The sequence below is a fragment of the Mucilaginibacter sp. OK098 genome (assembly GCF_900142915.1).
Taxonomy (GTDB): domain Bacteria; phylum Bacteroidota; class Bacteroidia; order Sphingobacteriales; family Sphingobacteriaceae; genus Mucilaginibacter.
The window spans coordinates 57,672-114,192 of record NZ_FRCM01000012.1 but is presented as its reverse complement, the minus strand read 5'-3'; the positions used below and the strand labels follow the sequence as shown (position 1 = coordinate 114,192).

At 40.7% G+C, this 56,521-nt stretch carries 49 protein-coding genes, 2 tRNA genes and 3 rRNA genes (1 of these 54 running past the window's edge); 19 read left to right on the top strand and 35 right to left on the bottom strand.

Going from position 1 to position 56,521, the window contains the following annotated elements; genetic code table 11:
* Nucleotides 1–51: 51 nt before the first annotated feature.
* The 5 genes from rrf to BUE31_RS29195 all read right to left on the bottom strand — a co-directional run bounded on the left by rrf (nucleotide 52) and on the right by BUE31_RS29195 (nucleotide 5,708).
* Nucleotides 52–163 (bottom strand): 5S ribosomal RNA (rrf, locus tag BUE31_RS29215).
* Between the two features lie 288 nt (nucleotides 164–451).
* Nucleotides 452–3,332 (bottom strand): 23S ribosomal RNA (locus tag BUE31_RS29210).
* 258 nt (nucleotides 3,333–3,590) lie between these two features.
* A tRNA-Ala gene (locus BUE31_RS29205) sits at nucleotides 3,591–3,664 on the bottom strand.
* Between the two features lie 128 nt (nucleotides 3,665–3,792).
* Nucleotides 3,793–3,867 (bottom strand) — tRNA-Ile (locus tag BUE31_RS29200).
* A 319-nt stretch (nucleotides 3,868–4,186) separates the two neighbouring features.
* A 16S ribosomal RNA gene (locus BUE31_RS29195) occupies nucleotides 4,187–5,708 on the bottom strand.
* Together the 16S, 23S and 5S rRNA genes with 2 tRNA genes alongside form the textbook arrangement of a ribosomal RNA operon.
* Before the next feature lie 807 nt (nucleotides 5,709–6,515).
* Between BUE31_RS29195 and BUE31_RS29190 the strand changes: the two genes are divergently transcribed.
* On the top strand, nucleotides 6,516–7,901 hold the full coding sequence (locus BUE31_RS29190) for a methyltransferase RsmF C-terminal domain-like protein (RefSeq protein ID WP_073407436.1): 1,386 nt from the start codon (nucleotides 6,516–6,518) through the stop codon (nucleotides 7,899–7,901).
* A gap of 77 nt (nucleotides 7,902–7,978) precedes the next feature.
* Here the strand turns inward: BUE31_RS29190 and BUE31_RS29185 are convergent, their stop codons facing one another.
* Both BUE31_RS29185 and BUE31_RS29180 read right to left on the bottom strand, forming a co-directional pair.
* Complete coding sequence (locus BUE31_RS29185) at nucleotides 7,979–9,412, bottom strand: SusD/RagB family nutrient-binding outer membrane lipoprotein (RefSeq protein ID WP_073407434.1); 1,434 nt, start codon at nucleotides 9,410–9,412, stop codon at nucleotides 7,979–7,981.
* A 24-nt stretch (nucleotides 9,413–9,436) separates the two neighbouring features.
* Nucleotides 9,437–12,472: a SusC/RagA family TonB-linked outer membrane protein gene (locus tag BUE31_RS29180; protein ID WP_073407433.1), complete on the bottom strand. Its 3,036-nt coding sequence runs from the start codon at nucleotides 12,470–12,472 to the stop codon at nucleotides 9,437–9,439.
* A 396-nt stretch (nucleotides 12,473–12,868) separates the two neighbouring features.
* Here BUE31_RS29180 and BUE31_RS29175 point away from each other — a divergent pair, with 396 nt between their 5' ends.
* A complete protein-coding gene (locus BUE31_RS29175) occupies nucleotides 12,869–14,161 on the top strand; it encodes an HAD-IB family phosphatase (protein WP_073407432.1) in 1,293 nt (430 codons plus the stop codon).
* A 67-nt stretch (nucleotides 14,162–14,228) separates the two neighbouring features.
* On the opposite strand, the gene BUE31_RS29170 is transcribed toward BUE31_RS29175, so the two are convergent.
* Nucleotides 14,229–14,699 (bottom strand): universal stress protein, encoded by a 471-nt coding sequence (locus tag BUE31_RS29170; protein WP_073407431.1) that lies wholly within the window; start codon nucleotides 14,697–14,699, stop codon nucleotides 14,229–14,231.
* A 127-nt stretch (nucleotides 14,700–14,826) separates the two neighbouring features.
* Between BUE31_RS29170 and BUE31_RS29165 the strand changes: the two genes are divergently transcribed.
* Nucleotides 14,827–15,783, top strand: a complete 957-nt coding sequence (locus BUE31_RS29165) for a tryptophan 2,3-dioxygenase family protein (RefSeq protein WP_073407430.1) — start codon at nucleotides 14,827–14,829, stop codon at nucleotides 15,781–15,783.
* 18 nt (nucleotides 15,784–15,801) lie between these two features.
* On the opposite strand, the gene BUE31_RS29160 is transcribed toward BUE31_RS29165, so the two are convergent.
* Complete coding sequence (locus BUE31_RS29160; RefSeq protein WP_073407429.1) at nucleotides 15,802–16,254, bottom strand: type II toxin-antitoxin system VapC family toxin; 453 nt, start codon at nucleotides 16,252–16,254, stop codon at nucleotides 15,802–15,804.
* Entirely contained in the window at nucleotides 16,251–16,481 is a 231-nt protein-coding gene (locus tag BUE31_RS29155; RefSeq protein ID WP_073407428.1) for a hypothetical protein, read from the bottom strand. The genes BUE31_RS29160 and BUE31_RS29155 overlap by 4 nt, the downstream gene beginning before the upstream one ends.
* 201 nt (nucleotides 16,482–16,682) lie before the next feature.
* On the opposite strand from BUE31_RS29155, the gene BUE31_RS29150 reads away from it, so the two are divergent.
* Entirely contained in the window at nucleotides 16,683–17,750 is a 1,068-nt protein-coding gene (locus BUE31_RS29150; RefSeq protein WP_073407427.1) for a branched-chain amino acid aminotransferase, read from the top strand.
* Nucleotides 17,751–17,845: 95 nt separating this feature from the next.
* Here the strand turns inward: BUE31_RS29150 and BUE31_RS29145 are convergent, their stop codons facing one another.
* Nucleotides 17,846–20,287, bottom strand: coding sequence for an ABC transporter permease (locus BUE31_RS29145; RefSeq protein WP_073407425.1), 2,442 nt, complete (start codon nucleotides 20,285–20,287; stop codon nucleotides 17,846–17,848).
* A 219-nt stretch (nucleotides 20,288–20,506) separates the two neighbouring features.
* A complete protein-coding gene (locus BUE31_RS29140) occupies nucleotides 20,507–22,210 on the bottom strand; it encodes an alpha/beta hydrolase (RefSeq protein WP_073407424.1) in 1,704 nt (567 codons plus the stop codon).
* A gap of 232 nt (nucleotides 22,211–22,442) precedes the next feature.
* On the opposite strand from BUE31_RS29140, the gene BUE31_RS29135 reads away from it, so the two are divergent.
* A complete protein-coding gene (locus BUE31_RS29135; RefSeq protein ID WP_073407422.1) occupies nucleotides 22,443–23,447 on the top strand; it encodes a phosphotransferase family protein in 1,005 nt (334 codons plus the stop codon).
* Nucleotides 23,448–23,517: 70 nt separating this feature from the next.
* On the opposite strand, the gene BUE31_RS29130 is transcribed toward BUE31_RS29135, so the two are convergent.
* From BUE31_RS29130 to BUE31_RS29095, 8 genes are all read right to left on the bottom strand, one after another.
* Nucleotides 23,518–23,967 carry a KTSC domain-containing protein gene (locus BUE31_RS29130; RefSeq protein ID WP_073407420.1) on the bottom strand — a complete coding sequence of 150 codons (450 nt, stop codon included), beginning with the start codon at nucleotides 23,965–23,967 and terminating at the stop codon, nucleotides 23,518–23,520.
* Between the two features lie 192 nt (nucleotides 23,968–24,159).
* On the bottom strand, nucleotides 24,160–24,555 hold the full coding sequence (locus BUE31_RS29125) for a type II toxin-antitoxin system VapC family toxin (protein WP_073407418.1): 396 nt from the start codon (nucleotides 24,553–24,555) through the stop codon (nucleotides 24,160–24,162).
* Between the two features lie 3 nt (nucleotides 24,556–24,558).
* On the bottom strand, nucleotides 24,559–24,774 hold the full coding sequence (locus tag BUE31_RS29120) for a DUF2281 domain-containing protein (RefSeq protein ID WP_073407416.1): 216 nt from the start codon (nucleotides 24,772–24,774) through the stop codon (nucleotides 24,559–24,561).
* Nucleotides 24,775–24,846: 72 nt separating this feature from the next.
* Entirely contained in the window at nucleotides 24,847–25,869 is a 1,023-nt protein-coding gene (locus BUE31_RS29115; RefSeq protein ID WP_073407414.1) for an asparaginase, read from the bottom strand.
* A gap of 48 nt (nucleotides 25,870–25,917) precedes the next feature.
* Entirely contained in the window at nucleotides 25,918–26,685 is a 768-nt protein-coding gene (locus tag BUE31_RS29110; protein ID WP_073407412.1) for a TatD family hydrolase, read from the bottom strand.
* Nucleotides 26,686–26,732: 47 nt separating this feature from the next.
* Nucleotides 26,733–27,683, bottom strand: coding sequence for an FKBP-type peptidyl-prolyl cis-trans isomerase (locus tag BUE31_RS29105; RefSeq protein WP_234997931.1), 951 nt, complete (start codon nucleotides 27,681–27,683; stop codon nucleotides 26,733–26,735).
* A 48-nt stretch (nucleotides 27,684–27,731) separates the two neighbouring features.
* The gene (locus BUE31_RS29100; RefSeq protein WP_073407408.1) at nucleotides 27,732–28,715 is read right to left on the bottom strand and encodes an FKBP-type peptidyl-prolyl cis-trans isomerase; all 984 of its coding nucleotides are present in this window, start codon (nucleotides 28,713–28,715) and stop codon (nucleotides 27,732–27,734) included.
* A gap of 6 nt (nucleotides 28,716–28,721) precedes the next feature.
* On the bottom strand, nucleotides 28,722–29,732 hold the full coding sequence (locus BUE31_RS29095; RefSeq protein ID WP_073407407.1) for a DHH family phosphoesterase: 1,011 nt from the start codon (nucleotides 29,730–29,732) through the stop codon (nucleotides 28,722–28,724).
* Nucleotides 29,733–29,955: 223 nt separating this feature from the next.
* On the opposite strand from BUE31_RS29095, the gene BUE31_RS29090 reads away from it, so the two are divergent.
* Nucleotides 29,956–30,375, top strand: coding sequence for a nucleoside-diphosphate kinase (locus BUE31_RS29090; RefSeq protein ID WP_073407406.1), 420 nt, complete (start codon nucleotides 29,956–29,958; stop codon nucleotides 30,373–30,375).
* Nucleotides 30,376–30,697: 322 nt separating this feature from the next.
* Here BUE31_RS29090 and BUE31_RS29085 read toward each other — a convergent pair whose 3' ends face one another.
* The 4 genes from BUE31_RS29085 to BUE31_RS29070 all read right to left on the bottom strand — a co-directional run bounded on the left by BUE31_RS29085 (nucleotide 30,698) and on the right by BUE31_RS29070 (nucleotide 32,821).
* Nucleotides 30,698–30,988, bottom strand: coding sequence for a DciA family protein (locus BUE31_RS29085; protein WP_073407405.1), 291 nt, complete (start codon nucleotides 30,986–30,988; stop codon nucleotides 30,698–30,700).
* A complete protein-coding gene (gene recF / locus BUE31_RS29080) occupies nucleotides 30,981–32,081 on the bottom strand; it encodes a DNA replication/repair protein RecF (protein ID WP_073407404.1) in 1,101 nt (366 codons plus the stop codon). The genes BUE31_RS29085 and recF overlap by 8 nt, the downstream gene beginning before the upstream one ends.
* 124 nt (nucleotides 32,082–32,205) lie before the next feature.
* Nucleotides 32,206–32,622, bottom strand: coding sequence for a type II toxin-antitoxin system VapC family toxin (locus tag BUE31_RS29075; RefSeq protein ID WP_073407403.1), 417 nt, complete (start codon nucleotides 32,620–32,622; stop codon nucleotides 32,206–32,208).
* Nucleotides 32,612–32,821 carry a DUF2281 domain-containing protein gene (locus tag BUE31_RS29070; protein ID WP_073407402.1) on the bottom strand — a complete coding sequence of 70 codons (210 nt, stop codon included), beginning with the start codon at nucleotides 32,819–32,821 and terminating at the stop codon, nucleotides 32,612–32,614. The genes BUE31_RS29075 and BUE31_RS29070 overlap by 11 nt, the downstream gene beginning before the upstream one ends.
* 287 nt (nucleotides 32,822–33,108) lie before the next feature.
* On the opposite strand from BUE31_RS29070, the gene BUE31_RS29065 reads away from it, so the two are divergent.
* The 3 genes from BUE31_RS29065 to ytxJ all read left to right on the top strand — a co-directional run bounded on the left by BUE31_RS29065 (nucleotide 33,109) and on the right by ytxJ (nucleotide 34,963).
* Nucleotides 33,109–33,786 (top strand): tetratricopeptide repeat protein, encoded by a 678-nt coding sequence (locus tag BUE31_RS29065; RefSeq protein WP_073407400.1) that lies wholly within the window; start codon nucleotides 33,109–33,111, stop codon nucleotides 33,784–33,786.
* A 119-nt stretch (nucleotides 33,787–33,905) separates the two neighbouring features.
* Nucleotides 33,906–34,400: a 6,7-dimethyl-8-ribityllumazine synthase gene (gene ribH, locus BUE31_RS29060; RefSeq protein ID WP_073407399.1), complete on the top strand. Its 495-nt coding sequence runs from the start codon at nucleotides 33,906–33,908 to the stop codon at nucleotides 34,398–34,400.
* Nucleotides 34,401–34,633: 233 nt separating this feature from the next.
* Nucleotides 34,634–34,963, top strand: a complete 330-nt coding sequence (gene ytxJ, locus BUE31_RS29055) for a bacillithiol system redox-active protein YtxJ (protein ID WP_073407398.1) — start codon at nucleotides 34,634–34,636, stop codon at nucleotides 34,961–34,963.
* A gap of 62 nt (nucleotides 34,964–35,025) precedes the next feature.
* Here the strand turns inward: ytxJ and BUE31_RS29050 are convergent, their stop codons facing one another.
* Nucleotides 35,026–35,427 carry an OsmC family protein gene (locus tag BUE31_RS29050; RefSeq protein WP_073407397.1) on the bottom strand — a complete coding sequence of 134 codons (402 nt, stop codon included), beginning with the start codon at nucleotides 35,425–35,427 and terminating at the stop codon, nucleotides 35,026–35,028.
* 180 nt (nucleotides 35,428–35,607) lie between these two features.
* Here BUE31_RS29050 and lipA point away from each other — a divergent pair, with 180 nt between their 5' ends.
* Genes lipA through BUE31_RS29035 form a run of 3 tightly spaced genes read left to right on the top strand, consistent with a single transcriptional unit; the run spans nucleotide 35,608 to nucleotide 37,906 of the window.
* Nucleotides 35,608–36,486, top strand: coding sequence for a lipoyl synthase (gene lipA, locus BUE31_RS29045; protein ID WP_073407395.1), 879 nt, complete (start codon nucleotides 35,608–35,610; stop codon nucleotides 36,484–36,486).
* A gap of 26 nt (nucleotides 36,487–36,512) precedes the next feature.
* A complete protein-coding gene (locus BUE31_RS29040; protein WP_073407394.1) occupies nucleotides 36,513–37,064 on the top strand; it encodes an RNA polymerase sigma factor in 552 nt (183 codons plus the stop codon).
* Nucleotides 37,065–37,075: 11 nt separating this feature from the next.
* The gene (locus BUE31_RS29035) at nucleotides 37,076–37,906 is read left to right on the top strand and encodes an anti-sigma factor (RefSeq protein WP_073407393.1); all 831 of its coding nucleotides are present in this window, start codon (nucleotides 37,076–37,078) and stop codon (nucleotides 37,904–37,906) included.
* A 361-nt stretch (nucleotides 37,907–38,267) separates the two neighbouring features.
* Here the strand turns inward: BUE31_RS29035 and BUE31_RS29030 are convergent, their stop codons facing one another.
* Entirely contained in the window at nucleotides 38,268–39,773 is a 1,506-nt protein-coding gene (locus BUE31_RS29030) for an NAD(P)H-hydrate dehydratase (protein WP_073407392.1), read from the bottom strand.
* A 151-nt stretch (nucleotides 39,774–39,924) separates the two neighbouring features.
* Nucleotides 39,925–40,506, bottom strand: a complete 582-nt coding sequence (locus tag BUE31_RS29025) for an RNA polymerase sigma factor (protein ID WP_073407390.1) — start codon at nucleotides 40,504–40,506, stop codon at nucleotides 39,925–39,927.
* Nucleotides 40,507–40,667: 161 nt separating this feature from the next.
* Between BUE31_RS29025 and BUE31_RS29020 the strand changes: the two genes are divergently transcribed.
* A complete protein-coding gene (locus BUE31_RS29020; RefSeq protein ID WP_073407389.1) occupies nucleotides 40,668–41,909 on the top strand; it encodes an ABC transporter permease in 1,242 nt (413 codons plus the stop codon).
* Between the two features lie 131 nt (nucleotides 41,910–42,040).
* On the opposite strand, the gene BUE31_RS29015 is transcribed toward BUE31_RS29020, so the two are convergent.
* From BUE31_RS29015 to BUE31_RS28995, 5 genes are all read right to left on the bottom strand, one after another.
* Entirely contained in the window at nucleotides 42,041–42,781 is a 741-nt protein-coding gene (locus tag BUE31_RS29015; protein ID WP_073407388.1) for a tyrosine-protein phosphatase, read from the bottom strand.
* A gap of 2 nt (nucleotides 42,782–42,783) precedes the next feature.
* Complete coding sequence (gene rfbB / locus BUE31_RS29010) at nucleotides 42,784–43,836, bottom strand: dTDP-glucose 4,6-dehydratase (RefSeq protein ID WP_073407387.1); 1,053 nt, start codon at nucleotides 43,834–43,836, stop codon at nucleotides 42,784–42,786.
* 77 nt (nucleotides 43,837–43,913) lie between these two features.
* Nucleotides 43,914–44,936, bottom strand: a complete 1,023-nt coding sequence (galE, locus tag BUE31_RS29005; RefSeq protein WP_073407386.1) for a UDP-glucose 4-epimerase GalE — start codon at nucleotides 44,934–44,936, stop codon at nucleotides 43,914–43,916.
* A complete protein-coding gene (locus BUE31_RS29000; RefSeq protein ID WP_073407385.1) occupies nucleotides 44,936–45,922 on the bottom strand; it encodes a UDP-glucuronic acid decarboxylase family protein in 987 nt (328 codons plus the stop codon). The genes galE and BUE31_RS29000 overlap by 1 nt, the downstream gene beginning before the upstream one ends.
* The gene (locus BUE31_RS28995) at nucleotides 45,922–47,235 is read right to left on the bottom strand and encodes a UDP-glucose dehydrogenase family protein (protein ID WP_073407384.1); all 1,314 of its coding nucleotides are present in this window, start codon (nucleotides 47,233–47,235) and stop codon (nucleotides 45,922–45,924) included. The genes BUE31_RS29000 and BUE31_RS28995 overlap by 1 nt, the downstream gene beginning before the upstream one ends.
* A gap of 174 nt (nucleotides 47,236–47,409) precedes the next feature.
* On the opposite strand from BUE31_RS28995, the gene BUE31_RS28990 reads away from it, so the two are divergent.
* Nucleotides 47,410–48,504, top strand: a complete 1,095-nt coding sequence (locus BUE31_RS28990; protein ID WP_317042451.1) for a 3-deoxy-D-manno-octulosonic acid transferase — start codon at nucleotides 47,410–47,412, stop codon at nucleotides 48,502–48,504.
* A gap of 61 nt (nucleotides 48,505–48,565) precedes the next feature.
* Here BUE31_RS28990 and BUE31_RS31230 read toward each other — a convergent pair whose 3' ends face one another.
* Nucleotides 48,566–49,210, bottom strand: a complete 645-nt coding sequence (locus BUE31_RS31230) for a hypothetical protein (protein ID WP_083620485.1) — start codon at nucleotides 49,208–49,210, stop codon at nucleotides 48,566–48,568.
* A 282-nt stretch (nucleotides 49,211–49,492) separates the two neighbouring features.
* Between BUE31_RS31230 and BUE31_RS28980 the strand changes: the two genes are divergently transcribed.
* The 4 genes from BUE31_RS28980 (at nucleotide 49,493) to hemH (ending at nucleotide 53,343) form a co-directional block, all read left to right on the top strand.
* Nucleotides 49,493–49,675, top strand: coding sequence for a hypothetical protein (locus tag BUE31_RS28980; protein ID WP_073407381.1), 183 nt, complete (start codon nucleotides 49,493–49,495; stop codon nucleotides 49,673–49,675).
* Between the two features lie 304 nt (nucleotides 49,676–49,979).
* Nucleotides 49,980–51,071: a glycosyltransferase family 2 protein gene (locus BUE31_RS28975; RefSeq protein ID WP_073407380.1), complete on the top strand. Its 1,092-nt coding sequence runs from the start codon at nucleotides 49,980–49,982 to the stop codon at nucleotides 51,069–51,071.
* 202 nt (nucleotides 51,072–51,273) lie between these two features.
* Nucleotides 51,274–52,167: a 4-hydroxy-3-methylbut-2-enyl diphosphate reductase gene (locus tag BUE31_RS28970; protein ID WP_410504039.1), complete on the top strand. Its 894-nt coding sequence runs from the start codon at nucleotides 51,274–51,276 to the stop codon at nucleotides 52,165–52,167.
* A 156-nt stretch (nucleotides 52,168–52,323) separates the two neighbouring features.
* On the top strand, nucleotides 52,324–53,343 hold the full coding sequence (hemH, locus tag BUE31_RS28965) for a ferrochelatase (protein WP_073407378.1): 1,020 nt from the start codon (nucleotides 52,324–52,326) through the stop codon (nucleotides 53,341–53,343).
* 128 nt (nucleotides 53,344–53,471) lie between these two features.
* Here the strand turns inward: hemH and BUE31_RS28960 are convergent, their stop codons facing one another.
* Nucleotides 53,472–54,434: an AAA family ATPase gene (locus tag BUE31_RS28960; protein WP_073407377.1), complete on the bottom strand. Its 963-nt coding sequence runs from the start codon at nucleotides 54,432–54,434 to the stop codon at nucleotides 53,472–53,474.
* Nucleotides 54,435–54,441: 7 nt separating this feature from the next.
* Complete coding sequence (locus BUE31_RS28955) at nucleotides 54,442–55,830, bottom strand: peptidylprolyl isomerase (protein WP_073407376.1); 1,389 nt, start codon at nucleotides 55,828–55,830, stop codon at nucleotides 54,442–54,444.
* A 307-nt stretch (nucleotides 55,831–56,137) separates the two neighbouring features.
* Here BUE31_RS28955 and BUE31_RS28950 point away from each other — a divergent pair, with 307 nt between their 5' ends.
* A protein-coding gene (locus tag BUE31_RS28950) for a hypothetical protein (protein ID WP_073407375.1) crosses the window boundary here: on the top strand, nucleotides 56,138–56,521 show its 5' portion. It continues 174 nt past the right edge of the window; the window shows 384 of its 558 coding nt (coding positions 1–384); its start codon is at nucleotides 56,138–56,140; the stop codon falls past the right edge of the window.

Sequence of the window (56,521 nt, the reverse complement as noted above, 5' to 3'; positions counted from 1 at the left end):
GGTTATAAAACAAGAAACCCCTTCATCGTTAGATGAAAGGGACTTGATAAGATTTGGCACCGACCTACTCTCCCACATTTTACTGCAGTACCATCGGCTCTGGCGGGCTTAACTTCTCTGTTCGGAATGGGAAGAGGTGGACACCGCCGATATAGGCACCTGAATTTCTTTTAGTCATTGGTCATTGTGTCATTAGTCATTTGATTTGACTGATGGCTATAACCGCTAACTTAATATCTTTTTTTTGTTCCTGATCTTATTGTCTGCTTGCTTAGTCCAATGACTAATGACAAGTGACTAATGACCACAAACTTAAACATAATTGAAAGAAGCAAATAAATTGAGAAAACAACAGTTTTAGTGTTCGGTTCATTAGTACTTATTCTTCGTTTACCGGTATTGCTACCAATGAACTAATGAACCAGTGACTAATGAACCATAATTACCTGCTATGAGAAAGCTTCGGGCGATTAGTATTACTTGGCTATGATGTCACCACCTTTATACCTGTAACCTATCAACGTAGTAGTCTGCTACGACCCTCAATGGAAGTCTCATCTTGTGGCTAGTTTCGCACTTAGATGCTTTCAGCGCTTATCTATTCCGAACGTAGCTACTCTGCAATACAGCTGGCGCCATAACAGATTCACCAGTGGTTCGTCCAACCCGGTCCTCTCGTACTAAGGTCAGCCCCACTCAAACTTCCTGCGCCCACAACAGATAGGGACCGAACTGTCTCGCGACGTTCTGAACCCAGCTCGCGTGCCACTTTAATGAGCGAACAGCTCAACCCTTGGGACCTTCTCCAGCCCCAGGATGTGACGAGCCGACATCGAGGTGCCAAACCTCCCCGTCGATATGAGCTCTTGGGGGAGATCAGCCTGTTATCCCCAGCGTACCTTTTATCCTTTGAGCGATGGCCCTTCCATGCAGAACCACCGGATCACTATATCCGTCTTTCGACCCTGCTCGGCTTGTCTGCCTCACAGTCAAGCAAGCTTATGCTATTGCACTCCTCATACGGTTACCAAGCGTATTGAGCTTACCTTTGAAAGCCTCCGTTACCTTTTTGGAGGCGACCACCCCAGTCAAACTACCCGCCAAACAATGTCCTCCGCATTACGGAGTTAGACACCAGATACAGAAAGGGTGGTATTTCAACGTTGACTAACATACTCCTAGCGAAGCATGATCACAGTCTCCCACCTATCCTACACATCCTGTAGCCGATTTCAATGTTAAGTTGTAGTGAAGGTGCATGGGGTCTTTCCGTCCCGTTGCGGGTAACCGGCGTCTTCACCGATACCACAATTTCACCGAGCTCATGGCTGAGACAGCGCCCAGATCGTTACACCATTCGTGCAGGTCGGAACTTACCCGACAAGGAATTTCGCTACCTTAGGACCGTTATAGTTACGGCCGCCGTTTACCGGGGCTTCGATTCAATGCTTCGGTTTAACCCTAACATCCCCTCTTAACCTTCCGGCACCGGGCAGGTGTCAGGCCATATACGTCATCTTTCGATTTTGCATAGCCATGTGTTTTTGTTAAACAGTCGCCTGGGCCTTTTCACTGCGGCTGATATTGCTACCAGCGCCCCTTCTCCCGAAGTTACAGGGCCATTTTGCCGAGTTCCTTAGCCATGATTCACTCGAGCACCTTAGGATTCTCTCCTCGACTACCTGTGTCGGTTTACGGTACGGGTTTTTATAACCTGAAGCTTAGCGGGTTTTCTTGGAAGTCTGATTACCTGAACTATCACATCCCCCGAAGGTTCTGCGTACTATCAGCTTTCAGCATGGTCTGCGTACTTTACTACAGTCCATATACCTACGGCCTTTAACGAACTATTCCGTCAGTTCGCGTCAGTGTCACTACTCCGTCACCGCATCGCAGTTATAAAAAGTACTGGAATATTAACCAGTTGTCCATCGGCTACGCCCTTCGGCTTCACCTTAGGCCCCGACTAACCCTGATCCGATTAGCGTTGATCAGGAAACCTTAGTCTTTCGGTGGGCGGGTTTCTCTCCCGCCTTATCGTTACTTATGCCTACATTTGCTTTTCTAAGCCCTCCACAGTCAGTTACCTTCCTGCTTCACCGGAATTTAGAATGCTCCCCTACCAGTATACATTGCTGCATAATCCATAGCTTCGGTATACCACTTGATGCCCGTTTATTATCCATGCCCGATCGCTCGACTAGTGAGCTGTTACGCACTCTTTAAATGAATGGCTGCTTCCAAGCCAACATCCTAGCTGTCTGTGCAATCGGACCTCGTTAGTTCAACTTAGTGGTAATTTAGGGACCTTAGCTGATGGTCTGGGTTCTTTCCCTCTCGGCCCTGGACCTTAGCACCCAGAGCCTCACTCCAGCGTATATTATTAAGCATTCGGAGTTTATCTGGATTTGGTAGGATTTGACTCCCCCGCACCCAATTAGTAGCTCTACCTCTTAATAACTCAACCGCCAGGCTGTTCCTAAAAACATTTCGGGGAGTACGAGCTATTTCCCAGTTTGATTAGCCTTTCACCCCTACCCACAGATCATCCGGAAACTTTTCAACGTTTATCGGTTCGGTCCTCCAGTACCTGTTACGGCACCTTCAACCTGTCCATGGGTAGATCACAAGGTTTCGCGTCTACCTCCCCTGACTATACGCCCTATTCAGACTCGCTTTCGCTTCGGATCCGTGTCTTAAACACTTAACCTTGCCAGGAAAGAGTAACTCGTAGGCTCATTATGCAAAAGGCACGCCGTCACGGATCAAGTCCGCTCCGACCGCTTGTAAGTACACGGTTTCAGGTTCTATTTCACTCCCCTGTTCGGGGTTCTTTTCACCTTTCCCTCACGGTACTGGTTCACTATCGGTCTCTCAGGAGTATTTAGCCTTACCGGATGGTGCCGGCAAATTCCCACAAGGCGTCTCCGACCTCGCGGTACTCAGGATACCACTATTCCATTATCTATTACCCGTACGCAGCTCTCATGCTCTATGGCCGGGTTTCCCACCCCGTTCCGGTTTTATTTAATGTTCATGTTGTGGTCCTATAACCCCGGTTATGCCGTAACATAGCCGGTTTGGGCTTCTTCCCTTTCGCTCGCCACTACTCAGGAAATCACTGTTGTTTTCTCTTCCTCTGCTTACTTAGATGTTTCAGTTCAGCAGGTTCGCGCATTTATGCAACTATTCTTCAAATAGTTAGGTTTCCCCATTCGGAAATCTGCGGATCAATTCATATTTGCTGATCCCCGCAGCTTATCGCAGCTTATCACGTCCTTCATCGCCTCTGAGAGCCAAGGCATCCCCCGTGTACCCTTTCTTACTTTCTTCTACTATACCGCCTTTTGCTCGGTATGTATGCTTTTTTGATTCTTGTTGCGTTCATTAGCTCACTCGTTCATTGGTTCATTAGTATTGCTACCTCTTTACCTTTAATCTTTGTAAACTTTTGAAGCCTCAACAGTCCTCTTCTGTTGTTTTCTCTTTTAATTTACTTCTTCCAATATGTCAAAGAACTTTTACCCCGGTCTTCCATTGCGGATCGCCTTTTTCATTATCCATGCCTTGGTAGGCAAATGGTGGGTTCGTGGAGAATAACGGATTCGAACCGTTGACCCCCTGCGTGCAAGGCAGGTGCTCTAGCCAGCTGAGCTAATCCCCCTTTGGATGAGTTAATTAGTGACTAGTTAATTAGTGATTAGTTAACTAGTGATTAGTTGTTTCCTCCTAATCGCTGATCTCTAACCTCTGATCTCTATTTCCCTAACGCCTCGCAGCTTTGCTGCGCCGTAGTCCCGAGCAGATTTGAACTGCTGACCCCTACATTATCAGTGTAGTGCTCTAACCAAGCTGAGCTACAGGACTGTTTGTTATTTCGGATTTCAGATTTTCGATTTCGGATTTAACAATCGTTTTCTCGTAAATCGTAAACCGTAATTTCTTACAATCTCGCCGCCCACTTGACTGTCACCTTACTAATGGCTTCATCTTTTGGGTTTTCCTTTTGTTTCGTTTTAATTAGTGAAGGACTGATGTAGTGAATTAGCGATTGATTTAGTTTCTCAACCCAATCAACCATTCAACTTAATCAACCTAATCAACTAATATATAAGAACCTGGTCATGTAGCTAAACAGCTTTCGCTATTACGCTTATAAGAGAGAGATTTGTGGATACTGCTCCAGAAAGGAGGTATTCCAGCCACACCTTCCGGTACGGCTACCTTGTTACGACTTAGCCCCAGTTACCGACTTTACCCTAGGACGCTCCTTGCGGTTACGCACTTCAGGCACTTCCAGCTTCCATGGCTTGACGGGCGGTGTGTACAAGGCCCGGGAACGTATTCACCGCAGCATTGCTGATCTGCGATTACTAGCGAATCCAACTTCACGGGGTCGAGTTGCAGACCCCGATCCGAACTGTGAACAGCTTTTTGAGATTGGCATCCTGTTGCCAGGTAGCTGCCCTCTGTACTGCCCATTGTAGCACGTGTGTAGCCCCGGACGTAAGGGCCATGATGACTTGACGTCGTCCCCTCCTTCCTCTCTATTTGCATAGGCAGTCTGTTTAGAGTCCCCACCTTAACGTGCTGGCAACTAAACATAGGGGTTGCGCTCGTTGCGGGACTTAACCCAACACCTCACGGCACGAGCTGACGACAGCCATGCAGCACCTAGTTTCGTGTCCCGAAGGACTGATACGTCTCTGTATCATTCACTAACTTTCAAGCCCGGGTAAGGTTCCTCGCGTATCATCGAATTAAACCACATGCTCCTCCGCTTGTGCGGGCCCCCGTCAATTCCTTTGAGTTTCACCCTTGCGGGCGTACTCCCCAGGTGGAATACTTAACGCTTTCGCTTTGACGCTAACTGTATATCGCTAACATCGAGTATTCATCGTTTAGGGCGTGGACTACCAGGGTATCTAATCCTGTTTGATCCCCACGCTTTCGTGCCTCAGCGTCAATCATACCATAGTAAGCTGCCTTCGCAATTGGTGTTCTGTGACATATCTATGCATTTCACCGCTACTTGTCACATTCCGCCTACCTCTAGTACATTCAAGCCCATCAGTATCAAGGGCACTGCGATAGTTGAGCTACCGTCTTTCACCCCTGACTTAACAGGCCGCCTACGCACCCTTTAAACCCAATAAATCCGGATAACGCTTGGATCCTCCGTATTACCGCGGCTGCTGGCACGGAGTTAGCCGATCCTTATTCTTACCGTACATTCAGCACAATTCACGAACTGTGGTTTATTCCGGTACAAAAGCAGTTTACAACCCGTAGGGCCGTCTTCCTGCACGCGGCATGGCTGGTTCAGGCTTGCGCCCATTGACCAATATTCCTTACTGCTGCCTCCCGTAGGAGTCTGGTCCGTGTCTCAGTACCAGTGTGGGGGGTCATCCTCTCAGATCCCCTAAACATCGTAGCCTTGGTAAGCCATTACCTTACCAACTAGCTAATGTTCCGCATGCCCATCCTTATCCTATAAATATTTGATGAAATCACAATGCTGTGTCTTCATATTATGCGGGCTTAATCTCTCTTTCGAGAGGCTATCCCCCTGATAAGGGTAGGTTACATACGTGTTACGCACCCGTGCGCCACTCTCATGGAAAGCAAGCTCTCCAATCCCGTCCGACTTGCATGTATTAGGCCTGCCGCTAGCGTTCATCCTGAGCCAGGATCAAACTCTCCATTGTAAAATGTTTTGTTTGTTCACTGACCCTATTATTAATAATAGAATCTGTAAAATTTCGTGCCCGGTGGAGTTCGTCGTTTGAATCGCTTCTCTCTTCTATTCCGATCCGTTCACTGTTGTATCTTTATACAGTATCCCTTTTCTCTCTTTGTTTCGTAACAGTGATCTACCGTTACGCTACATGATTATCCAGTATCTTATAAGAACTTTTACGCCTTTCTGTCTCAGTCAGGCTATATGTTTTTCTGGTTGTTACGCCGTCTAACTTTCATTTTTTATTGATCCGGAAATCGCTTCCTTCTCCCTTTTTGTTTCGGAAATTTCTTTCCTTTTTTTTAGCTTTCTTTTCCGGAATCGCTCCCCTCTTTTCTCAGCTTCCGACGCTCTTCCGTTTCCGGCTTCCTTTCGTTTTTTCGCCCCTTTCTTTTGGGACTGCAAAGGTATGAACCTTTTTTAAACTTGCAAACTTTATTTTTTTTATTTTTTGTTTGCCTCTTTTCCCCGCTTCCCCTCTCTTTTATCTCCCTCGTTTGCGGGCTGCAAAGATGTGACTTTTTTTTCTTCCTGTCAAGCCTTTTTTTAACTTATTTTTTAGCCTTCTTCTTTATCACTTTCTCTTCAAATAACAACGCCTTTTTTCTAAAGCGGTCACAAATGTACAGAGTTTTTAGCTACCTGCAAAAAGAATATTACATTAATTGAAACAATTGCTGTAACTGCTTGTAAACTACCATCTATTTTATGCAATTATCTTTAATATACATGCGTTAATAATGGCAATTGCCTAATTCGTATCTTTGAAACTGATATGAGCGAATACATTTTTCCTGAAAATTTCCTTAATTCATTAAACGGGGAACCCGGATTTGAGGTCGAAAACTTTGTGAATGCGCATCAAAATAGTGCATCGCCTACTTCCATCCGGAGAAATCCTTTTAAAAAATCAATATTAAAAACTGACGGGCAGGTGCCCTGGTGCCCCGAAGGGTACTATTTAAATACGCGTCCCTCCTTCACATTCGATCCGCTTTTCCATGCCGGGTGTTATTATGTGCAGGAAGCATCGTCAATGTTTATTGATCATATCCTTAAATATATAAGGCAAACTGATGGCGGGTCTATAAAGGTGCTTGACCTTTGCGCTGCGCCTGGCGGTAAAAGCACGCTCATCAATTCAGCCATTAACAGCAGTGATCTTTTAGTATCAAACGAAATAATAAAAACCCGCGTACCTGTTTTGTCCGATAACCTTAACCGCTGGGGTACTGCCAATACTATAGTAAGTAATAATGATCCGCGTGATTTTAGCAGGCTTACCGGTTTTTTCGATACCATACTGGTTGATGCGCCATGTTCAGGTTCGGGAATGTTCAGGAAAGATCCGGCGGCAATGAATGAATGGAGCGAGGCCAATGTTAACCTGTGCCACCAGCGTCAGGAACGCATCCTGGCCGATGTTTACCCTGCATTAAAAGAAGATGGACACCTTATATATAGTACATGCTCTTATTCGCACCAGGAGAACGAGGAAATTGTGGATTGGCTGTGCCGTGAATTTAACATGGAAAGCATACGGATACCTATATATAAGGAGTGGGGAATTGTTGAAGCTGAATCGCCGGAGCAAAAGGCATGGGGTTATCGCTTTTACCCGGGCAGTGTAAAGGGCGAGGGCCTGTTTGCCGCCTGTTTAAAAAAGAAAGAGCAAACTGATGAACCACCATCCTTTAAAACAAAAGGACATCAGAAACTGGCGCTATTAGAAATAGAGCTTATAAAGAAGTATATCAATGATCCTGAGAGCTACTATTATAATAAGGTGAATGATGACTGGCTGGCCATAAGCCGCGAGCATAAAGAAAGCCTGGACACTTTACAACGGCACCTGTATATAAAGAAATCGGGCGTACGGATCGGTAAGCTAATGGGGAATGACCTAATACCCGATCACGAGCTGGCGCTTAGCATATATATTAATAAGGATAAGGTGCTGCAAACGGAGTTAAATCTTGAACAAGCCATCCAATACCTGCGCCGTGATAACATCGACATAAATATAACTGATAAAGGCTGGAGCCTGATGACATTTGAAGGGCAAGCTTTAGGCTGGGCAAAGCTGCTGCCGAACAGAATAAATAATTACTTCCCCAAAGAGCTGAGGATATTGGCAAGCGCCCCTGACGCGCTGAAGTAAACCTAAAAGACATAAACGCGGGGGTTAAGATGAAATATCTTAACCCCCGCGTTTGGTATAATTAATTATAAATAGTCTTATTGAACGTCCCACCAAACCCTGTCGGCAGTGGTTGCACTTTGTTGAGGTTGTGGATTTGCCAGTAATTCTGTAGAAGAATAAGGAAATCTACGTGGAATATATTGAACGTACGCATTTTGAACCAAAGAGAGTACAGGGTAGCCAGTACGTCTCCAATCATTATAAGCTTCAACTGAAAGGAAATCGGTCACATATTTTTGGCCAATGATCTGGGCCTCACCGTTAGCAGCTGTTAAAACAGGTAAAGAGGTAAGGAAAGTGGCCTGATCTGATGTGCTAACACCTAATTGGGACATATTGGCTGCAATTGCAGCTTTATATACCGATGCCGCTGCAGCAGCGCCTGATTTGATAAAGGTAGCTTCTGCCTGTAAAAATAAGGCCTCGCTGTAGGTTGCTACAATTAATGGCGCAGCGGCCCCGGTAACGTTATCAGTATTTACAGGATCAACGCCACCAAAATAAGTTCCTATTGTGGCATATACAGTATAATCCGGGGCAGGATCAGCTCCGGAAGGACGTCCTACATATTTACCATCAACGCTTTTGTTAGCTATAACAGGCAAACGGGGATCGGCAGTATTGTTTAATCCGTCAACAAAAAACTTAGCTAATACCACACCGCCTGCACCGGGTTCAGTACCACCAAACCAGGGATTCTGGTCGTTAGCGCTTCCGTTGTAAGCAATGCTGGCGTTATCACCGTTTGAACTAAAGCCATTTTGCAAAGCAGTTAAAGCACTGTCGGCTTGCGCAGCAGCAGTGTGACCAGGCGCTTTAGTTAACCTCATGTAGTACCTTGCTTTAAGTGTATACATGAATTTTTTCCACTTACCCATGTCTCCACCGTAAATAAAATCGTCATTTGAAGGTGCTATAGGGCTTGGGGTTTGATTAACATAATAAATTGCACTGTCTAAAAGCATTTGTACTGCATGATAAATAGCTTGTTGACTATCATATTTAGGCTTTGAAATACTTGTATTAAGTGCCTGTGAGTAAGGTATATCATTCCAAAAATCAGTTGCCACAGCAAGGTTATATGCAAATAGGGTTTTACCAATTGCAATGTATTGATTGTGATGAGCTGCCTCTGCCTGGTTAATCATAATTTTTAAGTTCTCAAATATTCCAGGGTATAAACCGAACGTCCAGGTATTATTTACATCCTCAGGAAACACCTCATAAGTCTCAAGAGTTGGTGTTGGCTGGTTTATTGACACTTGCTGCGTCCAATAGGTAGAAGCGGCGCCAACTTCGCCAACGATGGTATTGCCGGCCATTGTTTTTTCAATAGGCCCTAACAATAAAGATTCGCTAACCTTAAGCGTATGATTTGGGTCAGTATTAACGTCTAGGAACTTTTTACATCCTGTGCCAATTAATACAATACAAAATAATGTAAGTGGTATTTTTATATATTTTTTCATCTTAATTCTCTTTTTGTGTTATTATTAAAGTGTAGCTTTTAAACCAATAATAAAGCTGCTATTTGATGGTACCACAAAATTGGCAAAGCCCTGTCCGTTGCCGCTTCCATCCAAACTAACTTCAGGATCTGAACCTGTGTAGTTTTTATGCAGGATAAAATTGGTACCTGTAAAGCTCAGGGATAATTTTTTAACTACTTTTCCAGTTAAAAAAGAACCGAAGCTATAACCTAATGTTACCTGTCTCAACTTAATATATGAACCATCTTCAACTGATGATTCATCAACAGCAGATAATAAGTTGGTATAGTAATTCTGGTTTAGCGGAACTGCTGTGGTATTAACTTTGCCGGTGCTTTGTATTATACCGGGAAAGGTTTTAAGCTCGCCCCTGCTTTGGGTAACAATTGGTGTACCGTATACAAACAGATAGTGGTTATCCAGGTTTAGGATATCACCGCCATGTTTCCAATCAAGCACAAAAGACAAAGAAAATGACTTATAGCTAAATGTATTTGTCATACCGGCGGTAAACTTAGGGGTAGCATTCCCAATTGGTGCAAGGCCATTAGCAACCTGAGGATAAGCATTATCGCCTAACAATAACTGGCCGCTTGAGTTACGAAGAAAATGTGTACCATAAATAACCCCATATGCTTGGTTTGGATAAGCAAAAATTCCCGGATTTACGAAACCACCAAACTGAAGGTAAGGGATGCCCGGGGCCAGGCTCAATACCTGGTTTTTGTTTTTAGCAAAGTTTACATTAATATCCCAGTTAAAATCTCTTGATTTTATTGGTGTACCGCCTAATACAATCTCAATACCGCGATTTCTTATTGAACCCGAGTTTAAGCTTGCTGCTGTAAAACCAGTTGCCGGAGCCAAAGGCGTGTTCGGCGATAATAAGTCTGAACTGATTTTGTTATAGTATGTAAGGTCAAACGATAACCTGTTTTGGAAGAATTTAAGTTCCAGACCAGTTTCGAATTCTTTAATAACACCATTTTTAAGCGGATAAGCGTAAGTATTGGTCAACTGAAATCCGTTTTGTGAGCCAATCGGAAATCCACCAGCCTGATAAAAAGGGTTAGTTAGCGAATATGGCCCTATATTGCTATCGCCAACTATTGAGTAACCCAACCGTACTTTACCATAGTCAAAAAAGCTATGTGACAAGCCTAATGCCTCTGTGAAAATAAAACCACCGCTGGCAGAACCATATGGATAGAATTGTTTGTTTTTTGATAACACAGATGACCCATCCTCGCGGCCGGTTAAAGTAAGTGATAGCATTCTTTTATACTCCAGGTTAACCTGTGCATAAAAACCTAATTTTCTTTGCAGATAGGAACCATAACTAGCCGTTACATGATTAGCATTGCTGATATTATAAAATCCTGGTACTGATAAGTCGGCCCCATTAGTATAATTGCTGGTAGTATATTGCGAAAATAAATTATTACCAATTATTGCATCAAGCGTTAAATCTTTAGCAATGTCTTTTCTTGCTTCTATAATCAAATCATTGTTAAATTGCATGAACTGATTGTCGCGCATCCATAACTGGCCTAATCCGTCCCCGCCAACTACGCCAACATTTTCATGATAATTTGAATTGTTGAAGTAAATGTCGGCACCAAATCTTTCCGTAACTGTCAACCATTTTAGAGGTGTATACACAAGGTTGATTACAGGTAAAATGCGGTTGGTATTATCCTGTAGCCCTGTGTTGGCAACTAACCAATAAGGATTGTTCCTTGAGCGGCGATAAAGTTGCTGTGATCCATCAGGATTTGTCGTTGGCAGTGGATTCCAGGAAATAGGAGCCGCGTAAATAGTCCATATCGGATTTGATAAACCATTGCCTTCAAGCAAACGATGATTGGCAATATTAACATAGTTAAACTGTGTAGTTAAAGTTAAATTGCTGGCTAATTTAGTAGCATATTTAGTGAAAAATGAATTACGAATGTAATTTGTGCTGGGCTCGGTACCGTCTGTTTTTAAATAAGAGTACGAGATTAAATAGCTCGATCTATCGCTGTTCCCGCTAATGCTTAAGTTATTGTCAGTTGTATGCCCTGTTTTAAAGAAATCTTTAACATTGTCTCTTCTTGGTACAGATTGTCCATTTACCTTAAGAGTATCAATTTTAGGTCCCCATGAGTAACTGCTGTAATTACCCTGCACATTTCCGTTCACATATTTTCCATTTAAGCCTTGTGCATATTCATTTTGAAATTTAGGAAGTATAGGATTGTTAAAGGAATAGCTTGAACTGAAGTTTATAGTTGGTTTGCCAGTTCCGTTTTTACCCAGTCCACCTTTTGTAGTAATTAAAACCACACCTCTTGAACCCGCAGAACCATACAAAGCAGTTGCGGCAGAACCCTTTAATACACTAATACTTTCAATAATGTTAGGGTCAATATCACTACCGCGATTGGCAGTGCCCCCATTACCCAAAGGACCGCCGGGGTTACCAGCTTCGCTATTATCAATAGGTATACCATCAACAACAATTAAAGCGGTGTTATCTCCAAACAAAGTACTGTTACCGCGAATTAAAACTTGCGACGAACTGCCTGGCATACCACTTGAGTTTGTGATTTGTACACCGGCTATTTTACCTGCCAGGGCATTTATCAAGTTGTCCTGCTTAGCGTCAACCAATGCAGCACCAGTTACCTGCTGGTTAGCATAATTCAACAATCTTTTATCACGTTTAACACCCAGTGCCGTTACAACTACTTCTGTTAAGGCTGTGTTTGATGATTTTAGTGCAATAGATAAAGTTTGAGCGTTGCCAACGGAAACTTCCTTAACTTCATAACCTAAGGCACTAATAATTAAAATGGCATTCCTATCAACGCTGATTTTAAAATTGCCCACCCCGTCCGTACTCACACCTGTGTGTGAACCTTTAGATCGAACTGTCGCTCCGGGAATTGGCTCCCCGGTTTCATCTTTAATTATGCCTGATAGATCCCGCGTTTGAGCAAATGCGAGAACCGAACATAAAAATGTAAATACAAATAATGTAAATGCTTTTTTCATACAGTTAATAGTTAGTTAAAAATTAAAGCTATGCAATTTTTAATAACTCATAGTGTATTTTTAATGTTACGCCAACATTTTATTAATATAATGTTAAAAATCAGGCATATTTTTATTTTAAGGCGCGCGAATTTTTGGCTTGTTTAAGTTATGAGAGAGAGATTTTTTAATACTTGAATATTTATTTTCAGATAAGAAGAAAAATCCGCCCCGGCCACTTTTTTATCTGCCGAATTAATAGTTTTCAGCATTAATACCAATTGATTAAAGCCATGACGGTTTGATTATTATTCGCTGCAGGCATTAATTTTCAAGAATTGTATCATAAACTAATCATTCAAAAATTGCACATTTGCACATCCGCACATCAAATACACATTTGCACATCAATAAAGAATGGATCAATACTTTATTATAGACTTCGATAGCACTTTTACACAAGTTGAGGCTTTGGACGAACTAGCCCGCATCTCCTTAAAAAATCATCCCGACCGCGAAAATATTTACAAACAAATTGAGGACCTTACCAATGCCTCGATGGAAGGCAGGCTTTCCTTTACCCAAAGTTTGGAGAGCCGGGTTAAACTTTTACAGGCCAACCGCGAGCATCTAAAGCAACTGGTTACTCATTTAAAGAAAAAGGTATCAACCTCTTTTAGCCGTAATACCATCTTTTTTAAGAATCATGCGGATGAGGTGCTCATCGTATCAGGCGGATTCAAGGAGTTTATTATCCCTGTGGTAACTGAATATCATATTAAAAAAGAAAACATTTACGCTAATACTTTTGTGTTTGACGCAGATGGCAACATAATAGGCTATGATCGTGAAAACCCATTGAGCCAGGAAGGTGGCAAGGTTAAGCTTTTAAAGGAATTGGATTTACCAGGTGAAATTTTTGGCATTGGTGATGGCTATTCTGATTTCCAATTAAAGGAATCAGGCATGATCAAAAAGTTCTTTGCTTTTACCGAGAATATCGAACGAAAGTCGGTTGCAGAAAGAGCAGATCACATTACACCGAGCTTTGATGAATTTTTGTATATCAACAAACTACCCAGAGCCATATCATATCCCAAAAACCGGATTAAGTGTTTGGTTGTTGGCGAAGTTGAGGAAGATGCCCTGGCACAGATGAAAAAGGAAGGCTATAATATTCGCCATCGCGATAGCATAGATGAAAAATACCTGGAGGAAGCCGGAATTCTGTTTTGTGATGAGGCCCACCAGCCCACTCCCGAGCAATTGCAAAACGCGGGCCGATTGAAAGTGATAGGTGTTTTTGGTAAGATCAGCAATCGCAAGCTGGCAGAAGCTGCCTGCGAAAATGGTATTATTATTTTTGACGATCCTAAACACAACCCCCGAAATGATGATTTTATCCCTAAACGGGTGATGGCTTTTATGAACGAGGGAAAAACGCATACTAGCTGTAACTTCCCTGATCTGCAGCCGCCGCGGATTAATAATGCACACCGTTTAATTCACATCCATAAAAACGTACCGGGCATACTGGCTAAGATAAATGAAGTTTTTGCCCGTCATAACATTAATATAGTAGGCGAATTTTTGGTAACCAACGCACAAATTGGCTATGTAATAACCGATGTTAACACCGGTTACGATGCCGAAGTATTAAATGAGCTGAAAGCAATTGAGCAGACGATAAAATTTAGGCTGTTGTATTAGGTAGTTCATGGTTGATAGTTCATGGTTCATGGCCGCTGCAATTTTACTATGAACTATCATCTATGAACTATGAACCAAACGGCACCACCAAAACGGGTACTTCCGCATGACGCACAACATGTTCAGCAACGCTGCCCATCAACAGGCGATCAAGGCCGCTGCGTGAATGAGTGCCAATAACAATCAGGTCGGCGCCAAATTCTTTGCTGCAATCTATAATACCGTTAGCTGTTGAGCCGTATTCGGTAAAATGAGTTACCTCCATATCGCCGGCAAATTGTTTTATAGTACGTTCAACAATATTTTCCGATTGATTTTTTTGAATATCCAATAGCTCCATATCCTGGAAGGTTGCATTATTGAGCGCTGACCCCATCAATGGATCAATCCCGCCCGAAGGGGGCATGATTATAGGTTCAACAATATTTACTATTCCTACCGAGGCATTAAACTTATGCGCTATATCAAAACCGTACTCGGCAGCATGCGCTGCATACTTGCTATCGTCAATACCGATAAGAATTTTACTGATCTTCATGGTTGAAAAGGATTGGTTTTACAGGTAATAACAAATTAACAGCAATATGTTTTGTTTAAGCTGATATTAAGTATACGACCTTAAGACTGCATACGCTCCATTATGACTTTTCTTCCTACATTTGGCGATGCATTTCTCTCCCGAAATAGAAGAACGCCTGGCGCAATTACAAGAAAAATATGAGGCTATGGGCCAGGATATGGTATCATACCTGGATGGTTTACTTCATGCCGATTTTTTAACCTACTGGGATTATATCCATTTAGATACTTTGTTAAGCCTCCAAAGTCCTAAAACGCCATTCCCGGATGAGGAGATCTTTATCATGTATCACCAGATAACTGAACTGTATTTTAAGCTGGTATTGCATGAGTGTGAGCAAATAACAGCTGCGCAACCGTTAAGCCCTGAATTTTTCACTATCCGCTTAAGGCGCATTAATAAATATTTTGAAGCGCTTACCCATTCGTTTGATATTATGATTGACGGGATGGATAAAGAGCAATTTTTAAAGTTCCGGATGTCGTTATTGCCGGCAAGCGGCTTTCAATCGGGCCAGTACCGGATGATTGAGATCTATGCTACTGATTTTACAAACCTGGTAGCCAAGGATAAACGCGAAGAGTTAAGAACTGCCTCTATCGAGGACCAGTTTGAATACATCTACTGGAAGTTTGGCGCTACCGAGCTATCAACCGGCAAGAAAACACTAACCCTTAAACAATTCGAAAAAAAATACGCTAAAACCTTTATTGAGCTGGGAAGGGCCTGTGCCATCAATAATTTTTACGCCTTATATAAGCAATTGAAAGGTGCGGGGCAATCAAATACCGATCTGGAAGATGAATTAAAGCAGCTGGATATAAACGTAAATGTAAACTGGCCGCTGGTTCACTATAAATCTGCCGTACGTTATTTAAACCGCGAACCGGAAGAAATAAAGGCTACAGGCGGCACTAACTGGCAGAAATATTTGCCTCCGCGTTTTCAAAAACGCATTTTTTACCCAGCATTGTGGAATGAACACGAAATTAATGAATGGGGAAAGGGTTGGGTGGAAAAGGTTTTGAAGGAGGTGAAGTAGGTAATGACACTACAATTATCAAATTTTAAATGTCTCCGGCTTTATATTTTGCACCTCAATAAATACCTGGTGCAAATGATTAAAGTCATTATCGGTTGTCACCAGTTTTAAACCAAGCAAAGCCGCTGTTGAGGCTATCCATAAGTCATTTTTACCCATATTTCTTGGTGTTGAAAATTTACTGTCAAGATAAGCGGGGTTCTTACATTGAGAAAAAGCATCAATTTCGGTATATATGTTTACCAGGCTTTCGTTGACTTCAATAATTGTTACTTCATCCAATAGCTCATACATTATTTGTGACTTTGTTGGGGCCCAACTATTCTGCAGTGCAATTGATTTCAACTCGGCAACAGTAACAATCGATACATAAACCTTTTGATTATTCGGGTTAATGGCTTTGCCTATTTGCTGTGAGCGCAAATTTTTCGTAAGGAAGATAAGGATATTGGTGTCAAACAAAAGATTCATTTACTTTCTCTCAATGTTTTTAGTGCTTGCTCAACTTCTTCGTCTGTAAGGAAAGCATCTTCGGGTAACTCTTTCAAACGGGCTGCGAGGTCCCCAAAATTTTTTCCTAATTTATTAGCAAAAGCAGTAGTACCGCCAGCGGCCAATATTTCATCTATGGAGTATGCTTTAACCCTTGGAAATGATGATTCCAGGTTTTCGGTTGTCTTAATATTATTTTTGCCCATTTTCCTAAACTCCTTTCTTATTAAACAAATTTACGAATATTTGTGTGATCCCAGACATCCTTATGCGGAATTCACATTGTCTTGACGAGGTAAAATTCTCATTATCTACTATTTTACGGATCATCAACCATTAATTCAAATTACCATCTCCCAAAAAAATTTCCTACCTTGCCATTTTCTGAATTATAAACACTTAAGGCCATGACAGAGACGCTGGACATCAAGATCACTAAAACCAATCATTCCCGTTTACAGGAAACGGATTTCAACAACTTACCCTTCGGTAAAACATTTTCTGACCACATGTTTGTGGCCGATTATGCCGATGGCGAATGGAAGAATTTTCAGATAGTCCCTTATGGCGAAATTGGTTTAAGTCCGGCTATTTCATCATTGCATTATGGCCAATCTTTTTTTGAAGGAATAAAGGCCTATAAACATGCCGATGGGCAGGTAACTATTTTCCGTCCGGATAAAAATGCTGCACGTTTCAATAAATCTGCGGAACGTTTATGTATGCCAACCTTACCGGAGGAGATCTTTCTCCAAAGCATTGCTGCGGTAGTTGACATCGACCGCGATTGGGCACCTGCAAAAGCTAACCATGCCTTATATATAAGGCCGTTTATGTTTGCTACAGATCCTTTTTTAGGCGTAGCACCATCAAACACCTATAAATACATGGTTTTGTTATGCCCAGTAGGCCCATACTTTTCAAAAACTTTACGGGTTAAAATAGAAACACACTACACCCGCTCTGCAGAAGGCGGAATGGGTTATGCAAAATCGTCAGGTAACTATGGGGGTAGTATGTACCCAGCTAAAAAAGCTACCGAAGAAGGCTTTGACCAATTAATTTGGACCGACGCAAAAGATCATCAATATATAGAAGAAATGGGAGCTGCAAACGTGATGTTTGTACTTGATGGAACGTTGATAACCCCATCAACCCGCGATACTATTTTAGATGGCGTTACCCGCGATACCGTACTAACGCTTGCCCGCGAATGGGGCATGCCGGTTGAAGAACGCCGCGTGTCAGTAGCTGAAATTATTGAAGGCGCTAAAACAGGAAAATTACAGGATGCGTTTGGCGCTGGTACTGCAGCTACCATTGCAGCAGTAGGCTCAATAAGCCATAATGGTGAAGAGTACTTTTTAAGCGATCCAAAAACCCGCGAGTTTTCACAAAAAGTATTAAAAGAGCTTGATAATATTAAATATGGCCGTGCAACCGATGCACATGGCTGGAATTATCCGGTGCTATAAGCATCAAGCTTATAATATAAAGCCTCAATTTAACCGGATGACATGGTTAAATTGAGGCTTTTCTGTTTCCAGGCTTGATTCTTATTTTCTTTCCTCTACTCCGCTCTTAAACTATTTATAGGGTTTGCCATTGCCGCCCTGATTGTTTTAAATGCGATGGTTGAAAATCCGGTAATTAGTCCTGCAGATAATGAAACTGCAAACATCCACCAGCTTATAGTTATCCGGTATGGGAAATCCTGCAGCCAGTTGTGCATAAAATACCAGGCTAAAGGCCAGGCAATAATATTGGCTATCAGTAATAATTTAAAATACTGTTTTAAAAACAACGACACTACGCCGATAACACTGGCGCCTATTACTTTGCGAATTCCTATTTCTTTAGCTTTTTGAGCAAGAGAATAGGTTATCAATCCTAACAATCCAAGACACGAAATAAATATGGCAATAACGGTAAATGTGCCAATCATTTTTTGCTGCCGCTGATCCTGCTCATAATCGCCCTGGAAAATATCATTCAAAAACCCATAAGAAAAAGGGGTATCGGGGTTTAACGCTTTCCAGTTTTTTGATGCATATTCAATAGCTGCTGATATATTGTGGCCATCAATTTTGGCCACAATAGTGCTGCATCTTAATGGGTTTACATTCATAATGGCACAGGGCCCTATTGTTGCATGTAACGAAAAGTAATGATAGTTTTTTGCTATCCCTACAATCTTATAATTATAAACAATGCCATTGTGCAGGTGCGATACATATTTTCCGGCGGCTGTGTAGGGATTAAATCCTAACAATTTTGCAGCTTCTTCATTTAAAATCACTTCTTTGCCAAAGTCATGCAATTCCGTATCCTCCAGCATATTGGTATTGGCAAATGCCTGCGGACTAAAATTACTACCTGCTATTAGACTAAGGCCCAGCGTCTTCAAATAATTTTCATCGGCAAAATCAAAGAAAACTATTTGCTTGTCATTTATCGTTTTATCAGCTGAATACAGGTTCATATCGCCGGATACAAGAGGAGCAGTTGCAAGGGTAACTGATTTGAAATTTATATTGTTAGCAAGCTCTCTAATCAATAGTGAACTGTTTTTTTGAGATTGCTCGCTGTTAAGGTTTAATACCAGTTGCTGATCCTGGTCGAACCCTGTTTTTGCATTGATCATAAAATGCAACTGGTTCCATATAACAACGGTGGCAAATACCAGGCAGGTAGAAATAACAAACTGGGATACGATAAGCACTTTACGGATGCTAAACATCCCCGATGAATCAGTTACCTTACCCTTTAATACTTTAACAGCCTTAAATGCCGACAAATAAAATGCCGGATACAATCCTGCTGCAATGCCGGTTATTAAGGCAATCAACACCATCCATAAAATTAAACTGCTATTCTCCTTTGCAAAAAAAGACAGGGACTGCCCGGTAAAATTGTTAAACACCGGCAGAAACAGGAATGCAAGGCCGATAGAAATAACCAACGCGCAAATACTAATGGCAAGGGTTTCTATTAAAAATTGAGAGCGGATAGATCCCTTGCCCGCTCCCATTACGCGGCGCACTCCAACTTCACGTGCGCGGCTTATGGCCTGCGCGGTAGTCAAGTTCATATAATTTATACAACCCAACACTAAAATTATAATGGCTATTGAAGCTAAAAGGTATAGGTATTTTATATTGCCTTGCTTATAGGCTAAATAATCCTGGAATTCTGACGAGTTAAGGTGGATATCTTTAAGCGCCTGTAAGGAATTGGTCATATAATCGCTATGCGCCTTCATTTCAGCCGAGGCATGTCTTTTAAGGTAGGCATTTAATTCCTTTACTAAATATTTCGGATCGCTGCCATGTTTTACCTTAATATAGGTGTAAAAGTTATCGTTAACCACCCAGCTGGTATTGTTGGCCATTTGCTCCCGGATATGGTCGCTGTTGTTTGAAGCGAAGAAACCGGCCTGGATGTGATTTAAAAAATCCTCTTTAAAAACCCCGGTAATTGTATAGGTATTGTTTCCGGCTTTTACTGTTTTACCTACCGGATACACTTCTTTAAAAAGCTTTTTAGCCAGCGATTGTGAAAGCACGATGGTATTTGGTGCTGCAAAAGCAGTTTTACGATTCCCCTGCAAAAAATGAAAGGAGAGCACATCAAAAAACTCCGGATCTACCCAATAGCCCGAATTTTCGGTAAACGGGGTTAAAACACCCGAACCCTGCGCCTGCACTATAACAACGCCATTTGTTGGATCAAGGCGGGTAACCTGCTCTATTTCGGGGATCTCGCTTTTTAAATATTTGGCATAAGGCAAACCAACTGTAGGCGCTTTACTGCCATCTTTAAAAGTGGAGGTTACCCGGTAAATATCATCGCCGTTATCAAAACCTTTATCAAAGCTCAGCTCGTGTTGCCAAAACAAAAACACCAGTGCACAACAGGCTAAACCCGCCGATAAACTTAAAACATTAATAGCGGTAGTGGTTTTGCGTTTCCACAGATTACGGAGTGCAAGTTTCAGGTAGCTTTTGAACATAATTGAATTACACTAATTGGCACGAATTTTTCCGAATTACACGAATTGATAAGCAATGATAAGTTCTTAAATCAAAAATAATGAAATAGGGCTTTGTGATAAACTATTTAACAGAATTTAACGATAAGCCTGGTTATCAGGATTATTGCAACTTAATTATTTCCAACCATGCAAGGCAATTCGTGAAATTCGATTTAATTCGAGATCATTCGTGTCTATTTAATACCTCCACGATTTCAAATCCACACCTTTCGGTGCCCGTATTTTCACTTCTTCAGCCCATTTTTTAATAAACATTTGGTGGTAACGCAGGCGGCTGATATAATTTGGTTGGGTATGGTCGCCGTTCCAGCAATGCTCCGCGCGATCACCATAATCAATAACGCAGTTACAATTTGGATTGTCCAGCTTTTTCAGCATTTCTTCGGCGGTATAAACTGCATCGTTTAAATAATAGGTATCCATATCGCCTACGTAAATGTGGATCTTTCCTTTTAAGCTGCCGCCAATTTTTGGCCAGTCGCGTTTGATGATATGGGTAAGGTCAAAATTATCACGCCAGTAATGCGCAACTGAAGTATCAATTGCGCCGGTGTATTTATCAAAGATCCGTTTTGGGTAACCGTCGGCATCCATTGGCGAAAAAACAGCTTCCCAAATATCAAACTGCTCGCCACTGCGGGTACGGCTGCCTTCGGCCAGCTCATGCTGGTTCATCTCTTTAATGGTAGCCAGAACATGCCCTAAATAATTCCGCTCACCCGGGCGGGGCGTTTTCTTAAAATCACTTTCGGGGTAATAGGCATTCTTATCATTATAAATATCAATAGTAGTATAATGATGAAAATCAACCGGGTCTGGACAAGCGGCATAGCTGCCATTATATTCGTTGGGGTAAAATACCTGTACCGCCAAGGCCTCCCAGCCACCGGTTGAGCCACCATACATAAAACGCGCCCATCCTTTGCCAATCCCCCTGAATTGCTTTTCAATCTCGGGGATCAGCTCATAAGTAATGGCATCGCCATAAGGACCAAGGTTGGCAGAGTTTACCGCATATGAATCGTCATAATAAGGATTGGCATGATTGAGCTCTACAGCCAGCACCCTTGGAAAACCCGGGCCAGTCCACTGTTTGTAAAAATCATAGGCTTCCTGCGCTACAATCTTATTATATCCCGTTATATGAAAACGTGCCGAGGTATCTGGTTTCATACTTGCTGTATCTGGTTTTGTGGTGCTGAAACCTCCAAAATCAGGATTGAAATGATCCTGGAAAATTGCAAGCGGGTATTTAACATCCTTATGTTCGTCAAAACCGGCAGGCAGCAATATATTGGCACTCAAATACATCGGGCGCCCCCAAAATTCTGTAAGCAGCTTGCTCTGGATCCTGATGTGCTTAATGTATTTGGTATCTTCCGGTTGTTTTATAGGCGGGATGATCTTTGAAATTGTTAACGCGATCTCATTTGCAGCTGCGGGATCAAAATGAATTTTTATGGGGGCCGAGTAAATATTGCCCGGGGCAATGTTCCAATGCTGTCCCTCGCCCCTGTCCATTGGCAACTTAACGATTTGCCCTGTTTTTAAATGAAAGGTTTCATATTTATGTAGCAGCACCTGTACATAATAATCGCCGGTAGGTACATCTTTCAGCCGTTCAATAGGATAACCAATTGCCTGCACATCCATCAGCTGGGTTGTTCCCGGTTTCCAGCCCTCCACGTCCATACCAAAAATCAGCTGGGTATTTGCGGCATCGCTAATTTGGAAACGAGGTTCGGCTTTGTTGGTTTTTGAAAGCAGCAGCAATAAACGACCATCCTGAGCGGGCTCATTAAGCGAGGCATCAATATTTACACGGAAGGTTTGTGCATTTGCAGAAATAGAGATAAACAACAGGAAGAAGAGCTTTTTCATGTGATGAGATTTTATCAACTAATATAGTTATTAGTTGATAAAATTGCAGATCTGCAATGCTTAGATACTGTCTCAGTTTGAATTTTTATAGCCTGGGAGTAACACGCTATATTATGGATAACGTATATTTTGTTAATAAATTTTGACAATAAAAATATACCTTAAAAAGCGATAAAACATTTAAAACCAAGCATATATTTGACTAAACTAGTAACATTTATTACCAATTTATATGATCCCGGAAGCTAAAAAAGCCGGCGTAAAGCACGCCTTGCAAGTTACATTTGGAGTAAGCGAATTTGAAGAGATCAGTGTACTGACTGCCGGACTTTCACCGGCCCTTATTTTTCGGATTGTGGTTATGGGAAAACCATACCTGCTTCGCATTATCACCAATGAAGATGCCATGAGCAATCCCGAACATTGGTATAGCTGTATGAAGATGGCCGCAGAAGCCGGCCTTGCTCCGCACATCTGGTACACGAGTATAGCGGATAGAATTTCAATCACAGATTTTATTGAAGCAAAACCATTTCCGACAACGAAGGCTGCGGTAATTCTGCCAGACTTGTTGAAACGATTACATTCGCTCCCGCATTTTCCTCCCCGGGTGAATTACTTTGAAGCTATGGATGGATTTATTCGAAAATTTCAGGCTGCGAAAATTCTGCCAGAGAACATCACAAAGGAGTTATTCAACATGTATGCAAATATTACAAGTGTTTACCCCCGTAACGGCCATGATTTAGTATCATGTCATAATGATCTTAAACCGGAAAATATGCTTTTTGATGGCGACCGGGTGTGGCTTGTGGACTGGGAGGCCGCTTTTTTAAACGACCGCTATGCCGACCTGGCGGTTGTAGCGAATTTTGTGGTAATGAATGACGATGAAGAAAGAGATTATCTTAAAAGGTATTTTGGCGAAGAAGTTAACGAATACAATTATGCCCGTTTTTTTCTGATGCGCCAGCTGCTTCACATATTTTATTTCAGCGTTTTTATGTTGCTGGGTTCTGCAGATGGTAAACCAACTGATTTGAATTTGCCCCAACCAGGTTTCAGGGAATTTAATGCCCTTATTTGGGCAGGTAAGGTCAATTTGGCAAACAACGATGCCAGGCGACAATATGCCCTGGTTCACATGGAGCAGGCCCTAAGCAATCTCCGGTTAAAACGGTTTGAAGATGCTTTGCATATCGTTTCAAATTATGAGTCTTCTTTGTTGCAGAAATAAATAGATTCAAATTGAGACAGAGACGCAAAGCATTGCGTCTCTGTTGTATTCCAATCTGTATTTTATAACGTTATGCGGTTGCGGCCAGCTTGTTCATACTGCGGTAAACGTAGTTATTGAAAATGTGCCTGCGGGCAAATCTTCCTGGCGAATCAGCATTGATGAATTTTCTGTAAACTTCTTTTGGTACATCAAAGTATTCGTAGGTATTTCCGTCTACAAAATTAACGGTCAACACCTGTGATTTGTAATCAAAATCGAGAATATTTGATGTGGTTGTAGTTAGTGTATATTCTGCAAAAGACTGATCGCGGGTTTCGGGCGCAATGCTTACCAGGAAATGATAAGCCTCAATTATGGTTTTACTTTTCTCTTCAGCCTCTAACCTGCTTTCGGCGCTATCCTGGAATTTATCCGGGTGCCAGGTTTTCATTAAGCCTCGATAAATAGTTTTTAATTCCTGTAATTCTGCTGCTTCACCTACATTTAACAGCTTCCTGTAATCGACAATTTTTTTCATAAATCTAATCTTTGCTTATTGTCGTTGAGGTGTAAAGCCATGTGTTAAGAGCCTTGCCCAAGAAAATAATTTTGCAAAGGTACGCTTTATCAATCAGAATAATTGACGTGGTTTGTTAATAGAAGGTAAAGTATTAAATATCAGAATATTGCAACTATTCAATAGTCTTATATTTTAGGGCTTTGACAAGTATTATATAGTTTGTACTAAACTTGAATACAATTTAAATTTAATGTCCGTTGTTATAATAGTAAGTTTTTCTTGTTTTGCTATCGCGACTAAAAATCGATCAAATGGATCTTTATGCTCACTAAATAAAGGTAAATGCTGATACGAAAATATTTGTTCGTTAGTTAATGATAAAAGTTCAAATCCATTAGTCAATAACTGAGTGGTCAACTCCTTTATTTCTGGTATGAAATCTGGCAACTTGTTAATATTTTTCTTTATTGCAAGTTCCATAAGGCTAATCTGACTAACAAAAATCTGATTTGCAGTATCTTCAAGTAATTCTTTATGCAATTTAGAAAGAGGAGAATAAATATCGAATGACCAAATTAGTATTTGGGTATCTACCAATAAATCCATTTATTACATATAGTCTTTTAGATCATCTAATGGCTCATTAAAATCGTCAGGAAGGTTAACTTTTCCTTCTAACCCACCTAACTTCCTTTTGGCCGAAGTTGCTTTTTTTTTATCGTCAGAAAGAAATGTAACCATAACTTCGGTTTTAGTGTTTACCGGTGGAATCTCCTCAAGGATGATCTGTCCATGGTCATAATATCCTTTTATAGTGGTTAACATAATCTATATTAATTATAATGTAAATATAAGTAAAATAACGCTTCCTGAAGTTTCGCAAAATTTAGCTTAAGATTACGATACCGTTATCTCACCCCTGAGATCTGTTTCCAAATACTGTTTAACATCCTGCGGGTTGTCAAACTGGCCCAGCAGGTACATCATTTTGGTAACTGCAGATTCATAAGTCATATCATACCCGTTGGCTACACCTACATCTTTCAGGTGCTTGCTGGTTTCATAGCGACCAAGCTCAACGGTGCCTACTTTACATTGCGAAATATCAAGGATCACTTTGCCGCTGTCGATTGCTGTTTTTAGCAGATCTACAAACCATTGGTCGGTTGTGGTATTGCCGGCGCCGAACGTTTCCATTACTATGCCTCTTACATCTGCCGTCAGGATGGTTTCCACAACTTTCGGGCTGATGCCTGGATATAGCTTCAGCACAGCAACATCGCTCACCAGCTCCTTATGAACCTTCAGACCTTCGCCCTCTTTTGGATGCCTGATATCGTTAGCGCTAAAACGAAGATGCACGCCTGATTCGGCCAGGATGGGGTAGTTTGGCGAGCGGAATGCCTCAAACTTGGATGAATTATATTTGAACGACCTGTTACCCCTGAATAATTTATAATCAAAATAGATACAAACCTCGGGTACGCGGGCGCGGTCGTGTTTTTTGGCTTTGGCAATTTCAATGGATGTCATTAAATTTTCCTTGGCATCTGTGCGGATAGCACTTATGGGCAGCTGCGAGCCTGTAAATATTACCGGCTTACCCAAATCTTCGAGCATGAAGCTCAAAGCCGAAGCAGTAAATGCCATGGTATCTGAGCCGTGCAGTATTACAAACCCGTCAACATCATCATAATTTGACTGGATCAGGCTGGCCAGCTGGCTCCAAATGGCCGGGTTCATATTTGATGAATCAATTATCTGCTCAAATGAATGCACCTTAATTTTACAATTAAGTTTTTCCAACTCAGGAACATTATCCATTATCTGCTCAAAATTGATCGGTTTGAGCACCTTGGTTTGAGGGTCGCTCATCATACCAATTGTCCCTCCGGTATAAATGATCAAGATCTGACTCATGCGTTATATATAGGTTCTGAAAAAAATAAAGCTATCGAAAAAAAATCGTTATACACCAAATACCCTTTTTGAATTTTCTGTGGTGATAGCAGCCACGGTTTCAAGGTCTGTTTGATGAAGCTCTGCAACCTTTTGGGCGATATAAATTAAATAAGAGCTTTCATTAGGTTTGCCCCGGTACGGAACGGGCGTAAGATACGGAGAATCTGTTTCTAAAACTATATGCTTCAGATCAACTTGCGCTACAACTTTATCAAGCCCGGCGTTTTTATAGGTTACTACGCCGCCAATACCCAGGTAAAAGCCTAATTCAATTAATTTATTGGCTTGCTCCAGTGTTCCGCCAAAACAATGAAATATTCCGCGGAGATCATCATCCCTCTCCTGTAATAATACCTCATAAACCTCGTCAAATGCATCGCGGCAGTGGATATTAATAGGCAGCTTTAATGACTTTGCCCAGGAAATTTGTGTTTTAAAGGCCAGTATTTGTTGAGGCAGGGTAGTTTTATCCCAATATAGATCGATCCCAATTTCGCCTATTGCATATATTTTATGCTGATGAATGGCTTGTTGTATTTTACTTAGCTCTTCTTCCCAATCCTCCTTTACTGAGCAGGGGTGCAAACCAAGCATAGGGAAACAAATATCAGGAAAAGACGTCTTCAGTGAATATACCATAGGTACAGACGCAGTATCAACATTGGGCAGAAATAAGCGGATAATTGAATTTTCTTTACACCGCTTTACTAACTCAACCCTTTTGGCATCATCTGTTTCATAATACAAATGGGTATGCGTATCGGTAAGTAACATAGTGCAAAAATAGAAAAGCCTCCCGATGTATCAGGAGGCTTTTTTATTTAATTTTTATTTGCTGTGACTTTCTTTTTATAAACAGGCTTTTTTGCAGCTGTTTTTGCCGCAGGTGCTGCCGTATGTTTAACCGGCTTAATTTTTACCAGCTCTATATCAAACACCAAAGTGCTGAATGGCTTAATATCAGCCCCCTGCCCCTGCGCTCCGTAAGCAAGGTTTGATGGGATAACAAATATTGCCTTTGAACCCTCATTTAGCAAAAGTAGGCCCTCATCCCAACCCGCGATAATACCGTCAGTACCTAAAACTACCCGGAGAGGTTCGTAAGTACGGCCGGGCTGCTGTAAGCCCGCGCCTTTTGCTATGACTTCAATGCTCGAGTCAAAAACTTTATCATCAAGACCACGCCCTGCATAATTTACCAGCAGGGTATCGCCTTTAAGGGCTTTACGCTTTGTTGATGGCTGGGTAATTACATATTTTAAACCGCTTGCTGTTGTTTGCAAATTAAGTTTATGATCTGCTATATATTTGTTTGCACCTGTAATTTCAGCTTGCTTCACTTCAGCCATAAACGCATCCATTGATTGGGCCTTTAAAATTTTAATTATAAAATTCAGGTTACTGCCTTTAGGGAAAAACGACGGACGTTTGTCGTCATGGCCTTTAAATAAAGAATCGGTAGGCACTTTAACCAGCACACTGTCCTTCACCGCCAAAAGCGGGAAGATCTCCATTAAATCAGCTACGTTTTGTGATGGCTGGATCCTTGCCTGGCCTACATGCCCGCTGGCATAAGTGCTGTAAAGCACCGAGTCTTTATCCGTTTTTTGAATATATTGGAATGTAATTATATCACCGTCCTTAATCTTTTCACCGGTATTTTGGGTATAGATCTGGTACAATGCGCCTTTAGGCGTATGCTGCATAACACCTTGTGCATTAGCGCCAATTGCAAATATTAAAGCAAAAACAAATAAAATATATTTCATCATAAATAAAAAAAGCCTTCCTGTTAAAACAGGAAGGCAATATTAATAACATTATTTTTTAACAGGCTGTTGTGACTGAACAACCGGCGGCTGCAATTGAGCAGGCTTTACTGCATTTGGATTTGGATGGATAATATCAACCAGCTCAACTTCAAATACAAGCGGTGTATATGGTCCAATTATCTGGCTTCCCTGTGGGCCATAAGCAAGGCTTGAAGGAAGGATCATTTTAGCTTTTGTACCTTTATTAAATAATAAAAAGGCTTCGTTCCATCCCTGGATCATTCCCTGAACACCAAGTGGGAAATGGATAGGCTTATAAGGATTCATCGCGTTAATTGGCAATTTTAACCTTACTGCTTCAGATTTTATATTTGAATCAAATCCTTTTCCATTAGTAAATGTACCAACATAATTAACCGCAACTGTATCGCCAACGACCGGAACAGGTCCGCTTCCTTGTTTTGTAATTACATAATTTAAACCAGATGGTGTTGTAGTAACCTTAAGATTATTATCAGCAATGTATTTTTTTATAGCTATCGGCTCTTTTGCTTTAGCTGCCTCACCAAGTGATTCCTGGTATGCCTTTATACGGCCCTGGAAAACTTCATCGCTAAGGTTACCCTTAGATATAACCTTTTCCATTTTAATTACATATACAATGTACTTACCCTTTAACTCTTTCGGCCTTGGATGGCCTTTGGTCATAGTATCAATATTCACTTTAATAATAGCGCTGTCGCCCTCGCTAAGCAGTGAAAACACGCTCATTATGTTACCTTTAGGCTGACCTTTTAAACTAGGCATAGCTAATGGTTGGGGCTGGCCTTTATCAAACGTAGTTTGCATTACCGAGTCGGCATCATTTTTAACAGTATAGTTAAATACCATAAAATCGCCTTCTTTAATGCTCGGGCCAGATTTATCGTCAACTATTTTATATAGTAATCCTCCCTCGCCTTTATTAAAGCCACCATTACAGCTTGCTAAACCTATCGCAGCAAGCGCTAAAAACATCAGTCTTTTTTTCATTTTTTTTTATTGTATTAATAGTTTTTTATATTCAGGTAATATTAGTTTAAATTGAGCGACAACCTGTTCAAGACTATCGGTTGACACGCCACCGGCAGCATTACGATGCCCGCCGCCGCCAAAGTATTTTTTGCAGATCTCATTAGCAGGGAACTCGCCTTTTGAACGTAATGAAAGCTTTACCTTATCACTGCGCTCAACAATAAAGGCAGCCAGCTTAACGCCTGCTATTGATAATGCATAGTTAACTATTCCTTCCGTATCCCCTGTTATCACATCGTATTTTTCAAGGTCGGCCTTAGTTACTGCAATTATAGCGGTATTAAACTCGTGCAAAACCTCTAATCGCTCTGAAAGGCAAATGCCTAAAAAGCGTAAACGGTTTTCAGACGAGTTTTTGTACATCTGCTCATGAATTTGCCAATTAACGGCACCGGCATCAATCAGGTCGGCAACTATACGGTGTACTGCAGATGTTGTTTTAGGCAGGGAAAATGAAGCAGAATCTGTCATGATACCTGTATATAAACAGGTAGCCACATCTTTATTAATAAACTTTTTGTTGTTAAGCTCTTCAACAATAAAAGTGTAGATCAACTGCGCGGTAGCACAGGCATTAATATCCCAATAGCGGTAATCATCAAAGTCCTGCGGTTCCAGGTGATGATCGATCATTATTTTTAATGCGTTACTTTCGCCAACAAGCTCACCCATTTCATTAATACGGTTTAAGGCATTAAAATCAAGGCAAAATATCATATCAGCAGCAGCAATAAGGTCAGTCGCTTCCTGAACTTGCTCGGTATATATAATAACTTCGTCATCACCGGGCAGCCAATTTAAAAATTCAGGATAATCTGTAGGCGAAATAACCCTGGCATGATGCCCTTGCTGTATAAGGTAATTATATAAACCCAAGGACGAGCCCATAGCATCACCATCAGGTTTGTGATGAGTAGTAATTACTATTTTTTGGGGCTGCGCTAAAAGTTTTATAAGCGAGGCTATATCTAACATCAATTTTTAAAAAAGAGTTGCAAAGCTAAATAAATAAATCAAATACAACTATCTTATTTAATGTAAAAACCTTTATGTTTTAATTGTAAAAAGCTACTTTTGCCGCAAAAGGAAAATAGTTCATAGTTGATGGTTCATAATTCATAGTAGCTGCAGCAAATATTGCTTCCTTTTTGGCTATGAACCATGAACTATCAACCATGAACTGCAAAAAAAAACAGAAATGAGTAACAATAAAACATTTACCATGATTAAGCCTGATGCTGTTGCAAACGGGCATATCGGTGCGATTTTAGACCAGATAATAAAGGCAGGCTTTAAGATTAATGCCATGAAGTACATTGCATTGACCGAGCAAACTGCCGGGAAATTTTATGAAGTTCATAAAGAGCGCCCTTTTTATGGTGAACTGGTTGACTTTATGTCATCAGGCCCTATTGTAGCTGCAATTTTGGAAAAAGACAATGCAGTTGAAGATTTCCGTAAACTAATTGGCGCTACCGACCCTTCGAAAGCTGAAAAAGGAACTATCCGCCAGTTATTTGCCGAGTCAATTGGTGCAAACGCTGTTCATGGATCTGACTCTTCAGAAAACGCTGAAATTGAAGGCAGCTTCTTTTTTTCGGCTCTTGAAAAATTCTAACGTATTAGTTAACAGGATGTTTTATTAATAAAAAACATCCTGTTATTTTGTTTTTTCAAAAAGAAGTAGCTATTTTTATAAAGTATTGGAAAACCGCGTTTTGCAAACCCCTATCATTTCTAAACTGAAACAAAAATTATGAGACTGCTTCTTAAATATATCTTATATCTGTTACTTATAATTGTTTTGGTTTCGGGCACTATATTACTTTACAGAACTCACCCCGAAGCACAGCTTGCCTTTATACTTCCCGGGTTATTTATTCTTGCGTTTTCAAGAATGAGCGATGACTTAAACTTCAGGTCGTTTTTTCCAAGGTGGACTAGAGGAAAATAATTTCTTCAACCAGTATCACTTTCGCTTCATCATTTATTTTATCAATTATCTGCGTTCGCATCATCATCAGTTCGTTTTTAATTACTGAGGATTCTACCCGAAGGAACAATTTTTTATCATGAATAAATAACTCCTTTGTACGGTTAGCTACAGGCTTGCCAACCAATTCAGGCCAGTGTGCTATTATGGAGGTTTCATCAAACTTTCGCTTAATTTTGTAAACATTAAGCATTTGCTCAATTGCCTCTTTTAATGATTTGTCATTAGCCTTACGCATCAATCTCGCCTCCTTTTACCTTAAACAGCATTATAGCCACACCTATATTATTAAATATATTTTTAACGCGGCTTTCATTGGTATCGGTAATAAATACCTGTCCAAAATCGTGATTCGAGATCATTTGCATTAATTTAGTAACACGCTGATCATCAAGCTTATCAAAAATATCATCAAGCAACAATATTGGTTTAAACTTATTCTGCTGATCTAAAAAACTGTACTGCGCTAATTTTAACGCTATTAAAAAAGATTTTTGTTGCCCCTGCGATCCAAATTTTTTCATGGGCATGCCATGAATGGAAAATATCAGATCGTCTTTATGGATCCCTGCATTTGTCCGTTCAAGCACCCTGTCTTTTTCAATATTCTTTTTTAGCAGGCCTGCAAAGTCGTTTTGCAGCAGTTGCGACTCGTATATCATTTCAACTTGCTCCGCGTCATCACTCAAAAACCGGTAATGCTTATTAAATATTTCCGTAAAGCTTTCCATAAAGAGTTTCCGCTTTTCAAAGATGCGGTTACCGGAAACGGTTAGCTGCTCGTCCAACACTTCTAACAAGCCCGGATCATATCGGCCGGTATCCGCAATTTGCTTTAACAATGCATTGCGATTGGCCAGTACCTTATTATATACCATCAGCTCATCAAGGTATGCGTTGTCTGTTTGTGAGATCACATTATCAATAAACTTCCGCCGCTCATCGCTCCCTTCAATAATGATGCTGATATCATACGGCGATACCATAACCAGCGGAAGCAGACCAATATGATCAGCCAGGCGCTGGTAATCTTTTTTATTGCGCTTAAACTGCTTTTTTTGATTCCTCTTTACCGAGCATGCAATATGTTCGGTTTTATCGTTTCTTTTAAAATTACCGGTAATAATAAAAAAATCAGTCCCTTGTTTTATTTGCTGGCTATCAATAGGGTTAAAATAACTTTTACAAAGCGACAGGTAATATATGGCATCAAGCAAATTGGTTTTCCCTGCACCGTTGTTCCCGGTAAAAACGTTAACACCTTCGCTAAAGGTTACCCCTGCTTCTGCGTAATTTTTAAAATTAATAACCGATAACTGCTGTAGATACATAGAGTGGGTAAAGTTAGTTCTTTTAGTCCGAAAGTCGGAAAAGTCCGAAAGTCCGGAAGACGAAATATTGCATTAGGAGATTCCTTTTAGAAACGTGAAAATAGCGGATGAAATTTACTGTTAATTACCAAAACACTTTAGCTAAGCCGGGATAAAAGCTTAATTTCTCATCTGCAGATAATAAAGTCACCTCTTCCTGAACAGCAGTAGCTACTAATAACCGATCAAAAGGATCTCTGTGATCTTCAATCAAAGGAATATTATTATATTGATAGATATGTTGATTTTCGATGGGGAGAAAAGTAAATCCATCACTTACGGCCTGTTTATAAACATCTTCAATGCTGGCATAAAATGAGGGAAGCTTATTTATTTTTTGTTCTATACTTATTTCAAATAAGCTTATCTGGCTAAATAAAACAATATTATCAGGATCTTGAATTAATTTCATTACCTGCTTCGGAATTTTAGGGTTATTTTCCTGGAACCATATTAAGCAATGAGTATCTAAATATAACGATTGCCCGCCATTACATGTAATCCTTCAGATCATCTAATGGTTCATTAAAATTATCAGGTATCGATACTTTGCCTTTTAAGCCGCCAGGAATTCTTTTTCCTGGAGTTTTAGTGTCCTCGGTAAGAAAAGTAATGATAACATCAGTTTTTGACTTAACGGGGGCCTCCTCCTTCATAATGATCTTCCCTTTTTCATAATATCCTTTAATGGCAGTTAGCATAATAATTTCCGTTTAATACAAATATACAATATCCGGAGTTTAAATGCCAAGTATTGCCGATACAGAGGCTTGAAATGCAATTGATTTGATTAACTGATATTTCAGCCTCAGATTAGTATCTTTTAATGATGTGGAGCAAAGCTCTGCGCTATTAAATTATTGCCATTTTACAAGCCCCTAATCTCTAGTTAACTAACCTCTAATCTCTGCCCATAAATATTTAATTTAAAAGGTATTGTTAAAAATTTTGAAAACCGTATTTTTGCAAACTTAATTTTAGAAGAGAAATGTCAAAGACCCAGGCGAACACCAAGGTAGCAGTAGAAGAAAAAAGTTTTAAACCAACAGGTAATTTTGTACAAGAGAACCAAAAAAGCCTGTTATTTATAGTTGGAGCCATTTTAGCAATGGTTATTGTTTACATTGCTTATCAAAAATTTTATATAGCTCCACGTGAGATCACTGCATCAAACCAAATGCATGTTGCGCAGGATTTTTGGGCTAAAAAAGATTGGGATAAAGCCATCAAGGGTTTTGACAGCTATCCCGGATTCCAAAAAATAATTGACGATTACGGAAATACGAAGGCTGCTAACCTGGCATATTTTTACCTGGGTACCGCTTATTTAAACAAAGGCGAATTTCAAAAAGCAATTGATAATTTGACCAATTACCGTGGTGATGACAGCATGGTAGCTGCTGAAGCGCTTGGAGGCACTGCTGATGCTTATGTTGAATTAAAGGATTACGATAAAGCATCGACCTACTTTAAAAAAGCTGCTGACAAAGCGAATAACAAATTTTTAACCCCGCTATATTTAAAAAAGCTTGGTTTAGTTTACGAAACTCAGAACGACAATAAATCGGCTGATGAAACGTACAAAAAAATTAAAAGCGACTATCCTGAAAGTGCAGAATCGCAAAATATTGACGAATATATTGCACGCACCGAAGCTAAATTATAATTGATTTCGAAAGTCGGAATTTCGATTTCGGATTGTTTTATTGGATTTTTTTAATTTCTGATTTACCATTCCGCAATCGACATTTCGACTTTCGCATTTAAATAAATCCGAAATAATCCATGGCTACTCATCTTAAAAATTTATCTGATTTTTCTGAAACCGAAGTACCATCTGCAGCTCCTTACCAATTTGGGATAGTTGTTGCTGAATGGAACGCGGGCATTACCAATGCTTTATACCAGGGTGCTTATGAAAGCTTGCTTGAGCATGGCGCATTGGCACAAAACATTTTCACATACCAGGTTCCGGGCAGTTTTGAATTAACATCAGGCGCCGATCTGCTATTAAAAAATGGCAAATTGGACGCAGTGATATGCCTGGGATGTGTTATACAAGGCGAAACAAGGCATTTTGATTTTATTTGCAACGCAGTTGCCAATGGGTTAACCAATGTTGCTTTAAAATATTCAAAACCTGTTATATTTGGAGTATTAACAACTGATACCCAACAACAGGCTGTTGACCGCGCAGGTGGCAAGCATGGAAATAAAGGTATTGAAGGTGCTGTAACTGCCATAAAAATGGCTTATCTTGCTGAAACTTTAAATGGCTAATTCCGTATAAAACCAAATCGGATAATAAAATGAAAAAAATAATTTATATAGCATTCATAGCATTAGCATTAGGAAGCCTTGCTTCATGCTCAAACAAATTGTGCCCGGCTTATGGCTCTTATCCAAAAAGCGGGCGTTAACAGTAAAATGTCATTTTTTCATCAATTGCCTAAAACTGCAACCTGTTTTGTGTTGTTTAACGTTAAATAGGCATTCATCCTTATAAATATTTTATGAACTGGACATCGCTGGAGTCGGCAGAGCAAATTAATGCTATAAAACATCAGGAAGGGTATAGTGTAATTTTTAAACATAGCACCCGCTGCTCCATCAGTATGATGGTAAAAAAACGTTTCGAGCTCGACTGGGATAAATTACCTGAAAGTGTACATCTTTATTTTTTAGACCTGATAAAATACAGGGATCTATCAAGCCAAATTGCAGCTGAATTCTGCGTTCATCATGAATCACCCCAGCTATTATTAATAAAAGACGGCGAATGCGTACTTGACCTGTCTCATGGTGAGGTATCGGTTGATGAGGCCCTTTCGGTATTAAATTGATTTAGGAGCCTGGTATTTCAGAAATGTCCGGCTTTTTATTTCCGACATCCAACATCATATTTCTACCATCCAAAGTCAATTGTTTTTTTCAGATCAGGATGAAGGCTGATAGAAACCGGGCAGGCCAAACATGCCTGTTCCAATATCTTTTTCTCCTTATCGGAATATTCTCCCGGAAATTTAAAAGCTATCAAAATTTCGCTTATCCGGCGTGGGTTAGCCGCCATAATTTTAGTTACAGAGGCACAGGTGTTATCTATATTAATACCATGCGTACGTGCAGCTATCCCCATGATAGTTAGCATACAGCTGGCCAGAGCTTCTATAAGCAGGTCTGTTGGCGAAAATGCCTCACCTTTTCCCTGGTTATCGGTAGGTGCATCTGTAATAATTTTGGTGCCTGATTGTACATGAGTAGCCTCCGTCCTTAAGTCGCCCAGATAAATCGATTCTATAGTTGCCATAATATTCCAAACCCCTGCAAAGGGACTAATGATTTTTAGTAAAAGGTATTCCGTACAAATCTAAGTTAATTTTAATTTTATATAATCCATACCATCAACAAACTGTAATATTGCATTTAATACTTGTAGCATAATGTTTCCCCTTTAGTGGATTAAAGGGTTTTTAACTATTTTTGTATTATGATTGATTTGCCTGTAGTCCCCGTAAACCAAACACAACGCAAACCTGATTGGCTTAGGGTAAAGCTGCCGATTGGAAAAGAATATGCACATGTTCGCGGTTTGGTTGATGAGCATAAGTTACATACCATTTGTGAAAGCGGAAATTGCCCTAATATGGGTGAGTGTTGGGGAGCTGGTACAGCTACCTTTATGATATTGGGAAACATTTGTACCCGGTCCTGCTCCTTTTGTGCGGTAGCTACCGGGCGCCCGTTAGCTGTTGATACAGACGAGCCTAACCGTGTTGCCAATTCGGTTAAATTAATGCAGGTTAAACATTGCGTTATTACCTCAGTTGACCGCGATGATTTGAAAGACGGCGGTTCAATTATATGGGCCGAAACCATTAATGCCATCCGCAGGGAAAGCCCCGATACTACTTTAGAAACTTTATTGCCCGATTTCAGAGGTATTTGGGATAACCTTGAACGCGTACTGGAAACCAGGCCCGAAGTTGTTTCGCATAACCTGGAAACGGTAAGGCGCTTAACAAAAGAAGTGCGCATTCAGGCTAAATACGACCGCAGTCTGGAGTGTTTAAAACATGTTTCAAAGGCTGGTCTTCGTACCAAATCGGGCATCATGCTGGGACTTGGAGAAACCGAGGCTGACGTTTTGGAAGCCATGGACGATTTGCTGGAGGCAGGCGTACAGATCCTTACTTTGGGACAATATTTACAGCCCACACGCAACCACCACCCGGTAATTGACTGGATTCATCCTGATCAATTTGACAGGTACAAACAATTTGGCTTAGATAAGGGTTTCAGATATGTAGAAAGCGGGCCTTTGGTTCGTTCTTCATACCATGCAGAAAAACATTTGTTTGAAATCTGACAATACATTTCTATCTTCAAACCACATTGAGTAAAAAACGAAAAATATCGCTATCGGAAGAGGAATTGGTGCTTGCGCTGAGGAATCGCGAAAAGATTGCTATTGAAGCGCTCTACGATATGTATTCGTCCTCCTTATACGGGGTTATTTCGCGTATAATAATTGATACGGCAACCGCCGAAGACGTATTGCAGGAAACTTTTGTAAAAATATGGCATTCTTTTTCGAGCTACAGCACTGAAAAAGGCCGTTTATTTACCTGGATGGTTAATATTGCGCGCAACCTCGCAATAGATAAAATCAGATCAAAAGATTTTAAGAATCAGAATAAAAACCAGGAACTTGAAAATAACGTAACTTTCATAGACGAACAAAAAAATACGGTTTACAAACCTGAACTGCTGGGCATTAAAGAATTAGTTGCAACACTAAAGCCCGAGCAAAAGTCAATCCTCGACCTCGTGTATTTTAAAGGTTATACCCATGTTGAAGCTGCCGATGAATTAGGCGTTCCGCTTGGAACCATTAAAACAAGGTTAAGAATGGCTATTCAGCAGCTCAGGAAACATTTTAATTGAAAAGGCGGAAAGTGGAAGATATTAAAGCATATATAGAATCAGGCATTTTGGAACTTTATGTTCTGGGAGACATTTCCCCGGAAGAAAAGTTACAGGTGGAAACCATGGCTGCAAAACATCCGGCAATTAAAGCTGAGCTGGATGAAATTGAGCGGTCGATGGAATTATATGCAGAGCACAATGCAGTTGAACCTGCAGAAAACTTACGCAGCCGGGTACTAAACAGCATACTTACCAACTTTGGCGACGACCGCAATTTTGATACAAAAACAGAACCTGTTAAAAACAATATTATAGCATTGCCTGCCCCAAAAACAAGCAGCTTTTATAAATATGCCTTTGCAGCCTGCCTTGCTTTATTAATTGCAAGCGGTATTGCTTTGATGAATTTATATAGCAAGCTGCAGGAATCAAATACACAATTAGCCGCATTGCAGATTGATAAGCAGCATTTTGCCAACAGGGTAAACTTTGTTGAAGGTGAACTGGGGATCCTGCGCGATACTTCGTTCAAATTTCTTAAATTAAACGGAACGCCTCATGCACCTGCAGGTGCAGCTGTAACTATTGCCTGGAGCAAGGATAAACATAAAGTTATGGTTGATATGGCAAGCGTTAAAATGCCTGTAAATGATAAAGCTCACCAATACCAATTATGGGCAATTGTTGCCGGAAAGCCCGTTGACCTTGGTGTATTTGATGCAAATCCCGATTCGACGGATATGAGGGAGATGAAAACAATTGCTGCCCTAAAAACTGACGCTTTTGCAGTTACACTTGAACCACGCGGCGGCAGCATAAACCCTACGATGGACCAAATGATGGTTTTGGGTAAATTTTAGTCGATTGGGTTGATTGAGTTAAAAAAACAATCCACCTAATACCTAACAATTTTTAACTTGTTTATTATCAGCCGTTCAATTAATCACTACGTAAAAATAATTTCATTTTTCTTAAAACATTCCCCAACAATCGTTTGTTATTTGGCTAAGTTTTATATCCCATGAAACGGGTGGAATAATTTTTTAGTTATTTTTTGTAACTAAACAAATAGTCTAAACGTCTTATAGATATAAAATTGGAACTTAGCTTTGCTATATGTTAATATCAAACAAAGTTCACAATTACCCCATTGAGTATTTTGTTCTTTATAAGATCAGTTAATAGTTAGTAAAAAGGTTGTACGATACTTACAACCTTTTTTTATGCCATTAATTTTGCCATAGTTGCCGGCAAACGGGCTGCAAGCTGCCCGGGCATTACCACATTAAGCCTGTTAGGCAAAGCCAGTTCATCCCCTGCTTTACCGTGTACATAAGCTCCAATAATACAGGCCTCTTCCGGTGAATATTTTTGAGCCAGTAAAGAAGTAATTATTCCTGTAAGCACATCGCCCATGCCGCCTGTGGCCATTGCGGAGTTGCTGGTTGTATTAAAATATACGTTTCCCTGTGGTGTAATAACTATGGTATAATCGTTTTTTAGTAAGATGTATAGCTTAAGCTTAGCTGCTTTTTCAATCCCGGTTTGGATACGTTGCCACCAATTGACATGATCGCCAAAAAGCCGGTCGAACTCCTTCATATGCGGGGTTAATATGCTATTTTCAGGTATCCCACTCCAAAGTTCTTTATATGTTGCCAGCAAATTAAGGGCATCCGCATCAATTACCATTGGTTTTTTATAGTTAGCTAAAATATCAGCAAACAATGCCATTGAATCCTCCTGTTTACCCAAACCGGGACCAATACCTATCGAATTAAATTTTTCCCATTCAATTACCGGCACTTCTGCCCCATTGCGCACTATTGCCATAAGCTCCGGCATATAACTATTTAAAGCGGTCAGGCCACATTTGGGTACACAGGCGGTAGTTAGGCCTGCTCCGCTATAAGCACATGCAGCGGCACTTAATAAAGCGGCTCCCATGGTTTCATCCTGCCCGGCAACAATAAGTGCATGGCCGTAAGTTCCCTTATTGCTAAAGCGGGAGCGCGGCTTTAATAGCTTGCGAATATCCTTCTCTTCAACAGCCCGGTAGGGAGAATTAAGCGACCGTACAAATTTTTCATCAATACCAATATTTACAACTTCACAGCATTCAATATAAGGGGCACAATCAGGCAGTAAGAAGTTAATTTTAGGTTGCTGGAAGGTAATCACCAGGTTGGATTTTAAAACGGCTGCATCAGATGGCACTTCTCCCTCCGAAAAGAGCCCCGTAGGCACATCTACAGCAACAACTGTTCTTTTTAAACTATTGATATGGCTAACCAAATTTTTATAATCGCCAGTAAGCGGTTTATTTAAACCGGTGCCCAGTAAAGCATCAATAATAACCGGGCTATTTTCGGCAGGAAAATTATCAGCTGGTTTTATTTCTATAACAGAAACGCCTGTTTGCTGTAGTCTTTTAAAATTGGCATTAAAATCACTTGATGCTTTATCCGAAAACCTGGCTACTTTGACACTTACAGATTTATATTGATGTTCATCCAGCATCCGGCCTATAGCAAGGCCATCGCCGCCATTATTTCCGGTGCCGCAATAAACGCTGATCGCTTTCTTCTTATCCGGAAAATGATTTACAAACCAGCCCACAAAAGCTTTTGAAGCGCGTTCCATCAAATCAATAGAACTCACAGGTTCATTAGCTATGGTATAAGCATCAGCTTCGCGAATTTGGGGAGAGGTTAACAATGGTAACATATAAGCTAAAGTTACGATTGTTTGGTTTTGTTTGAGGAATTATTCTTCCAACCCAAAAACCACTTCCTAAATTTTATTTATTACTTTTTTAAAGTTTCTATTTTTAAAGACGAGCCAGTTATAGTAACAACATCCAAAAGTAAAAATCTAGCTATAAAAGCCACCAAACAAAAGTAGCTATGACAACATTGCTCAAAACTTGCCTTAAATGTTTAAGAGCAATGGTTAACTGATTTTTAACCGTTTGTTCTGATAAATTGAGTTTTTCGGCGATTTCTCGGGTATTTAAATTTTCCTCTCTACTTAAGTGGTAAATTTCATGAACACGTGGCGGCAACTCATTCAGGGCAATTCGAATTTGTTGCTTAAGATCCTTTTCTACCATTCGCTGCTCAGTTGTTGAATAGTGGGGAGTTGTTAATGATTGCAGCATAACGGCATATTCTTCGCGGGTTATGTTCTTTCTTATTTTATCAACGATACGGCGGCGAAGAATAGTAAACAAGTATGATTGCAGATTTGAGCTGATATTTAGGTTATCCCTGTTCTCCCAAAAGGCAACAAACAGGTCATGCAATAAATCCCTGGAATCATCAATACTGTATAGTTTTGATGCAGCAAAACCCGCCAATTTTTCGGCATAGCGGGAATAAATTTCGGTAAATGCGAGCTGGTCACCTTTTTTTAATAAGATAACCAATTGTTCGTCGGTTAGTTTTTTATAGGCCTCCATAATTTATGTACCGGCTAAAATATTAAAAAAATAATGGTCAGCATCAACCAAAATTACAAGCCGTTAACAGCTTATAAATGCTATAAATATTAAGAGTTATAGATCTGTAACAAACAGATGGGTATTAGAGTCTTATCAGCAAGTTTTGTTAGTTTTATACCATGGCCGTAAAAACCACCTTTAGAGAAAATATTTCAATAGCCTTACAATCAATAGCGGGCAACAGGTTGCGTACAGCGCTTACCGCCTTAATTATTGCTATTGGCATTATGGCTTTGGTGGGTATTTTAACGGCAATTGAGGGTGTAAAACAGTTCACCAATGATGCATTTGCAGGTCTTGGGGCTAATTCATTTACCATTCAAAACAGGGGCTCAGGATTAAACTTTGGGAATGGGGGGCACCGGAAAATTTATCCATCTATCCGTTATGACCAGGCCGACAGGTTAAAGAAAAAATTCACGCTCCCGGCAATTATCGCTATAAACTTACAGGTTTCGGGTACAGCAATTGCTAAATACGGCAATCAAAAAACCAACCCCAATATAGCTGTAAGCGGATCTAATGAAAATTATTTGCTTACCAGCGGTCAGAAGTTAGCTTTTGGACGTAATTTTTCCGCTTCGGAATTGGAGCATGGAACAAACGTGGTTATTATTGGTAACGAGATAAAGAAGAAGCTTTTTAAGGATGACGACCCGATAAATAAATTAATGTTCATCGGCAATAACGAGTTTAGGGTGATCGGTGTGTTTGCATCAAAGGGATCGAGCGCCGGTTTTGGGGGAGACAAGTTTTGCGTTATCCCGGTTGTTAAAGCCAAGCAGATAGTTGCCACCACAAACCCTTCATTTACTATTACAATAATGGTGGGCAATGCCGCTGCACTGAATGCCAGCATTGGCGAGGCTACTTCTCTTTTCAGAAATATCCGCAGCCTTAATGTAGGGAACGATGATAATTTTGAAATAGAAAGAAGTGATTCTATCCAGGAGGAACTGTCAGGGCAACTTTCATATATGACTATTGGCGGGGCAACAATAGGTATTATTACCTTAATTGGCGCCGCTATCGGGTTAATGAATATTATGCTGGTTTCGGTAACTGAGCGTACCCGCGAAATAGGCCTGCGCAAATCATTAGGCGCTACGCCTGCTATAATACGTAAGCAATTTTTGATTGAGGCTATTGTAATATGCCTTATTGGCGGAGTTGGGGGTATTATATTAGGTATGGCTATAGGAAATTTAATTGCCGTAAATATCAGCGGATCATTTGTAACCCCGTGGCGTTGGTTGTTTGGAGCAATAGTTTTATGTACTGGTATCGGGCTAATATCAGGTTTTTATCCGGCCAAAAAAGCATCCAAGCTTGACCCTGTTGAGGCTTTAAGATATGAGTAGTTTTGATTTCGGATGTTCGATTTCGGAATTGTTTTATTTGGGATTGATAAATATTTGATATATCATCCCGCAATCGGCATTCCGACTTCCGCATTCAAATAAATCCGAAATCGAACATCCGAAACCCGAAATTATTTAAGCAGCACGTTCTTCAGCGGATAATCAAACATCACCTTTTCGAGGTATGGCATCCTTAATGCATTTTTAAATGCTTCAGCATGCCTTGGGTGGTGCATATCGCTTGATATAAAATCTATCAATTGATTGTCTATCAGATCTTCAGCAATTTTTTTTGCTTCTCTGCCGTAATAGCCTGTTAGCGATATTGTATTTAGCTGAAAATCAACACCCCAATCATGCAGTTGTTTAAATTGTTCCAGGTCCATATAAGGGTACCTTTCAGGGTGGGCAAGAATTGGTTTATAACCCAGGTCTCTTAATTTTTGAATTACCGGGATTGTATTGAGTGGCTTATTAATAAATGAAAATTCAAAAAGCACATAATTATCACCCATTACCATCAGTTTGCCATCGTTAACCCTTGCTTCAAAGGTTTCATCAAAGTAATGCTCGGCGGCAGCCTCTACTTCTATAGCTAATTTTTCTTTTACAAGTTCAGCTTTAAGGATCTCAAGTGCGCCATTAATGGTTTCGGTGGTGTTTCTGTAATAATCAATCATAATGTGCGGGGTAGCAATTATTTTTTTTATCCCCAGCGCCATCATTTGTTTTACAAGAAAGATTGATTCCTGCAGATTTTGCGCCCCGTCATCAATACCCGGCAGCACATGTGAATGCATATCAACCACTAATGAGCTATAGTCAAATGTGATCTCTCTTTTTTCCTCTTTCTTTTTAAATAGCCCAAACATCTTTAGCGGTTATTATATTGCTCCCCGTAATATTGCTGATAATGACCAGAAGTAACATCATTCAGCCATTCTTCATTATCAAGATACCATTCTACAGTTTTCTCCAGGCCTTCTTCAAATGTAATTGAGGGTACCCATCCTAATTCGTTTTTAAGTTTTGATGAATCAATAGCATATCTCAGGTCATGCCCGGCCCTATCTGTTACAAAAGTAATCAGGCTTTCAGACTCGCCTGCGGGCCTGTTTAACTTAACATCCAATATATGGCACAACAGTTTAATCAGATCAATGTTTTTCCATTCATTGTGGCCGCCTATGTTATAGGTGGTTCCTGCTTTTGCTTTATGAAATATCACGTCAATTGCCCTTGCATGGTCCTCCACCCATAACCAATCCCTTATGTTTTCGCCTTTGCCATAAACGGGTACCGGCTTATTTTGCTTGATATTGTTAATGGCAAGCGGGATTAATTTTTCGGGAAAGTGAAAAGACCCATAATTATTTGAACAGTTTGAAATAACAGTATCAAGCCCGTAGGTATCATGATAAGCCCTTACAAAATGATCAGACCCAGCCTTTGAAGCTGAATATGGTGAATGCGGATCATAACCTGTTTCTTCGGTAAACATCCCGGTTTCGCCCAATGAGCCATAAACCTCGTCTGTTGATACGTGATAAAAGCGTGTTTCATCATATTTACCCTTCCAAATTTGGCGGGCAGTGTTTAATAAATTTACCGTACCTACCACATTGGTCATCACAAACTCTAATGGATTGGTGATTGACCTGTCCACATGCGACTCAGCAGCAAGATGGATCACTGCATCAGGTTGTTCATCAACAAAAAGTTTTTGTATAAATTCAATATCAACAATATCACCTTTTATAAAGCGGTAGTTTGGTTCATCTTCAATGTCTTTCAGATTGGCCAGGTTGCCTGCATAGGTTAATTTATCAAGGTTAATAATGCTATAACCCGGGTAGTTTTTTACAAAACGGCGCACCACGTGCGATCCAATAAAGCCTGCTCCACCGGTAATAATTATCTTTTTCATTAAATAGTTTTATTGTTATCTGGTTGATACCTGTTGGTTATTATACCAACTTATAATGATATGCCTTTATTGTAAAGTTACGACGGGTTTTGCGATAAATACTTTTCCCATTCCCAGGCAGATGACATCATGATATCAATACCAAACTCAGCGGTCCAGTTTAATATTTGGGTAGATTTAGTTACGTCGCCCCAAACTTTCTCTACATCACCATCCCTGCGGGGGCCTATTTGGTAATTTAATTTTACACCTGTAGTATTTTCAAAAGCAGCTATTATTTCTAATACCGTATTGCCATTACCTGTCCCTATGTTAAACACGTCGTAACCTTTAAAATCATTGTTCGCCATTAATTTTAAAGCAGCAACATGCGCTTTTGCCAAATCAACAACATGAATATAATCACGTACACAGCTACCATCTTTGGTATTATAATCGTTTCCAAAAACCGTTATTTTTTCGCGTTTGCCAATAGCAGTTTGTGTTATAAAAGGTACCAGGTTTTGCGGAACGCCGTTAGGCAGCTCGCCAATAAGTGCCGTTTCATGTGCTCCTACCGGGTTAAAGTATCTTAATGCAATAACCTTATGAGCGTTACCCGCAGTAATAGCGTCTTTCAATATTTCTTCGGCTATTTGTTTTGTATTGCCATATGGCGATTGTGCAGGTTTAACCGGTGCACTTTCAGTTACAGGCAATTCATCCGGCTGGCCATATACGGTGCAGCTTGATGAAAAAACAAAATTTACAGGTTTGCCGTTATAGGCATCCAATAAATTAACCAATGAATAAATATTATTATGGTAATACTTTAGCGGGTTATGAACAGATTCGCCAACAGCCTTAAAGGCGGCAAAATGAATAATGCCATCAATTTCCGGCTCTGCAGCAGTAAAATCTTTCAGCTTTTGTTCATCACAAATGTCAAACTGGTAAAAGGGAGGTTTAAATCCAATAATTTTACTCAGCTGGTCAAGGATCTTAATGTTAGAGTTTGACAGGTCATCAACTATTATTGGTTCGTGCCCGGCGCTCACCAGCTCAACTACTGTATGCGAGCCTATGTAGCCTAAGCCGCCTGTTACTAATATTTTAGCCATTAATTTTTGTTATAATATGTAAAATCCTTATGCAGTATTTCCTTTTCGGGAAGCGATTTAAAATATTCGTAAGTGATCTTCAATCCTTCGCTTCTTGAAATTTTTGGCTCCCAGCCTAAAATGCTTTTGGCTTTGGTGATATCAGGCCTGCGCTGTTTAGGATCGTCAGTTGGTAATGGCAGGCTTATTAATTTTTGATCGGTTCCTGTAAGCTTTATTATCTCTTCGCCAAACTCACGGATGGTTATCTCATCAGGGTTGCCAATATTCATTGGCTGCGCATAATCGCTGAATAATAAGCGATAAATTCCTTCAACCAAATCATCAACATAACAAAAAGAACGTGTTTGCGAACCATCGCCAAACATGGTTAATGATTCGCCTCTTAAAGCCTGGCCAATAAAGGCGGGTAATACACGCCCGTCATTAAGCCGCATACGCGGGCCATAGGTGTTAAAAATGCGGATAATGCGGGTTTCCAGGCCATGAAAGGTATGATAGGCCATAGTTATGGCTTCCTGGAAACGTTTAGCCTCGTCATAAACACCACGGGGGCCAACAGGGTTAACATTTCCCCAATACTCTTCAGGCTGCGGATTTACGCTGGGGTCGCCATATACTTCTGATGTTGATGCGATCAGCATCCTTGCATTTTTTGAACGGGCCAACCCCAAAAGGTTATGTGTACCTAACGAACCAACTTTTAAAGTTTGGATAGGTATTTTTAAGTAATCAATAGGGCTTGCCGGCGAAGCAAAGTGAAGGATATAATGCAGATCGCCGGGGACATAAACAAACTTGGAAACATCATGGTTGTAAAACTCAAAATTTTCCAGCTTAAATAAATGTTCAATATTTCTCAGGTCGCCGGTTATCAGGTTATCCATGCCAATAACATGATAATCTTCAGCAATAAACCTATCGCACAAATGCGAACCTAAAAAGCCTGCTGCCCCGGTTATTAATATTCTTTTGCGTTCTGCCATTAACCAATTACTTTACGTCCTATGCTGCTGTAATAAAAACCATGATCTTTCATCCTGTCCAGGTCGTAAAGATTACGACCGTCAAATATAACAGGTGCTTTTAACTTTTCTTTCATAAAATCAAAATCCGGTGTTCTGAAAACCGGCCACTCGGTCACTATCAGCAAAGCATCAGCTCTCTCAAGCGCCGAATACCTGTCGGCTGAATAGGTGATCTTGTCCCCAAGTAATTGCTTAACGTTTGGCATAGCTTCAGGGTCGTAAGCAATAACCTTCGCGCCCTCAGCAAGCAACTCATCAATTATATACAAAGCCGGGGCCTCGCGGATATCATCAGTTTCCGGCTTAAAGGCCAGTCCCCAAAGTGCAAAGGTTTTTCCTTTTAATCCGCCTTTGCCATAATGTTCGCGCATTTTTACAACCAGGCGTTTTTTTTGTGTTTCATTAACCTCCATTACAGAGTTTAAGATCTTAAACTCATATTTATTTTCTTCTGCTGATTTTGCCAGCGCCTGAACATCTTTTGGGAAACAGCTGCCACCATAGCCAACACCCGGAAACAGGAAGCGCTTGCCGATCCGTGCATCAGCGCCTACACCTTTCCTAACCATATCCACATCCGCGCCAACAAGCTCGCACATGTTAGCAATTTCGTTCATGAAAGTTATTTTGGTTGCCAGGAATGAATTGGCGGCATATTTTGTTAACTCAGACGAGCGCTCATCCATATAAATAATTGGATTACCCTGGCGTACATAAGGTGCATACAGGTCGCCCATAATCTGGCGGGCTTTCTCGTCCATAGTGCCGATAACAACCCTGTCTGGCTTCATAAAATCCTCAACAGCAACACCTTCCCGTAAAAACTCGGGGTTTGAAACCACGGCAAACGGCACATCGGTATTTGCCTTCATTACCGCGGTAACTTTGTCAGCCGTACCAACCGGAACAGTTGATTTAGTAACTATTACCTTATATTCCGTAATTAGCTTAGCTATATCCTTTGCAGCCCCAAGCACATAGCTCAGGTCGGCAGAGCCATCAGCACCCGGCGGGGTCGGCAATGCTAAAAATATAACCTTTGCGGCGGCAATGGCCTCGGCCAGGTTAGTTGTAAAAGTTAATCTTTCCTGTTTTATATTTCTGTGAAATAACAGATCAAGGCCCGGTTCATAAATGGGCATTTCGCCGGCCCGCATTTTGTTTACTTTTGCTTCAACTATATCAACACATACAACCTCATTGCCAGTTTCGGCTAAACACGTTCCAGTTACAAGGCCTACATAGCCGGTTCCGATAACAGCAATTTTCATAAATAAAGTATTTTATTGTGATTACATTTATCCCCGCGAAGTTAATAAATCATAATTAAAATGCGCTTACTATATAACACCGGGGTTCTATTATATTTCATTGCAATTTATTTAGCTTCATTTTTTAACAAAAAAGCCAGACTCTGGATCAACGGCCGAAAAAATCAGCCTCTAATGCGATTTTCTGAAAGCATCTGGTTTCATTTCGCATCGCTTGGTGAATTTGAACAGGGTCGCCCTGTTTTGGAGCAATTTAAAATATTGTATCCTAATAATAAAATAGTTGTTACTTTTTTTTCCCCTTCGGGATACGAAATACGAAAAAACACCCTCCTGGCGGATGCTGTTTACTATTTACCCCTGGATACGGCACAAAATGCAAGAGATTTTATTGATAGCATACAACCAAAAATGGCAATATTTACCAAATACGAATATTGGTACCATTTTTTTAATGAAATGCACCGGCAAAATGTTCCGGTGTACGTAATTTCAGGTATTTTCAGGCCCAAACAGGTGTTTTTTAAATGGTATGGAGGCTTGCACAGGGAAATGTTAAGCTTTGTACGCTGGTTTTTTGTACAGGATGAGCGGTCAGAAGTATTGCTGCAACAACTCGGGATAAATAATGTCACCATCAGCGGCGATACCCGATTCGACAGGGTTTGGGCCAATGCACTGCAACCCCAAGCCATCCCAGCTGTTGAAGAATTTAAAAACGGGCACAAAGTATTTATAGCAGGCAGCACCTGGCCACCCGATGAAAAGTTGATAGCCACATTGGTAAGCCAATATCCCACCTGGAAATTTATTATCGCCCCGCACGAGATAAGTGAAGAGAAAATAGAAAGGCTGATAGCGCTTTTACCAGAAGGCTCAACAGCACGATATTCCCAAATCTCAAATCTCACATCTCAAATCTCAAATCTCATCATCGATAACATCGGCATGCTGTCATCACTATATCAATATGGCGACATTGCTTATATAGGCGGTGGCTTTGGTGTGGGGATTCACAATACGCTGGAAGCTGCTGCATTTGGTTTACCTGTAATTTTCGGCCCGGAATATTCAAAGTTTAAAGAAGCGCATGACCTGGTAACCTTACAGGCAGGGTTTAGCATTGCTGATGAAGGGGGGTTGAAAACAATAACAAACAACCTGGTTAATGATCAGATATTTTACAATAAAGCAAGCGAAACAGTTACAACTTATATTAAAGAGCACACCGGGGCTACTGCTGCTATTATGAACCATATTAAAAACTAAAACACCGGAAACGTAAGCTCCCGGTGTTTTAGGATGATTTTTACAGGTAAAAAATCGAAGATTAATTATTTATATGAAGCGCTTGTAGCACCTCTTGATAATTTTTGAGGTTAACATTGTTAAGCGTGTGTACGCCACCCGGAATTATAATATACCTAAATTGATGTGCATTTGATATGTTGCTATAAGCATTTGTACTACTTGTTAAGCTTATCCTTACATTCCCAACTGTGTAAACTGCCGACCATGTATCAAGGTTAGGAGTAGTGCCACTCATATAATTAATTGCAATGGGTAATTGGCTCACCTGGTCAGTAGGCCATATAACAGGATTATACCCATTAAGTTTGCCATATACCACTACTGTTCCTTTGTCTAAAATTTCCTGGGTAATTTTAGAGGCAGGTATATCGGCTGTAAAGTTAACTGTGCCAAAAACGGTTGTTTTTGTATATGTTGCCGGGGTATACCAGTTAGAATAAATAACATTGGCTGTACCTGTAGCACCCGTTGCACCTGTAGCACCTGTTGCGCCTGTTGCACCATTAGTACCATTGGTCCCATTGGTACCCGCGCTGCCTGTGGGGCCTACCGGGCCAATTGCGCCTGCAGGGCCTATTGGCCCAACTGCGCCATCTTTTCCGCACCCTGCTATTAACAGCATAGAAGTTGTTAGTAACAGTAATAGAGAGTTAATTTTTTTCATGTGATTAATTGTTAATTTGTTATTAATTTGGTTTTGAAGAATTCGTTTATTGGTTGTTAAGCCTTGTTCCTTACTTCATCACAAAATTGGGTAACCACACAGAGAAGATAATCAGGGTATTTACGCGATCTGCACGGTGTTTTTACCGGATCTTATGCACGTATTAAGCGTTACTCTTATGAGTATATTTACTTGTTTATTAGGCGGTTAATACGCTGTTTATATAAAAAAAGCGAAGGCATAAAGTGCTGGTCAGCACTTCATAGGTAATATAAAAAGGCCATGTATCTTATAATAGCGGCTTTGGCAGCGCCAACAGCACCTCACGGCCTCTACTGTACTACTTTTACCGAAGGAGGCGAAAATTATGGCTGCGCCCATAAAAGTAAAAAGCAAACTATTCAAGCTTTCCATGATAATTTAATTTTCGTGTTTAAAAAAGAAATTGTCAATGCGTTTATTTAACACTGGATAATAATGCAAATAACATATATGCGCAAATACTTAACAAGCGCATAACTATTTGATTATCAAATAAAGATACACCTTTAACATAATACAAACCTTTAACATATTATCATATATACATATGGTTTTTTTGGTATTCTGCGAGCTTCTTTGTGAATGAAAGGCCCTGAACGTAAAAATTCACTCATATATATTTACCTTGCACTAAATGTTAGCCGATAGAAAAACAGGTTCATATATTGGTTCCTTCATCAATATAATGCCGCAAAAAAACTTCAAACAGAAATAGATTTATAAGAACGTGATCATTGTAATATCCATTACTTTACTATTTATAGTGCTCCGTTTTACGGTAACGCTTTTTAATTTTATATCTAACCCCAAGCTAACCAGGGTAAACAGGCGTTATGACGACCGGGTATCTATCCTTATCCCGGCACGAAACGAAGCCAATAATATCTTAACCCTGTTACAATCAATCAGCAACCAGGATTATAAAGACTACGAAGTGATTGTTTATGACGATGACTCATCAGACAGCACCTATGAAATTTGCTCAAAATTTGCCGCCGCCCATAAAAGCTTTAGTGTTATTAAAGGGAATGAGCTTCCACAGGGATGGTTGGGTAAAAACCATGCGTGCTACCAGCTTGCAAAAAAGGCTAAAGGGAAGTATTTGTTATTTTTGGATGCCGACGATGTAGTAAGCGATCATCTTATTAATAGCGCTATACACCGCATGTATATTAATAAACTGGGGTTGTTAAGCCTGTTCCCCAACCAGTTGATGCAAACCACCGGCGAAAAAGTAACCGTACCGCTGCTGCATTTTTTATTGCTGAATTTATTACCCCTGCGATTGGTGTTTTTATCAAAAAACGCTGCTACAGCTACGGCATGCGGACAGTTTATGCTGTTTGATGCCGTTACCTACAGCGAAAACCAATGGCATCGGCTTGCTAAAGATAAAGTTGTTGAAGATGCCGAAATTATGAGGCTTGTTAAAGCAGCCGCCTATAACGGGGAGGTTTTACTGGCCAACGGTATGATAAGCTGCCGTATGTATAAAAACTATAAAGAGGCCATAAACGGATTCAGCAAGAATGCGCTAGCAGCTTTTAGCTATAGCGTGCCGGGATTAATGGTTTATATTTTAGTGCTGATTGGCGGCCCCATGATAATATTAATGACCCTGAACTTTAACCTGATATTTTTTATGGGCGGCTTAATTATCCTTACCCGGGTAATGATCTCGCTTTCGTCCGGACAAAACGCGTGGTACAATATAATTTTACACCCGGTACAAATGGTAAACATGGTTATTATTGCTTTTTTATCTATCCAAAAACAGCTTACTAAAAAAAATGAATGGAAAGGGAGAAGGGTGGGATGATTTCGGAATTCGGATGTTCGATTTCGGATTTGCAGAATGGAGGCAGGTGAGGATATTGCTACGCTTTTTGTCGGGCTATTCACTATATCTGTTCGGAAGACTATCAACCGCGCATTTTTATGATCTTCCGAGCACCAATGGAGACAACTTCGGCAAGGGCAGCAATAAGTAATTATCACCCGCTTGTCGAAAGCCTTGTTGAATGGATGCACTAACAAACATTTTTCATTATTTTTGTAGCACCATGGGAGATTATCAGCTAAAGGTTACTATTGACCAGGATTCGGGGTTCTGTTTCGGGGTGGTATATGCCATTGATATGGCCGAAGAGATCCTTGCCGAAGACGGATATCTTTACTGCCTTGGCGATATTGTGCACAATGATGAAGAGGTTGAACGCCTGAAAGCCAAAGGCCTTAAGATAATTGAACACGCCGACCTGGTAAACCTGAGCAACGAAAAGGTATTGATCCGCGCTCATGGTGAAGCACCAGATACTTATCGCATAGCTTTAGAAAATAATATTACTTTAATAGATGCATCGTGCCCGGTTGTGCTTAAACTGCAAAACCGCATTAAAACATCATATGATGCTAATGAGAAGATCCTGATCTTCGGTAAACACGGCCATGCCGAAGTGGTGGGCTTACAGGGCCAAACCAATAATGAGGCGCTGGTTTTCCAGGATATTGCTGAACTGGATAATGTTGAGCTGCCTGAAAACATTACCCTTTACAGCCAGACCACCAAAAGTATGGAGAAATTTTACAACGTAAAAGACCAGCTTTTGCAACGTGGCTATAACCTAAAGGCCAATGATACCATTTGCCGCCAGGTATCAAACCGGGATAAGGACCTGCCAAAGTTTGCAACCCGGTTTAACAAGATCGTATTTGTTTCGGGGCAAAAATCGTCAAATGGCAAAGTTTTATTTGAAGTTTGCCGCAAGCATAATCCTGAAACCTATTTTATATCGTCAGTCGGCGAATTGCAAAGCAGCATGTTTGCTCCGGGTGATACGATCGGCATTGCCGGCGCTACCTCAACCCCAATGTGGCTGATGCAGGAGGTGAAGGCGGCCTTAGAACTGTATTAGGTAGTGGGCAGTTTTGAGTAGGCAGTTGGCAGTCGAAAGGCCCGCACAAACTATTACGAATCACCCAATTGTCAATAATCTCAAACCCTCAGGCTCTATTTTCAACTAGCCTCTAATCTCTTACCTCTAATCACTATTTTTGCGGAGCAAAAAATCATGAGTAAAAAAGGAATTTTACTGGTTAATTTAGGTACGCCTGATAGCCCGGAAACAAAGGACGTTCGTAAGTACCTTGATGAATTTTTAATGGACCCGCGGGTGATTGATATCAACCCAGTATCCCGCGCACTTTTGGTAAAAGGTATTATTGCTCCTTTCAGGGCGCCAAAATCCGGAAAATTATATAAACATATATGGGACGCTAAGACAGGTTCTCCTTTACTGCATTATAGCAAATTACAACACCAGGCGCTTCAACAACGGTTGGGGGATGAATACCAGGTTGAGCTGGCTATGCGTTATCAAAGCCCTTCTATCGAGTCGGCTATGAACAGGTTAAAGGAATCATTAGTTGAAAGTATCCAGGTTATTGCCTTATTCCCGCAATATGCTTCGGCCAGCACGGGTTCGGTTTATGATAAGGTGATGGATTTGGTACGTAAATGGCAGACTATCCCGTCTATATCATTCGAAAACTCGTTTCACGATAATGAGCTGATGATTGAAACTTTTGCCAATAATGGCAAGAAATATCAGCCTGAAACTTACGATCATATTTTATTCAGCTTCCACGGCCTGCCGCAACGGCAGCTTATAAAGTGCGATCATACCGGCAATCACTGTTTAAAATCTGCCGGTTGCTGTGATACTTTAACCGATGTAAATAAGTATTGCTATTCGGCACAATCATATCATACTGCCAGCCTGATTGCCGAAAAGTTAAATCTGCCTAAAGAAAAATATACGGTTTGTTTTCAATCGCGACTGGGCAACGATCCATGGGTACAACCTTACACCAGCAAGGTTGTTGCTCAATTAGCCAAAGAAGGAAAAAAACGACTATTGGTATTTTGCCCTGCATTTGTGGCCGATTGCCTTGAAACTGTTTATGAAGTTACCCACGAATACGGCGATGAATTTAAAGCTCTTGGCGGCGAGCATGTGCAACTGGTAGAAAGCCTTAACGATTCACCGACATGGATTGATGCGTTGGAGCAGATGGTGTTGAGGAAGTAAGCAGTTTGCGGTGGGCAGTTAACAGTCCATCGTCTTGTATTTAAAAAATTCCGAAACGGCAAGGCCCTCTTGAGCACCATTAAAAAGCAAATTATCGCGAAAAATCGAAATTCCTACTTCCGAAATCCTTAAAAAAGCTGTTCAATAATATCATCAGCGGATAAGCCTTCTGCTTCGGCGTGGTAGCTGCGTACTATGCGGTGTCTTAATATAGGTTTTGCAATAGCTTGTACATCTTCAATATCGGGTGAGTATTTACCATTGATCACGGCATGGCATTTAGCCCCAAGGATTAAGAATTGTGATGCACGCGGGCCTGCTCCCCAATTTAACAAGCGTTTAACCTGCGGGGCTGCTAATTCGCCATTGGGGCGGGTTTTTGCAACTAGTTTTACTGCATATTCCAACACATTGTCTGCAACAGGAATATTGCGCACCAGCTGCTGAAAATAAACTATCTGATCGGCATTTAACAGCTTGTTAACCTTTACCTGGTTAGTGCTGGTTGTATTTTTAACTACCAGTAATTCCTCTTGAAAAGTAGGGTAATCTAAGGCTACGTTAAACATAAAACGGTCTAACTGTGCTTCGGGAAGCGGATAGGTACCTTCCTGCTCAATAGGGTTTTGTGTGGCTAAAACAAAAAACGGCTGTGCAAGGCGATGTGTAACACCTGCTGCGGTAACCGCTTTTTCCTGCATAGCCTCTAAAAGGGCAGCCTGTGTTTTTGGCGGGGTACGGTTAATTTCATCTGCCAGGATGATGTTTGCAAAAACGGGACCCGGTATAAATTTAAAATTCCTGTCCTCGCCCAAAATCTCGGAACCGATAATGTCTGAAGGCATCAGGTCGGGAGTAAACTGGATGCGTTTAAAATCAAGATCAAGCACCTGCGCAACTGTTTGCACCAGCAATGTTTTTGCAAGGCCCGGCACGCCCACCAATAAACAGTGCCCATTGCTAAAAATAGAAATGAGCACAAATTTAAGAACCTCCTGCTGGCCGACAATTACTTTCCCAATTTCAGCACTAATTTGCTGGTAAGCCTGCCTTAAAGCATCAGCAGCCTCCACTTCCGAGCGGTGTTGCATATTATAATTAAGGTTTAACTTCAGCTGTGATGGGTGTTGTTGTTGGTGTCCCCCAATCCTTTATAGTTGGGCATCCCTGGTATTGCGGATCGATCCTGATAAATGTTTCTTTCCTCTTTTTCTCGAACCATTCACTTACCTTACGGTTTACCTTTTCATTATTTGCATATTCTTTCAATTTCGGATAATCCTGTATTAGGTTAGCTTTATGTGCATTAGTGGTTGATTTAAGGTATAACATTTTGTACCCTTGCTTTCCATCGGCTCCGGTAAATAAAAACGGTTTCGAAATGCTTCCAACCTTCATAGTGTCGGTAACAAGTGCCACTTGCGGGTCTAACTTGTCAGTAGGAATATAGGTTGAGCGCGCCTCAACGTTCTCCGCATTCAACAGCATTCCACCATTAAACTTAGTGTCTTTATTATCAGAATAATAAGCCGCTGCTGATGAAAAGTCGATTTTATTATTTGTTTTTAGTAAAGTATAAATACTGTCTGCCTTGGATTTAGCCCTGGTTAAGCTTTCCTGCGTAACAACCGGGATTATCAGTATGTGCCGCACATGTACTTGCTCTCCCCTTCGTTCTATTACCTGTAAAAAGTGAAACCCAAAGTCAGATTCAAACACTGGCGAAATATCACCGGCTTTTAATTTAAATGCCATTGCTGTAAATTCTTTAACAAACCCGGTACGGTCATTAAACCCCAGATCGCCGCCATTGGGGGCCGAACCAGGATCCTGCGAGTAAAGACGGGCAAGCGATCCAAAATCCTCCCCGGCTACAACTCTTTTTCGTAAATCCTCTGCCTTGGTGCGATAAGCCTCCTTCTCGGTTGCACTTAATTTAGGGTTAAATACTATCTCGCCAACTTCAACTTCTTTATTAAAGGTTGGCAGGCTATCCTTAGGAATGCCATCAAAAAATTTCTTAACATCCTGTGGCGTTGTATTTACATTTGATGTTATTTTCTGCTGCATTTTCTGAGCTATAAGCCCTTCTTTAATATCCGGGCGGATCTCATCTTTGTATTGAATAACAGATCTGCCTAAAAATTGCTCCAGCCTGTCTTGCCCACCGGCGCGCTGGATCATTCCACGCATCCTGCGGTCAACATCATTATCAACCTCATCGTCCTTTACTTCAACACTATCAATAATTGCCTGTGCGGCCAATAACTTCTGTGTTAACAAGCTCTGTAAGATCTGGCATTTAGCAGAAGGATTGGGCTGCATGCCCTGGGCAATATAGGTTGCGTATTTTAATTCTATATCCGATTGGAGTATAATGCTGCTCCCTACTACCCCTGCAATTTTATCAAGTGTATGCTTTGGCTGTGCCTTGGCGGCTTGCATAAAGAAAATAATACTTAAAATGGCTATCCCAAACTTTCTCATGTACCTTGTATGTGCTAATCTAAACTATCCGCAATTTTAAGCGGGGTTAAAAACCTTCGAATTTCGGTAAAATTTATGAATTCCGACGGTATAAATAACGGCAATTAATTGAAAACGAATATAATTGTGCGAATATGCCGATAATGCTTCAAACTGTTTAACTACTTTTGGTTAAAATTTGTTAAATACCATACTATGCTTCGTGGGCTTTGAGTATTCCTGGTGTTCTTTGCTGTGGATTTTTTACCGCAGAGATCACAAAGAGATACGCAAAGCACGCTGAGATTTGAGCACCGATAACTGAAAAATGAATATAGAAAACCCTATAGCTTTTAGCTTTATTATGCAGGACGATATTTACCTGCTTGATAAAGATAAATTAACATACAGCACACCGGCTGTGCCCAAACAGGATAACATTCTTGCTGAACCTGAACAGGAATATGCGCCTGTGCCCACCATTGCTATAGCCGAACCGCAGCCCCTTAGCTTTAATTATTTAGGCGGGCATAAAAAGAATTTCCTGGTTATTGTTCATTACCCTGAGCATGACACGATGCACGATAAACACCTTGCTGCTTTAGAAAGTACGCTTACCCGCTTAGGTTTTAGCCGGGATGACGTGGCTATTTTTAACCGGGCAAAATATTTAGATGCTGAATTTAATACGCTGTCCGATTTTTTTAAACCC

Excerpts from the sequence above, each read along its gene's own strand:
- BUE31_RS29190 (WP_073407436.1), top strand. The coding sequence starts at position 6,516 with ATGAGCGAATACATTTTTCCTGAAAATTTCCTTAATTCATTAAACGGG.
- BUE31_RS29185 (WP_073407434.1), bottom strand. The coding sequence starts at position 9,412 with ATGAAAAAATATATAAAAATACCACTTACATTATTTTGTATTGTATTA.
- BUE31_RS29180 (WP_073407433.1), bottom strand. The coding sequence starts at position 12,472 with ATGAAAAAAGCATTTACATTATTTGTATTTACATTTTTATGTTCGGTT.
- BUE31_RS29175 (WP_073407432.1), top strand. The coding sequence starts at position 12,869 with ATGGATCAATACTTTATTATAGACTTCGATAGCACTTTTACACAAGTT.
- BUE31_RS29170 (WP_073407431.1), bottom strand. The coding sequence starts at position 14,699 with ATGAAGATCAGTAAAATTCTTATCGGTATTGACGATAGCAAGTATGCA.
- BUE31_RS29165 (WP_073407430.1), top strand. The coding sequence starts at position 14,827 with ATGCATTTCTCTCCCGAAATAGAAGAACGCCTGGCGCAATTACAAGAA.
- BUE31_RS29160 (WP_073407429.1), bottom strand. The coding sequence starts at position 16,254 with ATGAATCTTTTGTTTGACACCAATATCCTTATCTTCCTTACGAAAAAT.
- BUE31_RS29155 (WP_073407428.1), bottom strand. The coding sequence starts at position 16,481 with ATGGGCAAAAATAATATTAAGACAACCGAAAACCTGGAATCATCATTT.
- BUE31_RS29150 (WP_073407427.1), top strand. The coding sequence starts at position 16,683 with ATGACAGAGACGCTGGACATCAAGATCACTAAAACCAATCATTCCCGT.
- BUE31_RS29145 (WP_073407425.1), bottom strand. The coding sequence starts at position 20,287 with ATGTTCAAAAGCTACCTGAAACTTGCACTCCGTAATCTGTGGAAACGC.
- BUE31_RS29140 (WP_073407424.1), bottom strand. The coding sequence starts at position 22,210 with ATGAAAAAGCTCTTCTTCCTGTTGTTTATCTCTATTTCTGCAAATGCA.
- BUE31_RS29135 (WP_073407422.1), top strand. The coding sequence starts at position 22,443 with ATGATCCCGGAAGCTAAAAAAGCCGGCGTAAAGCACGCCTTGCAAGTT.
- BUE31_RS29130 (WP_073407420.1), bottom strand. The coding sequence starts at position 23,967 with ATGAAAAAAATTGTCGATTACAGGAAGCTGTTAAATGTAGGTGAAGCA.
- BUE31_RS29125 (WP_073407418.1), bottom strand. The coding sequence starts at position 24,555 with ATGGATTTATTGGTAGATACCCAAATACTAATTTGGTCATTCGATATT.
- BUE31_RS29120 (WP_073407416.1), bottom strand. The coding sequence starts at position 24,774 with ATGTTAACCACTATAAAAGGATATTATGACCATGGACAGATCATCCTT.
- BUE31_RS29115 (WP_073407414.1), bottom strand. The coding sequence starts at position 25,869 with ATGAGTCAGATCTTGATCATTTATACCGGAGGGACAATTGGTATGATG.
- BUE31_RS29110 (WP_073407412.1), bottom strand. The coding sequence starts at position 26,685 with ATGTTACTTACCGATACGCATACCCATTTGTATTATGAAACAGATGAT.
- BUE31_RS29105 (WP_234997931.1), bottom strand. The coding sequence starts at position 27,683 with ATGATGAAATATATTTTATTTGTTTTTGCTTTAATATTTGCAATTGGC.
- BUE31_RS29100 (WP_073407408.1), bottom strand. The coding sequence starts at position 28,715 with ATGAAAAAAAGACTGATGTTTTTAGCGCTTGCTGCGATAGGTTTAGCA.
- BUE31_RS29095 (WP_073407407.1), bottom strand. The coding sequence starts at position 29,732 with ATGTTAGATATAGCCTCGCTTATAAAACTTTTAGCGCAGCCCCAAAAA.
- BUE31_RS29090 (WP_073407406.1), top strand. The coding sequence starts at position 29,956 with ATGAGTAACAATAAAACATTTACCATGATTAAGCCTGATGCTGTTGCA.
- BUE31_RS29085 (WP_073407405.1), bottom strand. The coding sequence starts at position 30,988 with ATGCGTAAGGCTAATGACAAATCATTAAAAGAGGCAATTGAGCAAATG.
- recF (WP_073407404.1), bottom strand. The coding sequence starts at position 32,081 with ATGTATCTACAGCAGTTATCGGTTATTAATTTTAAAAATTACGCAGAA.
- BUE31_RS29070 (WP_073407402.1), bottom strand. The coding sequence starts at position 32,821 with ATGCTAACTGCCATTAAAGGATATTATGAAAAAGGGAAGATCATTATG.
- BUE31_RS29065 (WP_073407400.1), top strand. The coding sequence starts at position 33,109 with ATGTCAAAGACCCAGGCGAACACCAAGGTAGCAGTAGAAGAAAAAAGT.
- ribH (WP_073407399.1), top strand. The coding sequence starts at position 33,906 with ATGGCTACTCATCTTAAAAATTTATCTGATTTTTCTGAAACCGAAGTA.
- ytxJ (WP_073407398.1), top strand. The coding sequence starts at position 34,634 with ATGAACTGGACATCGCTGGAGTCGGCAGAGCAAATTAATGCTATAAAA.
- BUE31_RS29050 (WP_073407397.1), bottom strand. The coding sequence starts at position 35,427 with ATGGCAACTATAGAATCGATTTATCTGGGCGACTTAAGGACGGAGGCT.
- lipA (WP_073407395.1), top strand. The coding sequence starts at position 35,608 with ATGATTGATTTGCCTGTAGTCCCCGTAAACCAAACACAACGCAAACCT.
- BUE31_RS29030 (WP_073407392.1), bottom strand. The coding sequence starts at position 39,773 with ATGTTACCATTGTTAACCTCTCCCCAAATTCGCGAAGCTGATGCTTAT.
- BUE31_RS29025 (WP_073407390.1), bottom strand. The coding sequence starts at position 40,506 with ATGGAGGCCTATAAAAAACTAACCGACGAACAATTGGTTATCTTATTA.
- BUE31_RS29020 (WP_073407389.1), top strand. The coding sequence starts at position 40,668 with ATGGCCGTAAAAACCACCTTTAGAGAAAATATTTCAATAGCCTTACAA.
- BUE31_RS29015 (WP_073407388.1), bottom strand. The coding sequence starts at position 42,781 with ATGTTTGGGCTATTTAAAAAGAAAGAGGAAAAAAGAGAGATCACATTT.
- rfbB (WP_073407387.1), bottom strand. The coding sequence starts at position 43,836 with ATGAAAAAGATAATTATTACCGGTGGAGCAGGCTTTATTGGATCGCAC.
- galE (WP_073407386.1), bottom strand. The coding sequence starts at position 44,936 with ATGGCTAAAATATTAGTAACAGGCGGCTTAGGCTACATAGGCTCGCAT.
- BUE31_RS29000 (WP_073407385.1), bottom strand. The coding sequence starts at position 45,922 with ATGGCAGAACGCAAAAGAATATTAATAACCGGGGCAGCAGGCTTTTTA.
- BUE31_RS28995 (WP_073407384.1), bottom strand. The coding sequence starts at position 47,235 with ATGAAAATTGCTGTTATCGGAACCGGCTATGTAGGCCTTGTAACTGGA.
- BUE31_RS28990 (WP_317042451.1), top strand. The coding sequence starts at position 47,410 with ATGCGATTTTCTGAAAGCATCTGGTTTCATTTCGCATCGCTTGGTGAA.
- BUE31_RS31230 (WP_083620485.1), bottom strand. The coding sequence starts at position 49,210 with ATGAAAAAAATTAACTCTCTATTACTGTTACTAACAACTTCTATGCTG.
- BUE31_RS28980 (WP_073407381.1), top strand. The coding sequence starts at position 49,493 with ATGTATCTTATAATAGCGGCTTTGGCAGCGCCAACAGCACCTCACGGC.
- BUE31_RS28970 (WP_410504039.1), top strand. The coding sequence starts at position 51,274 with ATGGATGCACTAACAAACATTTTTCATTATTTTTGTAGCACCATGGGA.
- hemH (WP_073407378.1), top strand. The coding sequence starts at position 52,324 with ATGAGTAAAAAAGGAATTTTACTGGTTAATTTAGGTACGCCTGATAGC.
- BUE31_RS28960 (WP_073407377.1), bottom strand. The coding sequence starts at position 54,434 with ATGCAACACCGCTCGGAAGTGGAGGCTGCTGATGCTTTAAGGCAGGCT.
- BUE31_RS28955 (WP_073407376.1), bottom strand. The coding sequence starts at position 55,830 with ATGAGAAAGTTTGGGATAGCCATTTTAAGTATTATTTTCTTTATGCAA.